Here is a 56,989-nt window from a genome sequence, read left to right as displayed (position 1 = left end):
GGAGTAGCTGGCTACTCCTTTTTTTGTACATACCTTATACTTGCAAATCTTTATACTACAATTATTTATACTACAAATCGTTATGCTGCAAATTTACTTAGTTGCTTCCGACTTCTTACCAACCTTATCAATGCGGATAGCTATATCTGGACAAGCCATCTCACAACGGAAACAGGCAATACATTTGTCTTGATCGTTCGTCTCAACAATCGGCGTTCCATATATACCTAGTTTATCCTTAGACCAAACAATTATGTTTACTGGGCACTTCTGGATACATAAGCCGCACCCTTTACATAAATCAGGGTATATTGTGAAGTTACCTTTTTGCCCTGTAAGTGTGATACCTTCGAATTTCATCTGCTTCATCACTCCTATTCTGCTTCTTGAACAAGCTCAGCGCCACGTTCAAGAGCACGATAGTTCAGGTCGCGCAATTCAGGTTTTTGCGCAAATTTATGACCTAATTTGGCTTCAATAGCTGCTTTTGCTTGATCTATAGTAATTACATTTGTCGCCGCAATAACAGCACCCAGTATAATAACGTTAAATACACGCGGGTTCAATTCATTTTTTGCTACCTCTAACGCTGGTATGCTCAGTACCTTTTTAGCGTGTTTAGGAAGTGCGTCTAAATGTTCCTTAATTGCAGCATCGTATACAAACACTGTATTGCCATCTACGTATTGAGCGGTACGCGGAATTGAACGTCCACTTAAAGCTATTACGATATCTGCAGTTTTGAATTTAGGGGAACCGATTGTTTCATCTGAAATTTGTACAAAGGCAATGGATACTCCACCACGTTGTTCAACGCCAAAGTTAGGAATATAGATTGCTTCACGACCTTCTTGATTTGCAGCTTCCGCTAAAATTTCAGCAACGGACTGGACGCCCTGTCCACCTTCTCCTGCTAATGCAATTTTTGTGGTCACAATTATACCTCCTTACCTGGCACTTTAATTTCGCCAACTTTAAAGAAATTTGCCATATCGTTCTCGATACGTGCCCATGTATCCTTTGCATCTGTGCGCCAGTTTGTTGGGCAACCTGCTAATATTTCAACAAATGAGAAGCCTTTGCCTTCAAGCTGATTTTCCAATGCTCTTTTGATGAATTTCTTCATTTGAATATAGTTCGACGTGGAAGCACGTGCCACATATGCACCATCACCAGTTACTGCCGCAACCATCTCAGGTCCTAGGAACGGCTTACCAGTATCTTCTACATCTCTACCATAAGGGGATGTTTCTGTTTTTTGACCAGGTAAGGTAGTAGGAGCCATTTGTCCTCCTGTCATACCATAGTTAGAGTTGTTAACTAAGAACAATGTGATTTTCTCATTACGATTTGCTGCATTAACTAAATGCTGCGAACCAATGGCGTAGCCTCCGCCATCACCCATGTACGCAATTCCAACAATATTTGGATTGGCTCTTTTTGCACCAGTGATAACTGGTGTTGTTCTTCCATGGTGGGCTTGCACAGTATCAACTGACAAGAAGTCCCAAGATAATAATGAACATCCGATATCACAGCCATATACAACTCGATCTTGAATTCCTAACTCATCTATAGATTCTGCTATCGCACGTAGCACGCTACCGTGTCCACAGCCAGGACAGAACTTATGTGGTTTTGATTCTAAATTATAAGACTTAGGTAACTTCGGTGGTAAACTTTTTTCTTCTACACTCATCAGGTAACCTCCCTCCTACTTATCCGCTATTGCTTTCACTTTTTCAACAACTTCATCAGATGTAATACCTACACCTGGGCGATACAATGTGTCACTAACAACTGGTAGGCCATGCAACGCTTCTTTTATTAGCTTGCCTAATTGACCTATTGCGCTTTCAACAATTAGTATCTTCTTCGCACGTTGTGCAGTAGCCCTTAATTCCTCTACTGGGAACGGACGTAATGTAATCGGACGGAAATGTCCTGTTTTATATCCTTCTTCACGCAGGTTTTGTACAGCAGCTTGCGCAGCACGTGATACAACACCATGGGCGATTATCAGTACATCCATATCTCCATCGCAATCAAATTCCTGATATTCAATGATTTCAGGAGCTACGCGTTGGAATTCATTTTCCATGTCCATTACGATATCATACAACTCTTCTTCTGTGTTGAATGTATTACGGACATGATTGTAATAGCCTTTCTCCATACCGTTACCTAGAGTTACCTCTGGCTTAACCATTTCAATACCGCGTTCCTCTGGATCGTACATTACTAATGGCTCACGCATCTTAGCCTGATATCCATCAGCCAGTAAAAACGTTGGGAAACGATATTTCCATGCTGTGTTAAAAGATTTTATTGTATAGTCAAATAGCTCTTGGTGATTACACGGTGAGTAAACTATTCTGTGTCCTTCGCCATTACCACCAAAGGTTGTAAGTGTAACTTCCTGCTGTGAATAAATAACTGTTGCAGTTGATGGTCCTCCACGCTGTAAAATCATTCCGACTATCGGAATACGCATCATTTCCGCCATTGAGAACGGCTCCTGCATTAGCGTGTTACCAGGGCCTGCAGTTCCTGTAAAGCATTTGCGTCCCGCTAGCACTCCACCAATTGTTGCAAAGCCAGCGGATAATTCGTCTTCTGTTTGTAAAAATCCTTTGTCAAACTTAGGGGCTAATCGAGTCCAATAATGCATGACCTCGTTTTGCGGTGTAATTGGATATCCATACATAACCTCTGCCTGTGCAGCTACTGCTCCCCAAGCGATAACCTCATTACCCGTCATAAATACGCGCTTTTCCCCTTGAATGGGCTTATCTACCATTCTACAAACACCTCCTATTTACTATTAGAACATTATTTTTTATACTTTTTAATTTATAGGTACATCTAACCCTTACCAAAGGGCCGATGGCATCCAGCGTTCTAAATATCTAACTTCTATATTATTTTTATCATGGGAGCCTAATTGTTCTTTAAAGCTAATATCTGCTGTCGTGGCGATTACAGGCAGTCCTAGCTTTTTAGCTGCGTCTAATACTATATCGCTACCTGTCTGTATAAAATCAACATCAGTATGGTCACCAAGATGACTATTGTTCACTAACCCGTCTATACCAACTATGTTATTGACGTATGTAATTATGTCATTAACATCACTAGTCATTGGTCTGCCAGTATTAATAACACAATACAATTTTAAATCGGCATTCTCTGCTGCGCCCTCTATTGTATCTAATATCTTAGCTCCTTGTACACCATACCCGATATCTAGCACTATGTCTCCAGCATGCTGTAAAGCCCAGCGCATTTCAGGCTTCATTAGGATACCAGTTTCACCAAATCCCATAATTTCCTGTGGATCCCATGCTATTACCCGCAGTTCCTTCTCTTCTAGCCTTTTCTTTATCGGCCTTAATGTATAAAAGGGCTCAACGGTATCTAAATCTACCAGCGTAACTTCACCCCGCCCAGCCTTTAGCTGTAACGCCCGGTTAATTGCAACCTCACTCTTACCACTTGCATATTCACCTATATACGCTTCTATATATCTTACCATTACAATACACACCTTTGTTAATATTTACATGTAGCCGCATTATGAACATCTTAACATAAAACCGTCTATACTATATAGCCCAAAATAACTATATTAACAGCAGCCAGCTTGTATTATTGTTAAATATCGCTGTTTTATGTACACAGCCTCATTTTTTTACTATTACATAGCACTATACAGCAGTACATCAAGGATGGCTTTTATAGTACAGATAGCCAATTTTAGTAGATACAGTTTTTAGCGAAGCATGCAAAATTTTTGTGTTATATTACACGCTCCATTTTTGCACTTGTTATAATACAGAATATCGTTAACAACATTAAAAATCAAGCATTTTTTTCTAACGCTTGATTTTTATTATGTGCCAATATATATTTTTTACGCTATTACTAATCTTATTACCAATAAAGCTATAAATCCTGGCACCCCTAGATAGCCAGTTATCGCTGCGGTAACAGGGTTTAGAGCTAGCTTAAAGTCAATCGGACTTGCGATTGTATTAAATAAGATAATGCACACTGCCCCTATTGCAACCTGCACAAAAATTTTAGTTATTATTTCAAGTGGTTTATATAGATTTTTACCTGTATAAATTATAAATAATCCCACTAACATAACTGCTGCTAATATCAATAGTTGATACACAGTCGCCACCTCCTCAATCATATATTATGAGGACAAGTGTTTAACTATGACTTATTAATACGCTCGTTTTCTAAAGCGCGTAATATTTTTGCATATTGTTGCTCTGCGCGATTCATTCTACCTATAATCGTATCAATCATTTTATTGTTAGTAGCATATTCAAATTGATTACACGCTAATTTCCACTCTTCTCTCACTTCTTTAAGCTGCTTATATAATTCATCTTTAGCGCCTTCCACCTGATTGTCCATAAAAAATAAACCTCCATCTTTTTATACTAATAAATGCATAAGGAGGTTTATTTATGACAAATTAAAGTGGCTTTCGACCTTCAATTGCTTTAGCTAATGTTATTTCATCGGCATATTCTAAATCCCCGCCCACAGGTAAACCATGGGCTAGCCTAGTGACTTTAATTCCAGTTGGCTTTATTAGTCTTGATAGGTACATAGCTGTTGCTTCGCCTTCAATATTAGGATCCATAGCCAAAATCACTTCTTCGATGCGTTCATCTGATAACCTATGGATTAGTTCTTTAATCTTAATATCCTCTGGCCCGATATCATCCATTGGCGATATAGCACCCTGCAAAACGTGATATTTACCACGGAATTCTTGCATGCGCTCTATAGCAATCACGTCTTTAGGTTGCTCCACGACACAGATAATAGAGTGATCCCTAGACCCATCCTGACAAAGCTGGCAAACTGGAGAATCACTGATATTTTGGCACTCTTGACAGAACATAATATCCGTCTTCACGCTATGCAGAGCTTCCGCAAAGCTAAGCACTTCTTTATCTGGCATTTTAAGTACAAAAAAAGCCAGGCGCTGTGCCGTTTTCGGCCCAATCCCCGGCAACCTCATAAAAGACTCCACCAGCTTTAGCATTGGTTCTGGCAAGTGTATCATCAAAAATCACCTTCAAATTCTATCTATAATAATTAACTTAGTTAATGATGCATTAGAATAGACCAGGCATATTCAATCCTTTTGTGAATTTACCCATATCTTTAGAAGCTAGCTCATCCGCATTCTTTAATGCCTCATTCATAGCAGCTAACACTAAGTCCTCGAGCATTTCAATATCATCTGGATCAACGGCCTCTGGCTTAATCGTTACATCTACTACCTGCTTATGACCATTAACTACACAGGTAACAACGCCACCCCCAGCAGTACCTTCTACTGTTTTTGTAGCTAGCTCCTCTTGGGCTTTCGCCATTTCCTTTTGCAGTTTTTTTGCTTGCTTCATCATTTGATTCATATTCATTTAAATCAATCCTCCTAAATTCTTCTAGCGTTGTAGCTACTATTTATATTAATATTATTCTTTAATTTCTACAAACTCTTCTCCAAATAACTCAATAGCTTTATTAACAAGCTCATCTTGTTCGTTGGCCGTACCACCTTCACCACTAACACTTTTAGCAGCTTGCTCCCAGTCGTTAGCCAAGAGCGTCATTACCTGAAACGGCTTCGAGGTCATAGCCTTAATTACACCTTCAATTAGCTGACGGTTTTCCAGCTGATCAGTAGTCTCGCGATGAATTGCATTTTTAAAAGCTAATACAATATATTGCTGATATACAGCCACAGGCTCGCCATTTATCAGCCAAGCATGCAAGGTGACTTTTTGTCTTTTGACCCTTTCCAGGACATCATTCCAGTTTGCTTGGATTTTACTTAAAACCTTATGATTATTCTGACTATAAATTTCTTCTAACTGCTCCATAGGAATTGCTGTCTTTGTAATTTTGGGCTTTGCTATAGATTTGTTCGACGATTCTGCACCGATAGAGTCATTACCAACCGTGAATGTTCCCTGTTTGATTGACTCCTGCAAATCACTAAACTGCTGCTGTAATTGCTGAATCTGTTGTATGTATTGATTATTCAATGAACCATCCTGCTTCTGAGCGACCGTTTCCGAAGCTACATTTGCACGTCTGCACAAACGAACAATCATAAGCTCAACCAAAACCCTCGGCTGATTAATAAATCGCGCCTCATTATCAGTCCTAGCAATCTGTTCTAGCATATCAATTAACTCTTCATCTGTAAATCTCTCCGCCAGTTGCTGATTCTCATCTGACATTATGCCTTTATGCTTTATTTCTTCAATTGTTGGGGTTACTTTCAATAACAATAAATCTCGACAAAAATGCAACAAATCTTTGACAACCTGCTTTGGGTCTTTACCCTCAGCTATCGCTTCGTCATATACAATCAGCGCATCATTTATCTGTCTATTCGCAATATGTTCTAATATTGAAATGAGCAGTTTTTGATTCATTGAACCTGTAATTGTTTGAACATGCTCTAGCTTAAGGGCGTTATTCCCTAAGGCTAAGGATTGATCCAGTAAGCTCAAGGCATCTCTGAGTCCTCCCTCAGAACTATAGGCAATTACCTCAAAAGCCTCCTGCTCATATCCAACCTCCGTTTCATCACAGATGTACTGAAGGCGCTGAACAATATCATCGTTACTAATCCGTTGGAAATCAAAGCGTTGACACCTAGATATAATAGTCAGTGGGAGCTTATGGGGTTCCGTTGTGGCTAAGATAAATATCACATGACTAGGTGGCTCTTCCAATGTTTTAAGCAAAGCGTTAAAGGCTTCATTAGTAAGCATGTGCACTTCGTCAATAATATAAACCTTGTAAGGCACCTCTGTCGGCGCATACTTCACTTGGTCACGCAAATCTCTGATCTCATCAACACCTCGGTTTGATGCGGCGTCGATTTCAGATACGTCTAACAACTCACCACTAGTAATCGCCTTACACGCAGTACATGTATTGCATGGTTCCTCAGGCTGTCCTTCCTGACAATTAATTGCTTTTGCAAAAATTTTAGCAATACTTGTTTTGCCAATACCCCTAGGCCCAGAAAACAGATACGCATGGGCAAATTTCTTCTGTCGCAGTGCATTTTGGAGCGTCCTTGTCACATGTTTTTGTCCAGTTACATCTTTGAACGCCTGGGGCCTCCAGGCTCTATATAACGCTAGATAAGTCACACGGGGTCACCTCAAGGAGCTTATTTTCAATCTATTATACAGTTATGTATTTAAAATGTATAGCTAACAATCTAACCTTCAATTGCCTCTATCGGCAGGTATACAGAGAAAGTAGTGCCATACCCCTTGGAAACAACCTTTATCTTGCCTCCTAGTTCACTTACAATTCGCTGACAAACAGGTAATCCTAGACCTGTCCCTGTATCCTTGGTAGTAAAAAACGGGTCAAATATCTTATCAACCATATAAGCAGGAATTCCTGGTCCAGAGTCTTTAAAGTTTATCGCTACCATACGCTCTTTTTCAAAAATAGTGCTGCTAATATGTAGCTTTCCTTTGTCGTTTGCCATTGCTTCTATAGCATTTCTCGTTATATTTAAAAACACCTGCTTAAGCAAGTCTCTATCAACCCTTATAAGTGCATTAACTTGCAATTCATACGTAACCTCTACATCATGTAGTAATGACTCACTTGAAATTACAGGTTTAACATTTTCAATAATATCATTCAAGCCACAGCTTACGACCTTCATTTCCCGCGGCTTAGATAGTAATAAAAATTCATTTATAAGATCAGTAATTCTATCAATTTCACTAAGCATAATATCAGTGTAACCAACTTCTTTATTCATTTCATGTTGCTGCAATGTCCTCCGTAACAATTGTACAAACCCTCGAACCGAGGTAATAGGATTTCGTATCTCATGAGCCGCACCAGCAGCCATTTGCCCTATCATCGCTAGGCGTTCATTATGCTGAATCTGTAGCTCCAACGACTTTAAAGCTGTTATGTCCTTAATCAGCGAGCAAGCACCTACAATTTGTTTGTTACGACTTTTAATCAGTATTGTATCAACTACAAAGCTACGTTTCTGATCCCCGACCTTCCAAGATACCACATGGTTCTTTAGTGGTATGCCCGTCTCTAATGTACACTTACAAAATAAATACTCTCTTGGGAAGCCATTTAATATCTTACCGTTTTGAACATTTAAAATCTGTTCACGTGTAAGTCCATAATAGTAGGCTGCCTTATCATTAATCTCTATTACCTTATATTCCTTGTTCATAACTACAAATCCCATATCCATGTCCTGAGTTACACTTTTTCGGGCTAATTTAATAATATTTTTCTCTGATAACTCCCTAATATCTTTCATAATCAATATAATAAGATTGTCATCTAATAAATTCATAGTACGTTTCTGATAATCAATACGTATCTTAACTTCAGTAGAGAATTCCCTACCTTCCCTATCTAGAATGATAAGCTTCTCCATTTTTTTACTCTGAGCATTAATCTGTTGGCAAGATTGTGCCTGTACTAAATGTAATAAAGCATTATAAGCATGCACCTCAGCTTTAGTTCCGAGGATGTCGACAATATTATTTCCTATTATTTGGGCTCTATCATAGTCTGCAAAGCGTAAAAACATATTATTTGCGTTTATAATTTTTCCGTATCCATCCATCGAAATGACCCCACACTGGTTGCTTTCTAACAAAGCCTCCAGCTCTGCGCTAGTAATGTTCAATGGACAACATAAGCTCGGCATTCTCATTCTAAGCACCCCTTATTATAATGGAATAAATATAATAAAACTGACATATGTCATCTGCTAGCAATACTCTTCGACACACAAACAACAATCCCTTGTATTGTACCATAAAATGTTCCATATATTTGTATATGTTTCCAAATAATATTGCACTACCTCAAGCAAAGCTATATATGTAAAAAGAGAGCATCGCTAACTACTTAATAATTAAGTAATTTCGCGACACTCCCTTTATTAAAGTGCAACTATATATTTAAAATTTAATGTCGTGCACCTGCCTTCGATGACTATCACCCGTACGTTACCCATGCAGTTAACTCAGACCAGGCTACCCTGCGGCACACGAAAAGATTCACTTACCGCTGCTTCCTTCCGGACCTGACGGGGTTCACGAGTTTCCGTTGCACAAGACCCAGTCGTCAACGCCACTTACATGGGTCAGACTACACGTAATAGCACCTCAGAGCAGGCATCAATCCCGCTATAGCGGATTGCGGGTTACAGGGCACCGCTACCTCCCCATCTAGCACGACAAACTTTATAAACTTGTTAATGGCGGAGTGGGAGGGATTCGAACCCTCGAGACGATTCAACACCGCCTACACGATTTCCAATCGTGCTCCTTCGGCCAGCTCGGACACCACTCCGTAAGGCGCACTTTCTATAATACAACACCCATAGTAAAAAATCAACTGGCAAATAGCGTCTTATTTACCATGCGTTCGATCCTCTAAGTCTTTATGTTAAAATCACTATCCAATATATACCAATAAATATTTGTGTCTTAGGTGTTGACTTGTTATTGCATTTCGTGATAAGATGTTCATGTCGCTGTTAAATACACAGCAAACAAATCCTTCGATACTAGTTATGGAGAGGTACCCAAGTGGTTTAAGGGAGCGGTCTTGAAAACCGCCAGGCGTGTCAAAGCGTGCGTGGGTTCGAATCCCACCCTCTCCGCCATATAAAACCAACTCTCTATGGGTTGGTTTTATTATCAATATTGGCATTGAGCTTTTTTGCTCATTTAAATATATAATATAATTGTATGGAGTGTTGGCCGAGTCGGCTGAAGGCGCTCGCCTGCTAAGCGAGTATACGATTTATAGTCGTATCGAGAGTTCGAATCTCTCACACTCCGCCATACTGTGCCCTTAGCTCAGCTGGATAGAGCGTTTGACTACGAATCAAAAGGTCGGGAGTTCGAATCTCTCAGGGCACGCCATTACGTTAAACGACCATATCGGTCGTTTTTTTGTTTTTATTTTATTTTATGATAACTTGTTAATAATAATTCTGTAAAAAGTTCACTATTTTGACACAAAGGATTGTAAATAACTTTTAACAATTTATGATATAATGAAACCAATTTGATAAGTTTGGAGGTTTAAGGATGAAGACAACAAGATTCCTATCCTTATTGTTACTAAGTGCGTTCATTATTAGCTTTGCTTCACCATTTTTGGTACAAGCACAGGGTCAAGAAGTTACGCACCAAGAGTACCGTGAGGTTGTCGATTTATTCTTCTCAGTTGAGTGAGGCGTTCCACTAATTGACTGCCCGGCGAGCAGTTCTCAACAGAAACGTGAAGAAATAAGACAGTTGTTATCTGAAGGCTATACTAAAGAGCAAATTCGCAATATCTTTTTAGAGAAATATGGACCTACTGTATTAATATCTCCACCATTCTCAGGTTTTAATATACTTGCATGGACACTGCCGTTTGTTGCAATTGCAGCAGCTGGTTACTTTATTTATAAGTACATTAAAGACCGTGAAGCAAAACGCGCAAAGCTAGCTGCTAACAATAAACCACAAAAACGCGAAGAAGAGATTGAAGACGAGATATTGTCGGCTTCTATTGAAGAGGAAATGAAAAAATATAGATAATGAGGTTATTATCTATGGTTACTAATAAACATAATCACTACATGGATTTAGCTATACAAGAGGCTAACAAAGCATCTGCAATCGGTGAAGTACCAATAGGCGCAATCATAGTTAGAAATGATGAAGTGATTGCTTCCGCTTACAACCGTAGAGAAATAGACAAAAATCCGTTAGCTCATGCAGAAATTCTTACTATTGAATGCGCCAGTCAGGTCTTACAAGGCTGGCGCTTGCTTGACTGCACGATGTACGTCACTCTTGAGCCATGCCCTATGTGTGCAGGTGCGATATTACAAAGCAGAATCCCTAGGATCGTCTATGGAGCTACTGATCCGAAGGCGGGCTGTGTAGGTTCTTTAATGAATCTTTTAAATGACACCCGTTTTAACCATCAGGTTGAAGTAATATCAGGAGTTAAACGTGATGAATGCAGTAGCCTGCTTAAAGATTTTTTTAAAAAGCTTCGTTAAATACTCGCAAGTAATGTAAACGACTGTCTAATTATTTAAGATGGTCGTTTTTATTAATGCCTTTTCATTTGTACGAATTCAATGCGTGATTGTAGTAAAGTATTATCTATGTCGCATATAATACCTTTGAATGTATGCATAGTCTTGCCTCCAAATCGAAAAACTATATTTTAACAATTATGATTTAATGCATTTAACATCTTACTTATGAAAGGAATGTCTTAATAATGAATTTACATGTGCTATGCGGTCTACCTGGAAGTGGAAAATCTACCCTTGCTAAGAAGCTATCAGGCTATAAGATTTCTACTGATGAATTAAGGGCATTTCTATGGGGCGATGCAACAGTAATAAAACACGATAAAATTGTATTTGATATCGCTATCCGCCTGCTCGATTATACCTTATCCAATCAGCTTGATGTTATATTTGATGCTACAAATCTGAAGAAAAGAAACCGTAAACCTATTCTACAGGTGGCTAAAAAACACCAAGCTCAGGTCACTCTGCATTGGGTACATACTCCACTTGATACTGCCCTTGAACGTAACACAAAAAGGGAACGTATCGTCCCCCCAGAAATAATAACTAAAATGCATAGCTCTATTGAACCTCCATCATTAGCAGAGGGCATTAACTTAATTAAGACCTATAACGAGAATTTGCGCCTGAAAAAGGTATATGATTAATTGCTAACTATTCTTTTTGATCCCTTAGCTTTCTTAACCCTTGTCTAAAATACACAAATGCAAATAAGGTAATACCTACATTAAATAAATCCGTCAATCCAATTCCACGACCATCGACTAAGAAAAACACAACACTAAACAAAGCTAAAATAAAACCCATCCCACCGGCCCAAACACCGAATTTAAATATTTTTATCATACTGTCTCTTTTCTTTGTATCCATTCATCTTGCTCCTCTTCATTTGTTTTCTTAGTCACCTGTAAGTGCAAATTAAACCTTATTGATAATAATCGAATAGTCAATGTTGTGATAAAACAGGCATAAACAGCCATTACTTCTGTGACGTGTAGATATGCTAGTAAATAAACTACCGCTCCAATCATAGAGGCAACAGCATAGATTTCTTTTCGAAACACATAGGGAATTTCTTTAACAAATATGTCCCTAATCGTTCCCCCGCCTGTACCCGTAAGCAAAGCTAGAAAAATTACAATAAACGGCGAAGTATATCCGTAGGCAGTTGCCATGCTTGCGCCCATAACCGTAAATGCAGCTAGCCCAAACGCATCACATAGTTGTATCATGCTTCTATGCTTATTTAGTATCTGATAAAAATATATTGTCATGATAGCAGTAATAATACTTATAATTGTAAAAAAAGGTGCTGTCAGTGCCATTGGCGGTGTGTTGCCGATTAATACATCACGAATCATTCCCCCACCTAATGCCGTTATGACTGCCAATACCACCACACCGTAGTAGTCTAGTCTTTTACTTATACCCAATAAAGCTCCTGACATTGCAAAAGCTAATGTTCCAACAAACTCTGAGATGCTCAAAATTGATATTGCCATATAATACATGCTCCCATAACTTTCATAGACTATAATATTACCATCATAGTCTATAAAATTATTATCTTCTCTATAATCTACAATTAATAAATCTATACTTTATAATAAATAATTTAATCAATAATCTATAATCGTATTAACTCGCCAGCCACGATTCAATAAATACACAAGTTCTATTTGCTTTTCTTCATAATACCCATCTCCGACTGGGACAGTTACACTGTATAATGCCCGATCCTGCTTATGGTAAAGCAGTGCAGCTTCGGCCTGATGCCAAGCATACAATGTGCCTTGTTTCCCATTCTCAAAAAATAATCTTCCTTCGAGAGTTTTGAAATTATAGCTAGCTAGTAGTTGTTGACTGACCTCAACTGTATATACCTCTTGGAGATATGCGAGTAGCTCTTCTTCCGCGTCATCGTAATCAAACATTGTGCTCCAGTGCCGTTCAGAGGCTTCAGATATTAATCGAACTACTTCTTTATCTGTGAGTAGTTTGCTTTCATAATCTATACCCTGTGGAATCCATGAGTCAATTACCGTCCAAGTTAGCTGGTTTCTTTGGTCAATACCATACTTCAGCAGTAAAAAACCATGGATATGTCCATCCTCAAAATAAGCCACAGCCCAATTATGGGTTAACAATATTACCTTATCAGGATCAAAAAACATGCTTCCCCCAGGCACTGATTCGTACGGGATTAAATCTGTACGAACCACTAAATCTTTCACAATCTCATTAGCTGTATATGGGTATGACCGCAACTGCCACTCAGCTAACGTAATCGCCCTGAACTCACTTAGCAATGCTTCACTATCATTGCCAAACAACCCAGATCGATTCATATCATCAGTAAATTCTTTGCGCTGGACTTCATCAGCGTTTCCCCGGCTTAATCCATCCACGGAATCTTTCATTTCTGTTTCATCATAATTACTAATGGTCTGCTGCAGGCTTTTGTAGTTAGAATATAATAAACCTAGGGCTATTGATAACATTGCTATAATTGTTAAGTATACAATCCGTCTCTTCATATCAATAATTGACACCCCTTAATCTCTATACCTTCCGATACACCGTGCCACTAAACAGAGCGATTTGCTCACCCTTTTCATTAGTTATATGAACTAGGTAATGTGCTAGCTTAGATGTCAGAGATACTTCTTTAGCCTCGGCGTATAGTGTACCCTCTCGCAACGCTTTGAAATAGGCAATATTTACATTGATTCCTAGGGCACTACCTTCATGAGAGTTCGAAGCAATTGCAAAGATGCAATCTGCCAAAGAGAAAATAGCACCACCATGTGCGATGCCTAAGCTATTCATAAGGTAGGGCTTTAGCTCAAGCTTACCCTTAGCGTATCCTGGGGCGTGCTCTAGTAATTGAACACCTAGATGCCTAGCATAGGCCCCCTTTGCTACCATTTGCTCAATATCTGCCATATATCAAGTTCCTTTCTTTTAGTTATTGATACTACTCTTTTATGTTGATACCACTCTTTTATATTGGTACTACTCTTTTATATTGGTACTACTCTTTTATCTTAGTATACCATTACAATATTTTTAGCCAAGCCCGTTCATTGCTCCACTGCACTTCAACATTATGGTTAAAAAAATTACTCAATCTTGAACTTGTTAATACTTCCTGCGTATTACCCCCAGAGTGAACTGTGCCTTGTTTCAATAGGAGTGTCTTATTAAATACAGGCATAATCTCTTCTATATGATGAGTTACATAAATAAGTGTTGGCGCATCCACTTGCTGCGCTAGACTCTCTATTGTGTTCAGTAAATGTTCTCGCGAGAATACATCAAGACCTGCACAGGGCTCATCAAGAATGAGAAGCTTAGGTGAGCTCATTAAAGCTCTCGCTATCAAAACTTTTTGTCGCTCACCCTGTGAAAGGGTATTATATGTGCGCTTAAATAGATGCTCACAGTCTAGTAGCTGCAATTGCTGCATAGCTAAGTCTCTATCATCCTCTACTGGATTGTCATACAGACCAATAGTAGCATACTTTCCACTAATGATAATATCTTCGGCCGTTTCGTTCCTATATAGCTTTTCTTGTAGTGAGCTACTTACCCAGCCTATAGATTTACGGAGAACCCGCAAGTCAAAGCTACCAAACTTTTTCCCAAGCACCTCAACTTCGCCGCTAGTAGGCCAAATATATCCATTAATGATATTCAATAATGTAGTTTTTCCTGAACCATTTAACCCGAGTAAGGCCCAATGTTCTCCGTGTCTAATAGACCAATTAATGTTTTGTAATATATATTTCTGCTCCCTGCGCCACGAAAGATTAGTAATATGTAAAACCATAACCCTTATCCTCCCGCCAAGTTATCGATATTATCTGTACTTATAAACCCTTCAGCCAGTTAACCTAGCCTAGCCTTGATCCTAGCTTAACATTTTGATCAGGTTGAATTAACACAACACCCTGTTCTGCATAAACCCCAAGCACTAATACCTCGGACATAAAGTCTGCTATTTGTCGAGGTGGAAAGTTAACAACCCCTAGCACCTGTCTATCAAGTAAATCTCCAATATCGTAGCACTCTGTAATTTGCGCGCTCGATTGTTTCACACCAATTTCCTCACCGAAATCGACCCAAAGCTTATAGGCAGGCTTTCTTGCCTTTTCGAATACCTCAGCTTTAATTACCTTGCCTACTCTAATATCTAGTTTCATAAAGTCATCAAATGTTGCCATCTTTAATTCCCCTTTTATGCTTCATATATCATTTTCTTTGTCATACCACCATCAATAACAATATTCGTTCCTGTAACAAACTCGTTCCCTGCTTCTGTTAAGTATAAACATGCCCGCGCTATATCCGAAGGTTTACCCACTCTTTTGGAGAAATGCTGGCTATGGTCTATTTCTCGTAAAGACTCATAATCCTCTGTCTCAATCCAACCTGGGCTTATTGCATTGACACGGATATTGTCATTTGCTAGCGATGCTGCTAATGCATGGGTTAGAGCTATAATTCCGCCTTTAGAGGCTGCATAGGCTTCTGTATTTGGTTCAGACATTAGCGCCCTGGTAGAAGCTATATTAACTACACACCCGCCTCCATTGTTCTTCATAACAGTAGCCGCTTCCCTAGTGCATAAATACACACTCCGCAAATTCGTATTTATGATATTATCCCAGTCGTCCAGCCTTAGTTCATATGGCGAACAACACTTAGAAATACCTGCATTGTTTATTAAAATATTAATACGGCTATATTTCGTTTTTACTTCACCTATTAACGCTCTAACTGATTCCTCTCTTGATACATCTGTTTCGATAAATACCGCTTTCTGCCCTTTTGCAATAATGCTTTCCTCAACTGCCCTAGCACTTTCTATATCCTTATCTGCAATTACTACCCACGCTCCATGTTCTGCATATGTAAAAGCAATTTCCTTACCTATTCCCTTGCCTGCGCCAGTAACAATCACTACTTCATCTTTAAAGTCTTTATGACCCATTGCTTTTGCCTCCTTACCTTTAAGTGCGCTTGTCATCATGATTGCTTGGTAAACCGACGGTCACTATACACATACTCCCTGCATTTATACTTAAATATAGGGCTATATATAGCGCAAATACTCGCGGGCCTATGGAATCATTATTTAGGTTTTGATCTATTTGCCATATATAGATAATGATAAAAATAGCTGCTATTATATAGAAGCTTGTGCCTATTAACGCGCTGACAAATCTTTCTTTTTTTGAGCCCGTCCATAAGCTGCGAAACACAATCCAAGCGAAGACCGTAACCAGTATGCCTATTGAACCAACGAACAAAAATAAGATGCTTAAATCTAAATAAGTTATTAGAATAAACATTACTAATGAAAATCCAGCCGTAATCAAATTTAGTAAGAATAGTGTTATGCCACTTTTCCATACATCGGAGAACCACTGTTTTTTTGCTAGCTCATTTAGAGCCTTGCTTCTTAAATGCATATCTTTTATATGTATGTTTTTCAAAATAAACGCAGTGGCTACTGCTACAACCCATGGAGCGATTAAAAATATAATCACTGCTTACTCACCTCAAACTTTGCTATCTCAGGATCCTCTAACAGCGTCCAGCCTCCAGTAATACCCTTTACGAGTGCAGCAACCTCTAGATGAAGCATAGCGATCCCACAATCCAGCCGCTTAGAAATACGATACAAGTTAAACTCTCTGTCGAGTAAAACTGTGACCGCTTGCTCTTTAACTAAAAACCTCCATGGCTGTCTATTAACAGCAGATGGAGCAATTCTGGCAGCTTCTAAGGCTGGCTCTACCCAACTTGACCATTGCTGTTTAGGCAGGCCTGTATATAATTCCTCTAATGGCTTTCTTTTATGACTACCTGCCATATCAGACATAAGTTTTTCCTCTGTAGTTTTAACCTGCTCTGTGTAACCAATTGGAGTAATTGCCAAAACCTTTTCATTCTCCTTGATTTCTGTATGCTTAGCTACAATCGTTGGTCTAAAAAAGCCCGCAACCCAGCATGTCCCTAGACCCTTGACGGTTGCTTCTAATATGGCGGCCTCTCCTAAATAGCCAACCTTTTCTTGAACATTAGTATCATCCATATCACCCACAAATGCTATATATGCGGGAGCACCTTTGATTTTCCCATAGGAGCCGATTATGCCTTTAAATGCTTCGTCAGCGTTTTCTTGCACAACTACTATTCTTGCACCCGTTACTTGTTTATTGAAGTTATTATATATATCCTCAAGTTCTTCTATTATAGCTTGTTCCACAGGTTTACCGTTAAACGCCCTTCTAGAGCGTCTAATCTGAATCGCTTCATACCATGCTTGTGGATTTTCAATTTTTATCACCTAATCACTCCTAAATTAAAAAGACCTGTACCCCAGAATGCATCTAGAATACAGGCCCAAATTATGTTAGTATTGCTTCCTACTAATCAGTTTCAGGACCTTGAGAAGAGTCATTCTTTCTTCTACTATATACCTTTCGATAAAAGATATAAAGTCCTAAGAGAATTAATGGAGTTATCGGTAACATATATCCGCCAGCGATTATAATCCATGTGATAAATGTTAAAATCATGTTAATGGAATTTTGTACTGCTTGCCCTGCTGACTCAAAGGCAGTAGCAAAAGAAGGCTTTGAATATTCAGTAATAGATTTGCGTTCTTGTAATTGAATAGTTATCGTAGAGTAGCTAATCTGATGCTCCATATATGTTAGCTGACCCTTAAGCACTTCAATATGTTCGCGAACTCTGACTAGCTCACGTTCTACATTTAGTACATCCTCAGTTGTTGACGCATCTGCCAAGATATCTAAATATCGTTCCTCTTGCCTCTCTAAGTTGCGTAAGCGTGCCTCGCGATCAAAGTACTGTTCAGTAACGTCAAGTGTGTTAGTTTGGGAGTCCTTTAACTCCCCTAACCCTTCAATTTCCTGAACTGCTTGCGGTAATCTTTCCGCTGGAATTCGAATAGTTATATACCCGTGCTGTGCACTGTTAGATTGCCAGCTGCGTGAATCCTGCACAAATCCATTCATTTGATTCGTCGAATCAGTGATATACCTTAAAACTCCAACCACATTTTCTACCTCTAGTGTAATATGAACCGTCTGTATCAGTTTGCGATCGTTAACGACCTCTGTTTGTTCATTCCTGTTCTGAGTATTAACTCGATTTGAGGTGCTTGTCAACTCCATACTAGGAGTGCTACCTGAATCATATGTCGCCATCGGTGCTGGTGCACTTTCTTGTGTTGCCATGTCCCCCTTTGGACTATATGGAGCTCCAGCACTACAAGCTAATAATAGCATTCCTGCAAATGATATTATTAACAAGAGGATGATACTACGCTTCTTATTTATCAGTGCTCTCACCTTGCTTCCCCCTTTCTTCTCTATATTTAGGATTCGTGTTTATGAGTTGTACCTTATATTTATTCAGACGTAATTTTTAACTAAATAGTTTCTTTATCCTCTACATTTTTTACTCATTTGAATCTTCATTTGAACCTTCATTTGGATTTTCATTCGTATCAATTATGTTATTTGGATACCAGTTCCACTTGCCTAAGAGCTGAACTATCGATGGCACTAATATACCGCGCACTAAAAATGCATCCATTAAAATTCCTAACGAAACCGTAAACCCAAACATATACAGCTCTTGTAACGGCTGTGTCATCAATACTCCAAAAGTCGCTGCTAGAATAATACCTGCCGATGATATAACGCCACCTGTAAGGGCAACTGCTTTTCGGATTGCAATAGAATGAGCTGCTTTTTTGGCCTCTTCTCTAATCCGAGATATCAATATAATGTTATAGTCAACCCCTAAAGCCACTAGGAAAACAAAAGAATATAGGGGAATCCGATAGCTGATTGCCTCCATTCCCAAGAAATTATGAAACACAAACCAACTAATCCCTAAGGCAGAGATATAGGAAATAAGAATCGTACTCATCATATAAATCGGCGCTACTATCGATTTAGTCTGAATTCCTAACATTATTAAAATAACGACCGTGATAATAATAATTGCTAGTGTTGTGTCGCGTGTACTTAATGCCCTTACATCGCTTTGTTTTGCCGTTTCTCCAGCAAAATACAAGCTATAATCTTCTTTTGACAAGCCTACATTGTTTATCAAGGTATCTTTTTGTTCTTTAAAACTGTCCAAAACATCCAAAGCGCTTTGATCATATGGATTATATTCTAATGTAAGTTGAAATTTGATTGCTTTTTCATTAGCAGAAATAAATTGTTGCTTTTGCCACTCTGGAAGTGACATGAAATCTTCGACACTAGGAAAAGTCGAAGATGATACCCCTTCACTACCCTCAAGCGTACTGCTAATATCACTGACTTTGCTAATAAAATCTTCATCTAAAACCAAAGGTGCTCCAGTCGCAGACGTGATAATAACCGTTGTTGGTGCAAGGTCACCACTTGGATAATTTGCTTCAATTATTTCATACCCAATTCGCGAGGACATATCTTCTGGGAATGATTTCATTATATTATATGATAATTGCACACCAAGTAAGTTAGACGCAAAAATAATCATCATTACCAGTACTAGCCCTCCAGATAGCAAAGGCTTTTCTGTGACAAGCTTGCCAATCCGACTCCAAAATCCATTAGGCTTTAACTCCGCATCTCCAACTTTAGGAATAAACGGGTAAAAGGATTTCCTGCCGAGAATTGTAAAGACTGCAGGAATTAACGTCAGCCCTGCTAGTAAAATGAACAACATTGTTATAGAAAACACAGGTGCAAAGTTATTGTAGTTTTGATATTTAGCGACTAATAATACAAGCATAGCTGCCAATACCGTTCCGCCACTAAAAAATATTGGCTCTGTTAGCTGTTGCATTGCCCTTTGCATAGCTTCATATTTATCTTCTACCTTTTTCAATTCTTCACGGAATCTAGAAAAGATAAATAAACAATAATCTGTACAAGCACCAAATAATAATATCATCACAATTGAAATAGATTGTGCCTCTACATGGAACCAGCCTAGCGAAGTAATGATTCCTAAAATACGGTCAACAACCTGATATACTACACCTACGATTAACAATGGAATAATTGCTAGTAGTGGTGAACGATAAATAATAACTAACAGCACTAATACCAGCGCAATTGTAGAAAATAGTAGAACTAAATCCGCACTTGCAAAAATAGCAATTGTATCCGACGCAATCCCTGCAGGTCCAGTAATATAAAGTTGTGTATTCTGCGCTATTGTCTTAGATATCGTTTGTTCTAGTTCTTTGACTGTATCATTTACCAGTGCAATTTCTTGGTTTCTTTCAAGACTCACTGGAAAAATCAGTGTAGTTTGGTCTTCAGATATAAAATTATTTATCACCGTATCTGGGAGTCGATAAAACGGTACGGTAGATTTTACAATTACAGGCTTGTCCTCTGAGCTTAGCCATTCACTAGCATCTTTTATAGCTAGCAAATCTGAGTCTTGAATACCTTGCTCATTATATAAAACAATAATTGCACTCAACACATACTCTTCAGGGAAATAACTGTTTAATGCCTCTTGTCCCATGACAGATGGCATATCCTCAGGCAAATCAAAAGCGCCAGTGTTAATCTTATAATCGTTGACAGATGGCGCTATTCCAGACAAAAGTCCAGCTGCGAACACCCAGATTAAACACACAATCCAGACGTTTTTTCTTTTGCTCGAAAATTGTGTAAGCTTTTTTAATAGACTCAAACCTTATCCCTCCACATTTGTATTGCTTGCGTATAGTTATATTTACCTGCAACTTTCCGACGCGAGTGTCGAAATGTTTAAAAAAAATACCGACTTGTGTGTCGATAATATTATTCCATTTTATCTTTAGAAAAGCAAGCTTATTTTTGTTTGCCGCCTATTCCATTAATAACAACTTCAAAAATAGTTTCAATCCAAGTATTTGTATCCATTCTAGTCATATTTGGAATTGTAATCGTATTAAATATTACGCCTATAATGACAGTAACGTCGATATCATCCTGGAGTAGGTTTTCTGCTTGTCCCTTTTTTATCACGGTTACCAAAAGCCGATTTAATGTAGCGTGACCACTTTTTATGCTATTTATGTTCGCTTCTATAGATTTTGATTGCTTAGGATTAATAAAATGTGTTATTTGTAGGATTTGATGAATATGTGCGTATTTCATGAAAATACTCACAAAGCCCTTCAACTGTTCAATACTATTATCTGATTTACTAACCGATTCGCAATCAGAAATGATTTTTTGCATCAAATGGCACATGTAATCAGTAATTAGCTCTTCTTTATTACGATAGTATTCATATAATGTGCTTCTACCAATTTCTAATTGGTCAGCTAAAAGCTTAAATTGGAAGCTATGATATCCATAACGTATCAACAACTGCTCAGTTGCTTGAAATATTTCTAGTTGGTTTGTTTTTTTCCTCGCCATAATTATCAACATCTCTCTTATATAACTGTTTACCTTGCCTAAGAGTATAGCATAAATATTTAAATTTTTGGCATACTGTTGTTGAAACAAAATATCTATACTTAAAAAATATTTATAAAGGAGGATTACTACTTTGAGTTGCTCTAGTCTTAAAAACCGCTTTGAAGAAATGAAAAATGATGGAAACCTCAATTTTAACGATGCCATAACTTTATATAATGATTTGCAAGGATCCTTAGATGCCCACCGCATGGAGTTAGTAGATTTACAGGCCGCTAATGAAACAGCGCGTGCCGAGCACTTAGAACAGCATATCCAAGACGGCGAAAGAATGCTAGCTGAAATTCATAAGATGACGTTATCTTAATATAGACTTTATCTAGGTATAGACTTCATCTTAATATACTTGCAGCAATTTCTATATTAGAACAGGCAGAACTCTTCTCTAAAGTTCTGCCTGTTACGCTTTTTCTTATATATGTTGCCTATTTAGCATTTTATTATGCCTGGATCTTCACCTTTATGAAGCTTCTCTAGCCTATTAAGATTATATAATAGCCATTCGTTGGTGGCTCCCCGCGATAGAAACCACACATCCTTAAATTCTCCCTGTGGTATCTTGATATGCTTATAAGCTGCGATAATATCTGACATTCTATATAGGGATGACATATTGCGAATCAATAACGAAATTGGATATTCCCCAGAATATAACTGTTTTTTCTCTTCTTTTGTAGTAAGTAATCCGTTTAACTCTTTGATTAGTTGGCTTAAATCTTTATCTGTTTTGGTTTTATGCTTTGACCGTCCTAGAATCCTTTTAGCTTCAGAGGCATCATAAAATAAATGTGTAATCTCCACACCTAGCTTATTACGGTTTTCGTCCTCAATTACAGAATCAGGCTGCTCCTGCATGTATAGTAATCGATATTTAGACTCGTAATTACAATTATATATATCTATAAATAATTGAATAGCGGTTCTCTCTAAGTCTTTTTTCTCTGAATATCGATAAGACATCGCTTCCTCACCTCGTAATTGATAAACAAAACTCTCAACCGCCTGCAGAAAGAAATTTCATACGCAATTCCATTAGTAAGTGGTTTAGCAAATTCGAATCTGCTTTTATTGTTAAGCTAGTAGCAGGTAGTAGAAGTGAGCACAATTGGATTTGCTTTTGCTCACTAAGTTCTACACTCCACTTATGCCCTTCTGCATCTTCTCCAATAATCAAGCTATCCTGCACAGATACTCCGCCCATCTCCACGAAAAAATCCACTAGTTCTTGGCGACTCATCCCACGCATCTCTATTTGTTTCGCTATTTGTTTGTATGCGCCACTATTGTCCATCATTTTGCTTCACCATTCAAATCTAAAAGTAATTTCTTTGCATATGCTACATAGTAGTTATCGTGTGGGTATTCGATTACTTTGATAAAAAAATATTTGCTTTTATCAGTGCTGTTGATTCTATAATAATATAAGCCTAATGCATGGTTTAATAACATGTTATTTAAATCTGGCATATACACAAGGGTAGATTCAAAACCCCATTTTACGTTCTGTGATTTTTCCTGTTCTAATAATCGTAAGGACTCCTCTATCAGCCTATCCGCTTCACCCATATCACCCTCTGTCAACGCAACATGGGCTTTGCCAATTAATATGCTCGGCATTTTAGATATGTTATAAGCTTCATCGACATATTCTTTAACTAACATATAATCTCGATCTAACCCTGTTAAGTTAGAGGCATAAAGGGTTAAAAAACCGACTCTTAGATTTTTATCCATCTTCTCATTCTTTAACTCATTTAGTTTTTCTAGTGATTCTTCAAACTCGCCTTTTAAATTTAAACAGAGCGCTATGTTAACCAAAGCTTGGCTCCTGTATCCAATTGTATCTTTGTTCTTTTCCTCTACTTTCATAAAAAACTGAATGGCCTCATCATATTTTCCTTGATTGATTAATGATATTGGTTTTATCCAGCTTTTCCAGAAAGAGTACCCAAAGTAAGAAAAAACAATTATTAAAGTTGCCAAAATAAATAGTGGCTGAGTTGGATTTATATCAAGTATTGCCGTTACAATTCCAAGAACAAAACCAATAACTATAAATCCAGCTAAACTTTTAAAAGTCTTAATAATCTTCTTCATGCATCCTCCCGAAGATAGAGCATTTCTGTATGGGGAATTCCGTCTTCCATATACTCGTCTGATACTACTTTAAAGCCAAAACTTTCATAAAAACGGATTAAATAAGACTGCGCCGATATGCGAATTGCGCACTCGCCCATGGTTTGTTCGACAAACTCGATTGCCTTTGTCATTAAATCCTTGCCATATTCTTGCCCACGATGCTTCCTGTTTACTAATACTCTTCCTAGTGATACTTCTTCGTAGGAAACGCCTTTATTTACGATTCGTATGTAAGCGATTATTTCACCTGCATGCTCCAAATATAAATGGTAGCTTTTCTTATCCTTACCATCACAGTCTTGGTAAATACAATTCTGCTCCATAATAAATACATCGTTTCGCTGGGTTATGATATCGTATAGTTCTTCAACTTCTAGTTCATTAAATGCTTTGATTATCCAGTTCATTATTATCACCTATTTTTAGTTTGTTATCGCTTGTTCAATAACAGAACCGTCTTCAAACTTATAATAGCTATATACCCTGCCATCGGCTTCATTAAGATAAAGGGCTGAGAATCCATTGACAAGACCAGTATCATCCCACTGAATAAATACTTGTATAGATAAAGCCCCACTTAATAACCCGTCTATATCACCAGTATCTAACTCATCATCAGGCGATACGTAACCGTCCACAGTATTTATATCAAATCGCCAAAGACGGCTGTTATCCATTGCTCCTATTACCTGTTTATATTGATTACCTAAAACCTTTATAACATCTTTCTCAGTCATGCCAATAAACAGTTCATATCTTACAGTAGTCATTGTAACTTCATCGCCATTGTAATCAGCTTGTTCATCCTGCAGGTTGTTTCCTGTTTCGGGCTGATTATTATTTTGATTATCCTGCTGTTGATTTGCTGCACCATTATTATCAGGAGCTAGTTCTTCTGCTTCCTGAGTTGTATCTTCTACTTCCTGTGGCTGATTTGTTGGCCCAGTATTCCCGCCAAAGCAGCCTGTTATCGCTAAACTTAATAACAGCACTAGCGTAAGTAAAGCTACTCTTACCATGCTTGTCCACTCCCTTTTTGGTAATTTGTATATTTCAATAATAGCATATAAGCACTTACGTATAACAGTGCCGTAAGTGCTTATTAACATAGAAAAGATAATAAACTTTATTCAACATTTGCCAACTTCGTTGTTTGCCCCTTATAATTTTCCAAAATATATTCCTGCTCATTCTTTTCTTTTATATAATAGTCTGGCATAAGCGGAACCTTACCTATATTAGTTGCAATTACGTACATTGGTTGCGCTAGACCAGCAGTGTGACCTCGTATACCGTCGCGGATTAGCTCTGCCCCTTTTTCTACTGGAGTACGGAAGTGGTCAATCCCTGGTGCTGGCTCTAGGTAAAATAAATAATAGGGTCTAATCCGTACCGTTAAAAGCTTTTGATGTAGCTCCTGAAAAGACTTAACATCATCATTAATACCTTTTAATAGTACAGCTTGGTTTCCAACGTTAATACCGCTCGTAAGTAGTTTCCAAACAGCTTTTGACGTCTCTTCTGTTATTTCTTTAGCATGATTGCATTGTGTGTTTAACCATATAGGCACCTTGTGATAGCCACCTAAAACCTTTTGCAGGCCCTTGGTAATTCTTTGTGGTAATACAATTGGTAGCCTGCTCCCAATGCGAATCATCTCTAGATGGGGTATTTCCCGTAATTTCCGAATCATATACTCGATTTTATCATCAGATAATAGTAGCGGATCGCCACCAGTAATTAAAACCTCTCTTAGTTCAGTGTGCTCCTTAATCCATCGTAATCCTTCGTCGATATTAAAATCCAGGTCTAAGCTTTTATCGACAACTAATTCTTTACGAAAACAGTGTCGGCAGTAGTTTCCGCATGTCTTTAAAACCGTAAAAGCTATGCGATCTTTATACTGTCTAGCTATCGTATCAGGCCTATCCTCATCCATGTCTCGGTTTTCTTTATAAATAAGGTAGTCTTGCATGCCATACTGGTTAACTTGCTCTTTTTTTGATGGTATAACCTGTTTTCTAATTGGACAATTTGAATCATCTCGGTCCATTAAGGAAGCAAAATAGGGCGTTGTCCCCCACCTTACATCGCACTGCTCAATGGCCTCCCTTTCCTCATTTGTCAAATTAACATACTCAGATATTCGTTCTAAAGTGTTCACATGATTTTGCATTTGTTCCTGCCAAGCTTCCATCTCTCTGCCTCCTCTGTTGATCGTTTCTCCTTTCTCAAACAAATTAATTATGTCCCCTATACTATGGGGTATAGGTTGAAATGTAAATGCTTAGTAGCACATTCGTAAACAAAACTTGGTATTCACCAAGTCCTTGACGCAGGTGAATGCCTTAGTTGCCGTTATACTATCATCATTAAATTTTATAAACTCTGATAGTGTAAAATAAAAAGAGCCATCTTATAATCATATAGGCTCTCTACTGTATACTATGGTTGATTTTTGTTGTTTGTTCAAAAATCTTTAAATCATTTTGCTAATATAATCCTGCAGCCTCCAAGGATATTTTCTCCCCATTTAAGCTGCATCTCATCATTGTCTGCAACTTCTCCGACGCCCTCTGGAGTGCCTGTGAAGATAATATCCCCTTTTCCTAAACCAAAATTCTTAGCTATGTAGTCGATAATTATCTGTAAGTTAAATATCATATCGCTTATGTTGCCTATTTGCACCTGTTCGCCATTCTTCAATAAGGCAAAGCTTGTTCTTTTACAATCCTCAGCACCTGAGAAATCTATAAAAGGACTTAAGAGCGCAGAATTTGGAAAACCCTTTGCTAGCAGCCATGGATGTCCCTTTTCCTTTAACGCCGATTGAACGTCCCTCAAAGTAAAGTCAATACCTATAGCCATTTTATCTACTATTTCATCCACTGTGATACCATCAATATAATCTTGACCTATATGGATTACTAGCTCAACCTCGTAATGAATTGAGCCTTTATCGCCTGGAAATAAAATTTCTTGCCCATTAGCTTCGACAGTTGAATGGGTGGGTTTGCTAAATATCATAGGCTTAGTTGGTACTTTATTATTTAGCTCCTTAGCATGCAGCTCATAATTTCGTCCTACACAATAAATGTTTTTAATATCTTTTAAACTAGTCACACAAACACCCCACATAAATCAATTGCATATGTTCTTCAGTTTACCATAATTCACTTGAATATACTTTTCAGTTTATCATAATCTATTTAGATAGTGGGGTATACCCCGTCTTTTCAATAATTGTTTGCCCCTGTGGAGATAGAATCCACTCTAAAAACGGTTCAATATTAGGATTGTCACTACCTGCTGTAATTGCATAGAATTCCGCTGCCAACGGATACTGACCACTTGCTATTGTATTACGGTCTGGATATACTCCATTAATTTCAAGTAGCTGGATATCTCCATTCTGCACCATTTCAGTCGCAAAATATAAGAAAGAGTAACCAATAGCGTTTCTATAATTGCGATAATTTGCCGTTTGTTCAATAATTCCGCCCATTCCCGCAACTACATCCTCTGTTGGTGGCATCATTAAACTCTTGCCCTCCATTAATGATTGTAGCATTGTTTGGCTTCCGCTATTCTCCGGACGCTGAAACGCTCTTATCCCTTGATTAGTGCCTCCTACTTCCTGCCAGCTAGTAATTTCACCTGCATAAATTGCTTGGATTTGTTCTACTGTTAATCCCCTTACTTCATTCTGCGAATTAACAAAAAACACAAATGCTTCTCTACCAATTGGCGTGAGCTTCAATTCAATTCCTTGTTGTTTTGCTTGCTCCAAGTGTGTTCTTGAAGGTTGTGCCGCAAAAATAATATCTGCTTCACCATTAAGTAATCTCTTGTATGCCTCTCCCGTCTTTGTACACATAACTTCACTACGGTAAGGATCATATTCTGCCTCTGGGTATGTAGCTTGTACAAAGGCTGCATACACTGGATACAAAGCTGTAGCACCGTCAAGTCTAGGGAGATTGCTATCTATCCTTATAGCTGCTGGCTCGTCTAATGATACAAGCTTATCATTATTATAAAAAGGCATATATTCATAAATATTAACCTCTTGCTCACTTACCGTAGCAAAACTATCATGGTAGCTTCTATTAATCTCATATGCTGCTACTACAACCAATAGTAGTCCTAGACAGCTTAGAGAAATTTTATATAATAGCCTTCTTTGCACCAATTCATAAGTAAATAAAATTACAAATACTATTAAAGCTACAGCAGTAATTCCTACTAGAGGCGTATAGAACTTTTCCCCTCCTGCAAAAGCTGTTATCACTGCTAGAATAAACCCTGCAGATACAATAATTGCTATAAAAAAGAAAGCTGTTATCGTTTTTCCAACTAATTCTCTTCCCATGATACCCCTCCGTTTTTTCTAATTACAAAAACCCTAATATTTCACTCACGCATTTCACCATTAGTGTAATATTACACCTCCTCAGCATGAATAGCAATACCAAAGATATTTACTAATATATAATCATTTCACCTATTGACAGGTACAATATTCCATGTTATTCTTTTCTTGAACAGTGTTCAATTGTTGAACGCTGATATACATTTAATCGATGTTCAATTTGTTCTGATATAATAATATACAACTACATTCATGTGCTTAGGAGCTGAAATAATGAACATTAAGAACCGTCAAGAACGTGACCGTGAAGAGCGCCGTGAGCTAATCCTTAATGCCGCGTCGGAAATCATTATGCAAGAAGGAATAGAAAAACTGTCTGTCCGTAAAATCGGTAAGAAAATCGAATATTCTCCAGCTATCATTTATCACTATTTCAAAGATATGGATGAAATCATCTTCCATGTTATGAGCAGGGGCTATCAAAAAATAATTGGAGCGCTAGCATCACTAAAAATAACGTCTACTACCCCCGATGGGGCAATAAAGGAACGAACAAGGGCATATATTAACGTAACCTTAGAGATGGGCGAAGACTATAAATACGTGATGTTAAATAAATCACCTCACGTTAAGCAACATACAGCCCATATGTTTAAAGGTGCATCTGCATCAAAGCCTGCTCTGGCAATACTTTGTAGAGACTTAAAGGCTCTTTATCCAAAGGCAGATGATGAAATCATTGAATTAACAGCACAAGCAATAAGTGCTTCCACCTTTGGATTAATTATGCGTTTACTGATTGAAGATGATATCGATGATACTCAAAGAGAACGACTAATTAATCATTTTATTAATACAATTGTTGATGGGATGATTAAATCAGGAATCGATTATACAAATAAAACAAATTGAAGAAGTGGAAAAAGGAGACGAAAAAGTATGAAAACAGCTATTATTTATGCAACATCAAGGGGGACGACTGAAAAGGCTGCCCAGCAATTGGCAGAGTGTCTACCTGGTAAGACAGATATTATTAATTTAAAAAGCTCTATTGAAATCAATTTAGACGACTATGAAGCAATTATTGTTGGTAGCTCTATTCACATGGGTACTATGCAGGCAAAAGTAAAAAAATTCATTACTACTCACCACGACCAGCTACTAACAAAAAGGCTCGGCCTGTTTTTATGTTGTATGCGCGAAGGCTCAGAAGCTCAATTGCAATTTGATACTAATTACCCTGAAAGTTTACGCAAGCATGCTGTTGCCAATGGTCTTTTTGGCGGTGAATTCGACTTTGCAAAAATGAACTTTATCCAAAAATTTATCGTTAAAAAAGTCGGTGGACACACAACAAATGTTTCTACTTTTAATCAAGGTGAAATCAAGAAATTTGCTATAGCATTTGAGGTTTAGAACATGCGAAAAGTAGTCATTATTGGCGCAACTGTTATATTAACCATTTTAGTTTTGATTATTGCGGCTTCAGTCATCGCCACTACTATATTTAATTATAAAATCGATAAAGAAATCGATGAGTTTCTAGGTATTCAAATCCCGTCAGAGACATCTATAGTTTCTCAAGTAGAAATCGAGCAACTGCCAGAACCAGTTCAAAACTGGTTGCTAACAGCAGGTGTGCTAGAATCCGAACGGATTTATACTGTACGTTCAAAACAAGCTGCCCTCGCCCGCTTTAATAAAGATCACGGCGAATGGACTCCACTGAAAGCAGAACAACATTTCACGGTAAACGAACCTGGTTTTATTTGGAGTGCTAAGTTCAATATGGCGCCATTTCTCCATATTGCTGCTAGGGATATGTACAAAGATGGCAAAGGTAATATGCTGATTAAATTCCAGTCTTTATTTACTATTGCCGATTCAACTGGTTATGAAATGGATCAGGGCACAATGGTACGCTATCTAGCAGAAATCGTTTGGATGCCTACAGCCGCACTTGAAGACTACATTGTCTGGGAAGAAATAGATGAATTTTCTGCGAAGGCTACTATGACATACAAAGACGTCTCAGCGACTGGGATATTCACCTTTGACGAGCAAGGTAATCCAGTCCATTTTATAGCAGATCGTTATGGAGAATTTGATGGTGAATTTATAATGTTACCCTGGGTAGCAACTATGAGTGAGCACACAATTATCGACGGTTTTAAAGTGCCGGTGAACGCCGATATTACTTGGAAGCTTGATACTGGTGATTATACTTGGTACAGCCTTGAAGTTACGGATATCGAGTTTAACAATCCAGTATCATACAATTAGAAAGAAGGTTATTTAATGAGTGATAGAAATGGAATAAGTAGAAAACAGTTTATTACAAGAGCAACAGCAGCTGGAATAGGTATAGCTTTTCTAGGTGGGGGATTCTTTGCAACACGCTCACCTGAGGTTGATTATTACGAGGCTCTCCAAGCAATAGATGCATCCAGTAACAATCCGCATCGGACTCTTGTTGCTTACGCAAGTATGTATGGTAGTACAGGAGAGGTTGCAAAGGAAATTGCCGAGACAATTGCAACACATAGCAATACAATCGTTGACGTAGCTTTAATTGATAACATCACAGACGTTTCTGCGTATGACCAAATCATTATTGGTGCTCCTGTCAAGATTGGTGCTTGGTTGCCCGACGCTGTTTCCTTTGTAGAAGAAAACAGGCAACAACTGCAAAACAAAAAAGTTTCTTATTTCCTGACGAGTATGATATTAGCCAACAGCGATGATGCGACCGAGCGCGGTGAAATCTATAATATTTTTAACGATCTCGAACAACAAATTCCTGAAGTACAGCCTGTACATAAGGGCTACTTCGCAGGTGCTATAGACTATGACAAGATGGCACCAGCAATGAGAGTTGCCTTTAGGATGATGTCTAGCGTAGCTGGTCAAGATAGTGCTGCGGGCGATTTTCGCGACTGGAATGCTATAAGTGCATGGGCTTCTGAACTAACTGAAAATGTAAGCATCTAGTAGCTACGAGGGTTAAGGAGGGGAATCTCATTGAGAAAAAACATACAATACTTATGCTACTTGATAGTAGTGCTTACTGTAATCTCAGCAACGGTTGGTATTTTCTATTCAACTGATGGCGTCCCCTTCAGTGTAGAAAATATTTATGGAGAAACTGTTGAATTATACGGCGATGGTATATATAAGTATGATACTTATTTTACAGCTGGAATCAATAAAGGTACTGACGCAGTAATGATTTTTATAGCTCTCTTATTTATGATTTTAACAGCCATTAGGGGTAAAGCAACTAGATATAAATATATACACGTTGGTATATTAGTAAGTATTCTATATTATTCTACTTGCCTATCCTTCGGCATAACGTTTAACAGCTTGTTTCCAATTTATGTGCTATTATTCTCAGCTAGTCTATTTGCAATAATCTTCATACTAAGCGAGCTGTTGATGAAAGACACCATATCTGCTGAATTACATGAGAAACACTTTAAAGGTACTGCAATTTTTATATTAATTAGTGGAAGTTCAACTTTAGTCTGGCTACAATTTATTATACCTGCAGTATTAACTGGAGCGCCTATGGAGCATATCGGTGTATATACAACAGAGCCTACTTTCGTCTTAGACTTAGCAATTATCCTCCCAACATACGTAGGCTGCGCCATTGCGCTATATCGGAAGTCTGCTATCGGCTATAAGCTTACACCTGTATTATTAACCTTTCTAATAACTATAGGTATCATAGTTATAGGGCAAACGCTGTTCCAAGCTTCCATGGGCATAGTAATTCCTATACAAGAGTTACTTGGGTTAGTTATTTCCTTTGCCATTTTAGGTCTAATCGCAATAATATTGAATATCAGGTTTCTAAAGCACTTTTAAGAAACCTTGAACTTCGCAAAGAAAGAGTCGGATTAGGCGTCCGACCCTTTCTTTTATTTCATTCGAGCTATAAAAAGTTTCCCTACGGATATTTCGAAGTTTTGATTCCTGTGTTTTCATTCATATTTACGTCAGTAAAACCTGCTTGTTCTAGTAAATTCACCAAATCCCTACCTGGGATTGCGCCACCTATTCAATTAGATTAATCCTCTAAGCTATTGATTTCCCCTCACGTTTATTAGCCTGTCTAGATATCTATCAAGCACTGCGAGAAAGCAGACCATACAGGCCCGCTATGGATCACAAACAAGCTATGGAGATACTAAAATCTATAGGTGAAAACAACAAGGTGGACTCTATGATTGTAAATGATATAGATAATATTTTCGCAGCTACCGCTAAAACTCATATCTCTTAATACCATATGGAATTTACTCACACTAGATAACAGTTCTAATTATAGATTGATTATCTAGTTTTTTGTTTACTGCTACTCTAACAAATAGGCGAAATACGCTCCAAGAGCTATACCTAAAAAAATAAGGCTTATTAGTAATGCCATCAATCTAAAACTAAACCTTCCATTTTCCGTAAATTCAATATTAATACCAAGGTACTCATGTGCTTTTGTAAATACTTTAATAGGCTTATCGATTTTGAAAGAAAAGTACACCATAATAGCTGACAATACTAACGCAATAACAGCTACTACAACAGATTGGCTATACATTTTACATCCCCCTAACACTGTTGAAAAAGGATATACTCCTTCAAGTCAGATTTTACTATATATTCAATTTCATCCATGTTTTGTTCATCTGTTTCTGCGAACAAAAAAGCAAATACTCCATGTTTACTATAATCTACTTTTCTAATTTCTAGTGGATTTTGGAAATGTTTTTTGAACAGCTCAAATTCAAAGCCTTTTATCGAATCTATATTTATGTCCTTTGGTACATCAGCTACAACAATGCTATATACTTTCCCAGCTTTGTCTTTTAATATATGCTTCCAGTCTGGTTTCTTTTGCATAAAATAATATTCGTAAACATTAATTCCATATGCGTGCTGAGCCAAGTCGGTTGTGCACCAGCCAGCAAAGCGCATAGGATTTACTTCAATAGGAAGAATGTTGTCATGCCTATCAATTCGCACTTCTACATGCATTGGAAAGTTGTTCACAGAAAAAGCCTGTCCCATTTGTTCAAAAAATTCTATTAATCTGTCGTAATGTTTCTCGATTATATTCTTCGAGGTAATATACACCCTATCGCTAACATCTTCACCTGATGAGAATATATGCTCTAAAACGTTAAGAATAACTGGATTACCATTTCTATCATAATATACATCGATGGCAAATTCATCTCCATCGATGTTTTCTTCGATTATAAGTTTGTTAGCATCGACAACCTCAGGTGGGTATTTATAGGCCATTGCCAAAGCATCTATTTGCAGTTGCTTGTTAACATGCACCCAAGCCTTTCGACTCACTACTTTATAGACACCCATGCTAAAAAAACCGACAGATGGTTTTATGATAAATGGAAATTTCATTTCAGAAACGTCCAACGCTTCTAATTCATCGAATCGGACTTTTTTATAATAGAATTCTGGATACATTGGTTCTAACATCTTTCGAAACTGTACCTTATCTTTAAACTGTTGGATTATAGCTGGCAGCCTTGTAAATGCTAGATTGTTAGCAATCCAATTAATTGGGTTTTCGGAATTACAGTAAAGTAGCTTGCCTGAATCTTCTTTATATTTTTCAACAAACTGTTCATCAGTCAGGTAGGGAATCTCTTCAGATAGCTTAAGCTCTTCTACAGCATCGTTTTTTAAAACAGGTATGTTTAACCTCTTTATCGTATCTTGTAGAAACTTTGATACATATGGCTTGTCTAGTATTATCATGCTTTTCTCCTTTTACTATTAATATTGCTCAATTTCAGAATCATAAACTTCTCTATGCTTTTTCAAGTCTTCATAGAAGCTCGCTTTTGTCGCTTCATAGTAAGGTGCTACATATAGAAACCCTAATCCTAAAGTCATTACTCCAAATATAAACCAGCCGAGGAAGCTTAACCACAGGTAGAATAGACGGCCTTTATGTCCTTGCATCATTTTTTTGCTACGTCTGATAGCCTCTAGACCACCAATTCCCGGGTTATCAACCATAATATAATAAGCCATCGCATATCGTAGCATCGCAATTATTCCTGGGATAATCAATAATAATAGCCACAGGAAAACAAAAATCATTTTAAGTATATGTAATACAAATGTTTGTAGGAAATATTTAAATCCATCGAATAAATTCTTAAAGCTTGTTTTTTGAGAACGGTTCAATCTCAAAAATATCTTGCTTAGACCAAAGGCAAGTGGCCCGCTCAGAACTAAGCTTAGTAAAGACATTGTGTCGTTGAAAGTTGTTGTAATTTGATTAGCCCTACCTTCCACAAAAGCAGCAGTTAGTAACCAAACTATTACACAGGCAACTATAGCTAAACCCCAATTACCTTCTAGGCTCTGCTTACCCTGCTCTTTTAATTCCGCGTTAATTTCCATCTCCATACGCTCCTCTACATTTCATAGATAATTCCGTCACAAAAAATCTTAATTACATTTTTTCCTTTTAAGTATAACTTTAGATCCATTCCTTTTTTAATATACGCATGCATTGGCAAGGCGAAATCTAGTTCTACATTACCTGATTGAATTTTTAATTTTGTTTCATGGGTATGGTTTCTGCCACCTAAATCTGCTAGACTTCCCAACAATAGCCCTTCGCCTGTTCCCATTACGTCTAAGCTTAGGCGTGGATAATTAACTATTTTAGCGAAAAGTGGTTTTAGCTCTTCTCCCTCGAATGTTGCTTCCTGTGCGCTCAACTTCTCCTTACTTAAGCTGTTAATATCGAAATCAATTTCAATACGGCCTTCTTTAGGCGCGCTGTTCATAATATCTAACAATATGTATCCCTCGATTTTGGAAGTGTCTAAATTGATTGGGAGACTTCGCTCAAATTCATATAAATCTCTAACCAATAGATATTTCATAAAATCTTTAGGGCTCATTTCACCAACCGTATCCTGCTGTGCTTGATACTTTAACTCTAGTTCTTCCTTTAGTCTCTGTTCGTTAATCCTTCCGAACACGGAAATACACTTATGGAGCTTAGCCGATTCCTCAATAATTTTGCTCTCATCTAACATTATATCCTCTATAGTTTCATCTGTTAAAGCCACAAGCATTGTTTTCCTATCATAGTAAATACCAGTACCATGCTTATATCCTGCTGTATAGGATTTGTATATAACTCCAAGATGTTTACCCTCTGTGTCGCAAACATTAAATGCCATTATTAATCCACCTTCCTCAAGCTACCAAACTATGCTACGATAGGTAATATTAAACTCTAGTTCTCTCTTAACTATAATCTAAGTCACTAAATATTTCATTAGTATGAAACAAAATGTTACTTTTGTATTAGGTCTTAAAAAATAGGTCTGATTAGGAGTGTTGTAATGAAGAATAAAGCGTCAATTTTAATAGGTATTCTTGTAATATCTTTATTAGGAAATTCTTATTTAATAACAAAACTAAATAATTATCAGAATACCACAGAGATAGTTCGATTTGATCAATATACTAGTTTCTTTAACGCATTAAGAGTCTATAGTGCCAATTTAGACTACTTATTAAATGAAGATTTAACAGATGCTAAAATCAATCACGAAATATCTAGATTGCAAGAAGATGTTAATGCCTTAGTTAGTTATGCTCGTAGCTACGGCATGCTACATCGAAACGATAAAACCAACATGACGGGGATTATTTGGGACTTAGCCATGTCTTCAAACTGGATTTATCAAGAGTATCTACTTAATATTGATAGCTATTACAACCACAAAAAAGAAGTTGCAGATTTAAATAAAATCATCAATGAAATAGTACGGTTGGAAAACAATACATATTCTCAAATGCGTAGTTCAAGTAAAGGTTTTGATGAAAAAACGATGTCAGAAATACTTTATCCAAAAGCAATGAATGCCGCAGAAATGACTATATTAGCAAAATAACACACCTAATTGCACATAATAACGGACTTATTACATTAAATATTTAGCCGACTCTCTCTATGTTGGTATGATCACTATTACTACATTTTATAATTTAATTTACGATATACAGGAGTTAAGGCTTCTGTATTTTTTTGTGCAAAAAATATTTTTGATAAATGAACTTTTTTCAATTATGATGACTCTTATAAGCAGAGGGGTGAGAACATGGACATAGCCGATCTTGTAAAACAAGCGAAAAAAGGTAACAAGGAAGCATTACTTACATTAATTATGTCGGAAAAAGATGCCTACTATAGATTAGCTTTAACCTATATGCATAACCCTAATGACGCAATGGATGCATTGGAGGATATGATAGTAAAGCTGTATGAGAATATCAATCAGCTAAAACAAGACAGCTCTTTCTATAGCTGGAGTAAAACTGTATTAGTAAATCACTGTAAAAATCTGCTGCGAAAGAAAAACAAGGTCGTTCTAATAGATGATTGGGATGATTCTTTAGAACTTAATTCAAATAGCAATTTTATCGATAACTCATATACAAGTATTGAAAACCAGATGGATATAAAAAAAATGCTCTCTTATCTTAATAACGATCAGCGGGAAGCAATCAAGCTAAAATACTTTCACGACTTAGATTATCAATTAATTGCAGATTTAACTAACGTCCCAATTGGCACGGTGAAATCAAGAATATTTCAAGGCTTAAAGAAGCTTAAAGAACAATTTGGAGGTGCATAACGATGGATAACTTAGAAGAGAAATTAGCAGAAGAAAGAAAACGAATTCAAGCAATTATAGCACCTGAAGATATGGAAAGTCGCTTGCGAAATGCCTTAAACAATAAAGCTCAGGAGCGCCGTAAACAGCCAAAGAGATTTAGTTCCCTATGGAAATATGCTGCTGTAGCCATGCTGAGTCTTATGCTCATAGGCTATAACTATAACGCCTTTGCCTATTACGGGAAAAAGCTCTTAGGATTTGATGATATTATTTCTGGAACGCTACAGGAACTGAATGAGCAAGGGTTAGGTCAAGCTGTAGATAAAAGCGCTCAGTTAATTGATGGGGCCATATTAACGATTGATGGTATTATGACTGACGCTAATCAAACTATAATCTATTATACGTTGTCTAATGATAATGGGCTAGAAAATCAAGCCAATAACAACTTGCTTCCGACTAGAATCACTGGATTTTTAACCAATTTGAATTTATTTACTGGAGTGTCTATGATGAATGAAAGTCAGACAGAACTTAAGGGAACGTGGACCTTTGATTCCGTTAGTCCATTTGCCAAGAAATTAACTTTGCATTTCCGAGAGCATGATGGACCAAATTCTATGAAAGAAGGGTCAATTTCATTCCCGTATAACCCAAATAAAGCTTTGCAAACACAGCTTAAACAGTCAATCAGAGAAACCGTCACAGTTGATAGAGGTACTATCCGCTTTCAGTCTATTTCAGCAACACCGACGTCAACGGTAATCGAGGGTAAATTAGATGTAGATAACTTCGACAGACTGCACTTAGGTTTACACGGGATAAAGCTAATTGCTAACGGTGAGGCAATTGATATATTAGGCAGTAGTGTACGGAGTGGGACTACCTTTGAAATTACTTATGATGCTTTACCCGAGCAGATTGATTCGCTATACTTGGCAATAGAGGAATTTATCGGCTATGCGGATATTGATAAAACGATTCCTTTAGCACAACAAACAAACGATGCCTATAGCATTGGTGGTAATGAACTATGGATTTATGGTGTAGAAACAACGTCAAGGGGCGTGGAAATTACTTTTGCAACTGAAGAAAATGTACTTCTAGATAATGTTTCGATTATGGCTGGCGCCGAGCAAATCTCACTACGTACGACCATTAACCATACAGAAATAGATGCTGGCAATGACAAAAAACTAAGGCAACGTACTATGGTATTTGATACAAGTGAGCCGCCTAGCTCTTTGTATATTGGTGGAGTGCATTATATTAAGCCTTACAACATAATGATTGATATAGTGAACTAAGATATTACGGTAATAGGGTGTAGTAAGCTAAAATATAGTGGCTTATTGTTGTATAATGCAATTATACAAGGAGGAAAGTATGAAAAAACTAATAATTGGAATTGTCATTATAGGCTTGCTAGCAGTAGGCTACCAGTCCATGAATGATAGCAGCAGTAGCACTATCCCCCTTCCAGATAGTTTAGCGGATTTAAGCAAAAGCAACTTTCAAAACTTAGTTGATCACTTTGAAAAGCTTGGTGTAGATAAACAGCAGGCACTTGTGGAAGCGTTAGATTACCAGCTGCGTGAGGTTGCACTTTTGCAAAAAGCTAAGGAATTAGGGTTAGAAGTGTCTCAAGATGAAGTTACTGCTCATATAAGAAAACTGCGTAAATCTATAGAAACTGGAATCTCAGAGGATGGACTTGAGGTTAGTAACCACCAAGAGTCATTGATCCAGCTTGAATCTATTATTAACGATTTGGGTATAACTTACGAGCAATATTGGAATGAATACCTTCCTGAGCTAACTAAATATTCATTAATGACCGGAAAGCTGCATGATGTTTATATCGGTAGTAGCCCCGAAGTCCATGCTCAAGGCTGGCAGGGTTGGATGGATAGCATTGTCTCTGAATTCAAAGAAAATAACCAGCAAAAGGTTCAAGAATTCAAGCAAGAAATCGGAATGTCTAACTAGTGAAAATAAGAACAAGAGTAGTTGAAATAGGTTTAAATACTATTTCAACTACTCTTGTTCTTTTCTGCCAAATTCTAAAATTCAATCTACTCGATTGATCCTAGCTAATATTTAAGTTTATCTCAGCGGCGTTCTTTATCTAACCATATAAAAATTTGTAAACACCCATTGACCATCTACCAGCTCATAGGCAAATTCATGGGCTTCGTAATCTGTAACCTTAAAATCCTCATCAAGCAATTCAACCTCAACTATGCAAACGAATTTGGTATCATTCTCTTTCTCAATCTCTAGTGTTTCGTCTCCCTTGAAGATATCAGACCCTCTATCTGCAAGAATCCCGTACAATTCTCCGTCAATATCACGATAGCGCTTAAAGCTTGGGTCCAGTAGTCTGTCAACAATATCTGAAGCGAATAATGAGTGTAGGTATTCTTCGAGATCAGCATAGGTTTTAATGCTACTATGATCGACTCGATTGTATATCATGCCATCAATTTCTTTCATGGTAGAATCAACAGGCATGGTAGTCATGTCAAACCATCCGTATGCTTCAACAGCCTTATAGTATGCCTCCTGAACTTCGTCGATACTAAGCTCTGCAGCAGGTTTTTCTTCGTTCGGCGCTACAACTGGTTCCTCTTCTTGTATTTTGGCATTGCATCCTAAAATAGCTAAAGAGAATACTAACACCGCTATTAAAAGTAACCCCTTTTTCATGACCCCAATCGCCTCCTAGTTTTCCTTGTTATGATTAATGTTACACGTATTTAAATAACCAAGTTGCACAAACCAATTTGTTAGCTAGAATATCACATTCTTGCTCCTGACTTTCGACATAGCCCATAAATAACTCAGCCTGCTCTGGATATTCAGCCGATAGCTCATTTGCCCTTATTCTAATTCTCTCGGTATAATATTCATTTAAATCAACTGTTTCTGTTTCATAACGCTCTTCTATACAGGTAAAGCCATTGGAGCTAAAAAGACCCATTAACTCGCTATATTTACATACTCTACTATCCTGATAGTCTGAGTCATCCTCGATATAACCGTCATCTAAAATCAGATTCCCACCTGGCTTGATACATTTTGTTAAAGAGGAAATCGCATCCTGATAATTGCCATATACAATTGTTGGGCTGACAGCCCCAAAGATAACAATATCGTATAATTTGCCCTCTTGTACTACATCTCTAATATCTTTTACTTCGAACTGGCATAGTTCTGAAACGCCATATTCATCAGCTTTAGCTATTGCTTCTTGTATAAAAGCTCCCATAGCATCAATTCCATAGACCGATACCCCGAATGCTTTGGCAAGCTGAACAGATACTGCCCCTTTTCCGCAGCCTAAATCTAAGACACGCGTATCCTTACCGATAGCTATGTTGTTATCCTTTAGCAACCCAATGACAGTTTGCGGATTCGTGCCTATATCCCATAAATCTTGTAATAAGTACGGTATATACGGGTATAAGCGCCCGTCATCGCCGTCTAATGCCTTTACAATTTCTTCGTTAATATTCTCCACAATAATCGGCTCTCCTTATTGTTATATGCTAAATCAATTATAACAAATTCCAATTATTTAGTACCCAAATTAACAGTATTGCCGCTCCTGTAAAGACTGTATAGTGTATACGAGCTCCTAAGCTCCCTTGCTTCTTAAACCATATCAGTACCATAAATCCTATCAATGCTATTCCTATAACAACCAGCATAATAGGTCGTATTAAATCTAGTAAGCTAGTAGGAGCTGGGTCAAAGGCACTTACTGGCAACTGGTAAACGGGATCCATCTCAGAACCTGCTAGAAAACTTAGTAAAAACGCTAACACTAGCACTGCAAAAGCTATCGCTACCAACCGACCTATTACAGCTAACCTAGTAGTCTCCTGAGTATTATTACCTTTTACTTTCCTTACAATAAATGCGGCTACCCAATATATCAGAGAGCCAATTAATATCATTATCGATATCAGAATCGTCCCGAGCGTAAAGACTGTAGTCTCATTCCAAGCTGCTTTCGTATAGCTCATTACGCCATCTGTAACTAATAGTAACTCTCCATAGGGAGTCGTATCAAACACTATTGTACGGAATTGACCATAAGGGTCCATTGACATGCCCTCTCTAGTATTTCGATAAATCCCTGGCTCTATCTCAACAAAACGATTTGTCTCCATCATGTTAGATACTAGTAACGAACCATCTACATCTGCTTTTACAGTCATCGGCCCCATTACTAATGCAAGTATTTTCTCATCCGTCGATATATTTCTCCGATTAGGATGATATTCGCCAACATACTGTTTTGCCCTTTCTTTTGCTCCAATTAATGACTCCTGAACAACCATATTATCCACTGGAAAATATTGATCCATGAATGCTTGAAATAATTCTACATGTAATAAATAATTGCCACCACTGTATGCGTAAAATATGCCTATATTTTGTTCTGGTATCAGGTACATACCACTATCAAATAACATCGTACTGCCACCGTGGGCTAAAGCTCGTTGCCCATTCACCCGTTGTTCTATAAAACCATGGGCTATCCCATCGACGTAAGGATGCTGGCTGTATAGCTGTCTATGCATTTGCTTGTATGTTTCGGGTTGTAAAATTCGATCATCAGCTTGCAAATGAGCTAACATAAATTGAGCCATATCTGCGGCTGTTGTGCTCAAGCCACCGGCAGGAGCTGGCATTAATTCAAAGCTTCCCTCGACAAACTCTCCATCAATATAACGATATCCCTTCGTCATAAAAGGTGCTAGATGCACTGGCAATGGCTGTTCAAATGTGCTTTTTCCCATCCCTAAAGGTGCAAGTATATGTTCATCCACATACTGTTCAAACGACATGCCAGAAACCCTTTCCACAATATATCCTGCCAAAGTAGTTCCATAGTTCGAGTACGCAATTACTTCGCCAGCTGGATAAATATGTGCTGGAACATGCTTTTTTAAATACTCTTCTAAACTAAGAAAATGATGTTCTGAAATTGCGAACAAATCAGTAATAGTGTCTTCAAACCCTGCCGTATGACTTAACAAATGTTCCATAGTTACTGAGCTAGTATTTAGCTTGAAATCTAGATACGTATTAACGTCTGCTTTTAAATCTATCTTTCCTTGCTCTACTAATTGCATTACAGCAGTCCATGTAAATACTTTGGAAGTGGAACCGACGCGAAATATTGTATTCGCTGGGTCAACTGCCTTTAAATCATCTAAGTCTGAATAACCGTAGCCCTTCATAAACGCAACTTGCCCATCAATCACCACTGCCACGGTAGAATTCGGTATATTATGCTCCTCGATTTGCGCTTTAATTATCTCATCTAGATATACAGTAATATCATCTTTATTTATAGACTCCGCTACAGCGCTGGAAGCCTGTAAGAATATGAGTACTAAACCGATTAGTAGCATCCTTACCATAACCTTTTTTACTTTTAACATCTTGCTATCCCCAGTCCATTATTTTAGCTATACTTTTAGCTTTGTTAAGTTGTTAATAACCTTTTTAAGCATAAACATTAAACCTTTACTCATATAAGAAACGTCGTTAAAGTTACCAATTACATAAGCATCTAATTCTGGATGATAAAACATAAAGGCACCTGTCGCCCCGACACATCCCCAGCAATTAAACTTCTTAGGCATGATTATTGGTATTGTTTTAAATTGCCAAATACTATAACCGTAATCAATTGCTATTCCAAAGCGCGCTTTATCCTGTTTCATTAAATCTAGCGTTTCTTTGCTCACTAACCTATATGTTGCCAGTGCCTTCATAAATTTCAGCAAGTCCTCATTCGTAGCTACCACGCCACCGCCAGCATAATCAATCCCCTTGTACCCCTGATAATCATTTATTCTATTTCCTTTGAAATAAAAGTCTGCCATTGGATAAGGGCACTTTTCAATTGGCTCTGATGTATGAAGAACATAAGAGTGCTTCATATCAAGTGGTTGGAAGAAATATTCTTTTAGTGCCTGGTCAAAGGTTTTACCAGTTACCCTTTCTATGATTAACCCTAGTAAATGATAGTTCGTGTCTGTATAGTATAGTTTTTTCCCTGGAATGTCTTTTGACTCGAGGTTATCTCGACCCCAGATAATTGCTTCCTTAGGGCTCATGTTGAAATCTGGGTTTTCTAGCATCTGATCTATTAGCGGCCAGAAGTTATCGAACAATCCTGATGTTTGATTCAATAAATGCTTAATTTTAATTTGATCTGTATAGTCTTTACCCTTGTATACATGGAGTTTTTTTGCTATATCTTCATCAATATACTTTATTATTTGATCTTCAAAGGATAGCTTTCCTTGTTCGTGTAGCATTGCTATTAGGGTAGCAGTAAATATTTTGCCGACGCTAGCCATATAGTTTGGCTGTTGTGGATTTGCAGTAATACCTCTGGTTTCTCCTTCTGCAATGTTCATATGAATGTCTGCCTTTTCCCAATGAACCATTAAATAGGCGTTTTGAACTTTATCGTCTTTTTGAACTTGCTTTCTAAAGGAGTCTTCAATGGCCTTAATTACCTGTTCCGTATTCATCGATTACTCACTTCCTTAGTCATTATTTTGAGACTTTAAACGTGCCGCAGCTACGACATCAGATCCCATACTTGCTAAAAAATCAATTACTGCTTGATCATCAAATTCTTTTGGTAACAAACCGTTCGCCTCCATAACAGACAATCCCAAAGTGAAAACTCTCATTTTAAATAAAACTTCCAGCATCTGTTCCTGTGTGAAGCCTTCAAGTTCTGGATCCTGCCCCATCTCTTGAAATACACCACTTAAATCAGGTTGATGATTCTGTAGATATTTGTTATTACTAAGCATTAGATCCCTAAACAACATTGGATAATCCTTTGCAAATCTTAAGCTTGCAATCCCTACGTTCAAAAACGGTTGGTCAGTATAGCGAACCTTTAGAAGCTCTTCAGATAACTTAAAGATTCTCTGTATTACTGCCTCCTTTAGCTCTTCTATGGTTTTAAAGTTAACGTATATTGGTGCGATTGAACTGCCTAGTTTACTGGCTACCTTACGGATAGTGATGCTTTCTATTCCTTCTTCTTTGGCGATTTCAAAAGCTGCTTCTACGATTTCCTCTTGTGCGAATTTGGTTTTTGGTGGCATTCAAAATTCCTCCTATATAGATGTTAGGTTATTTAGTTGTTAGTTTTCCCTTATTTTCGCATATCGCTCATTATATATCGACCGTTATCTAACACTTATTATATATCGCATGTTATTTAATTGCAATAGGTTTTTGTTTATTTTATTTTTTGTTGCTTTTTTAATAATTTTATTAATTATTTTGCAACCAAAATGCTATATGATGTGTCTAAGTGGTAAGAGAGGACGTGAAGTTATGGTAAGCCCCGGGGACGATTTGTTAAATAGACTAAAGGCTAATGATGAAGCTGCCTACGCTGAGATAGTCACACTTTATGGTGATAGAATTCTGCACCTTGCTTATACCATTGTAGGTGACCGCCAACTTGCAGTGGATGTTGTGCAAGAAACCTTTATAGGTTTATATGAAAAACTTTACACATTTAAAGGGGATAGTTCTCTCTATACTTGGCTTGTACGCGTAGCTTTAAATAAAGCTAAAAATAAAGTACGACCTAGTTTTTTTAAAAAAATCACGTACCTCTGGGATATTAAAGCAACGGACGCTAGCCCGCTGCCTGAAGAAATTATAGAAAAGAAAGATCGACATGAACAGGTTAGAGAAGTACTTACTTCACTACCGATAAAATACCGTGATGTTCTTTACCTTCATTACTACGAAGAGTTAAAAATATATGAAATTGCAGAGATACTTGACGTCAGTGACTCTGCTATAAAATCTAGATTGGCTAGAGGCCGAGAGCAATTGCAAAAAATATTGGTAGACAGGGGGCTTCAGTAATGGATAAGCAAAAAATCAAGCAATTATTTAGTGAAAATACAAAATCGATTACCCTTAACGATGGACAGAAACAAAAGCTTATCGCTATGCGCCATAAAGCACAGACACAAACTCCGATGAGAAGATTTATGGAAACAGAAATTCGCATTCCAATGCCAGCATTTTCTGCTGTTACTGTTGCTTGTCTAGCCGCTGGATTTATGTTTCTAAGTTCCCTGTTACTGCCTGGCGACGTTCCACAGCCTCGCTACCAAATCATAGAAATGCAAATGGCCAGCTCTCTAAGTGTTGAACAGAAAACATCAAATAATATTTAAGAGCAGCCAATAGGAGAGGTGATCCATAATGAAACAATATATTCGCTTTAAAGTAAAGCATGTTATTACCACTATAGGGGCATTGTTGGCAATTATTATGCTTGGTTATATATTCTTACCTTCTGCATTGATGGCTATCGGCGATAATTATCGAGCTAAAGGTGAAACAGAGACTGCAAAAGTCTACTACGACCGTATCAGTCAATATTTTCCACGCAGCGGGAAAACCGCTGAAGCTTTAGAGAAAGCCGCTGATATTACTATGAATAATAACCTTCTAATGATTACTCCTAAATCAGTAGGTGGATTTCATTCAAGAATGAATCGTGTTGTATCTGAAGAAGCAAAAACATATTATCTAGAGCTTGCAGAGAGATTTCCAAATACTTTTCAAGGGCAAAGAGCTATCACGACGCTAACTACTATGGACGCATTAGAATCAATTAGTAGAAACCGTATAGATGATGCGTTGAATACGATAAAGCACTATTTTGAGACACATCGTTGGCCTGATACTTATATTGCTATCGATATTGCGTATACTCTAAGAAACAACAGCTACTATACTGAGGCCATTGATTTACTTAAGTATGTTTTAGATAGAGACAACAAAGCGAAAATTCCTGATTTACATGTGCTGCTTGGCGATCTTTACGCAGTTTCAGGAGACATAGAATTAGCTAAAGTGCATTATGAGCACGCTATAGCAGTCCATACTGAAATATACGAACTTGATAGAAATCGTCAAGAGCATGAAGCTATTAGACTTGAATCTAGGTTTTACGAGGAGATAACAGATAGCATTCAAAATAAGATAGCTAGATTAGATAACCTAGATTCACTAGGAGTAGGCATTGTAACTGGTAGTATAAACCTTCATGGAAAGCCTTTATCTGATATTCAAATTATGCTACAACCGTACAATGACCCACATTCGTTCCCTGTCGGCTCGCCTGATGCTTTATGGACTGTAAGTGATAATAACGGTGAGTTTACTTTTAATAATGTTACTCCTGGAGAATATGGGCTTGGATTTGTCGTTGACTTAGATGTAGTTGGGGATGTAATTCTTAAAGGCGGAGCTTTTCCTCAATCTATGCTCACAGTGGAAACAGAGGGAACGTACCATTGGGACTTTTCTCTAGTAGATACACTTACAGTTAATTACCCTATTGATAGCGCAGTAATTGAGGATGATACAATAAACTTTAGCTGGGAGCCATTAGCAGATGCAGCTTATTACACACTGAGATTTGGCATATATTTTGACAATGGCACTTCCTTTGGTCAGGGACCGCTAGAAAAGCATTACGCAAATCAAGCAACAGTAACTATGGATGATTTAATCTCGTTTCAAACTGGTTATAGCTTTGATAAGCAAGGTCCAACTCCAGAATCTCTATTTGGCTATGCAATGCCAGGTGGTAAATATTTTTGGGGTGTTGATGCCCATGCTGAAGATGGAACTATTTTAACTTCTTCTAGGGGATATGTAGCTAGTCAAAATACAGACTTTACAATCTCTAATCGCGAACTGCTTGAGGCCGATAAATTATTACTTAATCGAGAATACGGAAAAGCTATTGTAGCCTATGAAAAGCTTTTAGAAGAAAGCCCAAATTACTCCCATGCATTAAGAATGCTTGCAAAAATCTATAGCTTTGAAACTTCTGCTTATACTGAGAGTTTTAATTTCACTGATTTTGACAAGGCTATTGAATACTATGAACGTCTTTATAAAATTACTGGTCACACTGGTTACTTAGATAGCATCATAAGTATCTATTACTACTCTTTAGATGATTTTAGTAACGCATATGATACGTTAAAGCGGTTGGCAGCAATTGCTTCTCTCAATGACTGGCAGCATATGCAAATAGCTAGTATAGAAGGGCACTTTGGAAACTATGAGCACGGCTTGGGGCAATTGTTAAAGGCTGAAAGTAAGTACTACAAAACAGAAGCCGCTTTACGTATACTTACAGGTATAACCAATGTGGCAGACAAAGACCATCGCTGGAATACTGCAATGTTAGACTATCGGAATAACTATCAACCAGAAGCTATTGAAGGACTCTTGCAAGATATTGCTGGTACGCCAGCACTTGAAGCTATTGATTTCCTATCCAGGCAGGATTTAACACCTAACGAAGCATTTATTAAATTATCTATGCAAATGGTAGAACCAGCGCTTCGCAAGGAACAAAACGACATACTTAGTGCTTTTGAAGCTCAATACTCTGCAATTGATTCAAAATTAGTACAAATTGCAAATCGACTATATAAGCATTAAAAAGAGTAAACTACCAAACGCAAATGCTAAATATTCTATCTAAATAAGGCATTCGCTTCTGTTGCGAGTGCCTTATTTTATATGCTAATTTCTAATTTTCTTTTACAATCAAATCCTCAATAACTTGATTAAACTCAGCTGCTTTTTCTAGGTTTGGCACATGTCCCGCTCCTTTAATAACAACTGATTGAGCCTTATCAATCATCTTTTCCATCTTTTCAGCGTGTTTAAATACAGACTTAGACTCATACTCCCCGTTAATTATTAGCGTCGGTGACTTTATCCTGTCTATTGGTTGTATTTTAAAGTCATATAATACAGCAAATATTTTATTAAATTCCGTAACATCGTACTTGAGCATTTCATTTTTAATGTACTCTGTGATTTGCTCATCCTCGCCTATCCACTCTTTACTTCTTGATACGCGACTATACCAGATGGCAAAATCAGTATATTTCTTCATGCCCAATAACCTTACAGTTAGCAAGAACATCCACTTAGGCGCTAAAATATATTTTAACAGCTTGTCGTTGAGTGTTAGCTCTGTAGATACGGCTGTGTCAGATAATATTAATGCACTTATATTCTCAGGGAACCTTGAAGCATAAGCTTGTGCAATCATTCCACCCATAGATAGACCACATACTATTGGAGCCTGAACTTTTAATGCCTTTAATAATTCATTAAGATCTTCAGCGAACAATTCAATTGAATAGCTTTTAAAGCTTGAGCCGCCTGTTTGCCCATGACCTCTAACATCATATGTTATTACCTGAAAGTTCTTAGAGAAGTGTTCAACTTGCTTGTCCCACATTTTTTGGGTCATCCAAGCCCCATGAATAAAAACCAATGGCCTACCTTCACCATGAATTTCATAGTATACATTTAGGTCATTAACAAGAATTTTCGGCATGTGCTATAGCTCCTTTAGCTTTTTTTCCTGTTTATAAAATCTAGTACTCCAGCAGTAATAAGCCCTATTACTGCGCCATAGAATAGCAGCACACCCCAAATCCCCTTAATTAAAGCATCAAACCCTGCCTGTGATACATTTGCACTGACCAGCAAATATATTGCGAACAATATCACTAAAATGGACGGAATATATTTAATTATCCTACGCTTCGTTAGGCGTGCTATTAAGTAAGTAATTACTATAGCTATTAACGCTATTATTAGAATAACTATTAAACCGCTGTTAATTTCCATTGTTACCCCTTTCTTATAGCTTTAAATGTTGTTAAACCACATCAATTTATTACTACTAAGGTTGTTCAACAACTTGGACTTTAATAGCCTCAGATTGTGCCGGATAGCTTTCAAGCATATATTCGGACTTTACTCTTACAAGCTGACCAATTTCATATGTTGAAATATCTTCTACACTATACCAGACTGCCATTTTCCCCACGCCGTTACTTAGTAATTGCTCCTGGGTTATTTGAAATGCTTGCTCTCTAGTTATATCACTTACTACAAGAATTCGCGTTTCGCTAATGTCAACTATATGACCTTCTTGAACTCCCTGTTCACTTGGATCTAATTCTTTGTCCGTTAGTTCCGATGTGCAGCCGCTTATTACAATTACAATCAGCGCTATTACTAAAAAGAGTATATTACGCAAACTATCCCTCCTTAGGTATCTCTAAATAAAATGTTGTGCCTTCCTTTACATTGCTAGTAAACCAAACTTTACCCTTCAGATACTCTTCACCTAAGAGCCTCATGCTATATGTTCCTATCCCACGGTCGCTACCTTTAGTTGAGAATGATCTTTGGAATACTTGTAATTGTATACTTTCATCCATATATTGACGATTGTTTACACTAAATCGTACACTATCTTCATTCAATATGACATTAACTGCAACTACGTCCTCAATCCCGCTAGCCTCGACAGCATTTTTTAGCATATTTAACAATATTCTTTGTAGTAACACACTATCTGTCTCTATTTCAATATCATCACAATGCTGAAGTATTATGTCAACCTCATTTGAATCTATATTTTTTCTTGTTACTTCTATTATTGTACTTATAAATTCTTGCAATGAGACTTTGCGTATATCGAGAAGTAGCTGATTATTCTCAGCCGCTAACAATTGCTGCTGGAATTTTATCTCGTCGATAAGCTTACCAGATAATACATGCATCATATCAGCTATCTCATAGTATTCATCGCCCAATTCTGCTAAACAATCTTTAAGCTCATAGGATAATCCATATACGCCTCCCGCAGTATTTAGGACATCATGAAAAAATGTTCGCTCAAGTACTTCCCTGCGTTTTTTGTTGCTTATATCTAGCGCCGATAGCAAAACATAGTTCTCATTATTATAGGTAATCGGCTGTGCCTTGATAGCTAAATCAAATGCTTCTCTCTTTCCATTTCTATCACTAGTAATTCTACATTCTGCTTCTACTATTTCACCGTGTATTGCTTTTATAATTGACTTAAAAGCTCCACACTCATTGCAAAATCCGCTAGCGCCACAGCCTGCTTCCAGCTTCTCCGCATGAATACAGCGCAATGCTTCTCCAGGTCTTTTGCAAATAATATCACTTGTTTCTACATTCAACACTTTAAGTAGCTCTTTATTAGCAAGCACTATTTGCCTATATGGATTAAGTATCATAAACATGGTGTTTGAAGCTTCTAATAATTGAGTAATTAATTTGTCCTCTGTTAAGCGATTATATTCCACCATAACCTGTTCTCTATTAAGTCTTTCTGTTGACACGTAGTAAGGTTCCACGCCTACTCCTCCATATACATTGCTAATAGGTCGCACGTCTTCGAATAGCACAGTAAACACATTTGTTTACATGTCTCTACATACATTTTATCATTAAAATTTTAATATATGATGATTAAAGTGTTACAAATGTGTTGCGCTATTTTAGAATTATTGGAACAAACTTAAGAACTCTTGAGGAATCGGAGTTTCAAATCGGACTAATTTGTTGCTAACAGGATGTTTAAACGCTAAGACGCGCGCATGTAATCCCAATCGCTTTAGAGGATTTGTCTTCGCCCCATATTTCTTGTCTCCTACAATACTATGGGCTATATCTTGCATATGAACTCTAATTTGATTCTTGCGTCCCGTTTCTAAATTAACTTCTAAAAGGGAATGACGACCTTTAGTTTTTAATACCTTATAGTGCGTAATTGCTTTCTTCCCACCATTAGGCGTACGACTTGAATACATTATCATGTTTTTTCCTTCAACCAGCCACGATGTAATTGTCCCTTGCGATTTTCCCACTATACCTTCAACTAGAGCGATGTAGCTTCGTTCTTGAACTATTCCCTGCCAATTTTCTTGGAGCTGATCTTTTATTTTTTGTGATTTTGCAAACAACATAATCCCCGATGTATCTTGATCTAGTCGATGTACAATAAATATCCTGTTTTTCGGATTTTTCTTTTTTACATGATTACTTAAAATGCTGTACGCCGTTTGCTCTTTTTCTTTGGCAGTAGCCATTGATAATAACCCATGACTTTTCTCAATTACAATTAGGTATTCATCTTCAAAGATAATCTTTAAACCCTCAGGCTGCGCTTCTTGGCTCCAATTGATTGCAATCTGCTGTCCAGGCCTGACAATGTGGTTGAACTGGTTAATTACTTTATTGTTTATCGAAACTTGCCCACGGGCTAGGATCGATTTAATGTTATTGCGACTTTTCCCTTGAAGCTTCTCTAGCAATAATTGCATTAATTCAGTTTCTTCAACAACTTCAATTATTGTTTGTTTATTTCGCTGATTCATATGATACCTCAAATCTTTGTTTTTTTATTACCCTTGTTCAGTAATAATCTACCCCATCATTCCGTTTCTAAAAGCTCAAATCCTGTCTCTAAATCTACTTTTCTTTTTGCAGTTGTGTTGCATAATTCAAATATTACTACCTCACCAATATGCCATACCTGCACACCCTCTCTCGTACAGCCTGTTATAGTCTCTCGCTCCCGTCCAAATGCGGCATGAAGATGTAATTTATGCTTATTTTGTTCATTAAGAAATAATGTTCCAACGCCTACGGCTTCGCTTGTTCCTAATAATTCTGTAACCATTGGCCGCGGGGTAGCAGCCGCTCCTTCCTCTGGTCCAACCACCACTTTACTTCCTGTGTCAGCCCCGCCCAAAAAATGCACAATTGCTGACTCGATTTGTTTGTCTATTGCAAATCCTTCGATTACATCTGGAATCCGATCACCATGCTCCAACCTCAATATAAATATCCGTCCTAAATTAGCTTCTGTATACTTCATGTAGACTACTCCTCTCTTCTTCCCTAGTTAATTCTTTCCCAATAAGCATCTGACTCTAACGTATCTAAATCAATCTTTTGAATATATTTATAAGTCTTTGGCCAGCTACAAAACAAAGATTTTTTTGTAAACAATATCTTTGTTAAAATAGAATTAGTTTCTGGAGTCCATCCATCAGATGGTGTCATCTCTATTACTACTGAATTAGCATCTTTTATTATCGAATATTTGCCTGAAACAAACCCTGCTCCTTTATCAGCAGTAATCTTAAATGTATCGATATGTTCTTTATTATCGTCTAAATTCCTAATATCGGCTAAGCCTTGGTCAAATTCTACAGTCAGTGGATGTTTAGCATCCTTCAATTTAATTTTCACTAAAGTAGTATCTCTGTATTGATATTCAAGTGGACCCCGTCCAACGACACCAGATTTATCTAGTACGCATTCTTCAAGAACGGACTTTTTAGCAGTTGCAAATTCTACAATCTGACAATCAAGGGTGTATCGAGTAAAATACCTCCACTGAAAATCTTTAGGAAATGGTGCCAGAAAATTATCTTGTTCTATTTTTTTACCATCTATCGTTAACTCAACTACTGTGCTATGCTTTCTAACGAAATCAAAATCATATAAGAAGAACAGTGGTAAATATGTCGGTTTTTCTGAAGAACTACCAACTGGTGCTAGGAGATTTATACCGTTGGACTTTCTAGTAGATTGCTCTTTAATATTAGCAACTATAAGTCTCCCATGTTTATCTGTAAACTTAAATGAAAGGTGAAAGCAGTACCCCTTTTTTTCAAATATCACATCTTCAATAGTAACCATTTTCTTCTCACATAAACCTTTACCTACAACGTCAAAAGATTCATCGTCAAAACGCTTTAGATTAATATCATCGTATACGTCTACATAACCATCATTACGGTACGCTATTATTCGATATCCATTACCATGCTTTTCATCATTGAAATATTGTGGCTCTAGCCCTTTATAAACGCTGTCTGGACTTTTTTCGAAATTTATTAACGCTAACTTCGTCATTGGAACATAGGTCAAGCCAAAAGGAATCAATACCACTTTCTCCGCCCCCTAATCTATTCTCTTAAAAATACTTCTTAATAAAAGACCACTTAATAAGCTTTTCTTCGAAATTCATTGTATTCGCTGGACTTGTAGATGGCAGTTGGATAAATTCAAGGTTATTAAAATCTAATCCTACATGCTTCTTAAATGCCGTATACGCCTTCCCACCATTAAATAACACCGCTCTAATATTTGGATACTCTTTAAATAAAGCATGAAAATCATTAGCATTTTCATGCTTTATTTTTGAGTCTAGACTTCCTTCCCGTGTACATGATTCTAGTACATCCCATAAAGCAATTCCTTTATCGTGTAAAAGTTTGATTCGCTCTGTGTATTCATTGCTTAGTGGTAAATCGAACAGGTTGAATAGAATATTCCAGAAATGATTCCGTGGATGTGCATAATATTGTTGATTAGCGAGGGATTGTACCCCTGGCATAGAACCTAGAATGAGTATTTTACTGTTTTTATCAATTATCGGTCTAAACGAATTTATGAACTCCATATCTTTACCAATCCTCTTTCTTGCTTGCTCTCTAAAGGTTGTATATCCGATGCCTGCCCAGCTATCCCTAGCCAATTGATTTTTTGAAATAAAGCTTAACTCTACATACTTTAACCCGCAATCTTTGAAGAAGTCCGTAATTAACATGTCGAGACTTTTCATAACGCCCTTTCCCCTATATTCAGGTTTAACGAATGCAGCTGAGATATACCCAACCTTTTTCACACTTGATATTGGAAGGTGACAGTTTATAGTCTCTCCCGCTATAAATCCAGCTACTTCCTCACCATCTTTTGCAAGAAAAACCGTTTGCTCAGGGTTATCTATGTAGTCTATTAAACGTTTACATGTGTTTTCTATTGTTAATTCAGTAAAATCCCAGTACTCATCTTTTGTTTTCTCTTGTATAAAGTACATCAGTTCATTATATAATGCAGCTACTTCCTCCAAGTTATTTATAGTTAGCTTTTTATATTCCAATATTCCACCACTTTCTAGGTTTAAAAAATTCATCTTTGCCGATTCACTTCATATGGTTATACCTCGCAAGCTTATTTCTAATTTCAGACGCTCTTGCTTTTTACTGGTTAACATTAAATACTATCTTTTCAATTGTACCTTTGTAGTATTCGTAGTCACCTTCTTCCGAGTGCCATACAATTCTTACGTCCAATGGAATTTTTATATCATCTACCACTTGATAACTATCAACTATTGCTGAGAATTTTACTTTTTTTGATTTTTTTCCATAGCCGTAATATCTATCATTTGTTTCGAATCTAGTAAACAGGCCTTCGTCATCGAAATGAAACAAACCCGTAACATCAAATCCATTGTTTATTAGTCGCGCTTTTACTGTGTTTTTGTCAACTGTTTCCCAAGTCACATAGTCCCCCAAAATATATGATGGAATAAATAAAAATTCGCAAAATACGGTTATTAACGAAGACTGAGACACCTCTTTTCCCTTACCATTGATAATAGGGATAAAATTAAAGAGTTTTCCTTTCATCTCTCCTATTCCGTCTCGATAGATATCCCTGCCTGTAACAGGCATTGTTAAAAACTTCATATACGCAATCCTGACAATTGGGTTTATTGAGTTAAACTGTCTCGTCTCTAATTGACTCCAGTCCTTGTCTGGCTGTAATTTGATATAGCTTTCTTTCCAGACTACATCAGCGTTATACATAATTGGCTTATTAATATATCCTGTAGCGTGCATATATTTTTTTATTGGATCTGGTAAGTCGGCAATTGTTTCCTTTGTAAAAAAACTTTCTGTAGTATTATCTTTTAATCGTGCAATCTCTTCTTGCCGTTCTTCTTCAAATACTTTAAGCATGAATTTCTCCCCTTATTTAACTATTTACTTTTCTTTTCTTCTTTTAATTTGAAAATATACCACTTCCACTATCGTTATAATGATATATATCCCTGTGTAATTAAAAAATATGTCACGATAAGCATCAGGGTGAAGCTCCACAATAAAGCCGCTTATCCAAACCAATAAAAACACAGCACTCATTGTTGCTATATAGTGAATAATATGAGTTGCGTAAAATGGTAGTTTCTTGAACCACTCAAATATGTATAACGAACCAATGGCTAGTGCAGCAATAGTAAATCGTAACAATATATGAAAATGCCCTGCCTCTGTAACTCCATTCAAAAGATTCCAAGCACTAGATGTTATTGTTAACACCGTGAATATTATACAGATAACCGAAAACTTATTTTTTATTAACACGCAAGTCTCTCCTATTCATTCTTTTATATATGGAAAACACGACAAATATAGCTACCATGATTACGAAGCCAGGAATTAAGTATCCAGAACTATTTTTTATGGCTCCATACGCTGTATTCTTAAATGCCAATTCTTTATCTTCATATATTATAAAATAGAAATCATGGTTTGGTAATGTGTCAAGGTGTGCCTTATAGAATCTATCATTTTGCTTAACTAAAGCAATACTACTCTCTACAATGAAAGATGCTTCTTCAGGTGTGTAAATCTCGATTTGTAAATTTTCAAACTCAAGCCACTTTTTCGCAGGGTTCAAAAGGTAATCAAATCTATACATTGGTTTTTCTGTCTGGGTTTGATCCATTGTACTTGCTACCTTATAGCTTACAGATACGTACTTGCTTTCCTCTGCAGGGAATTCAACTGTATAAACTATCGTAAATATTCGTTTGTAATTGTTTACATCTAACAATTCACGACTCATAGCAAATCCGTTATTTTGAGTTAAAACTCTATCAATGTTTTCTGCATACACGTTATAGAGCTGTTGTTTCCATAGCTCCGAAGACATATTTGTGTTATCATCTTGATGTCTATAGTTAACAGTTTGATACTTTTCCATGAGACTAATAAGATATGGTACTAATTCAACTTCTTGCTCAATAATTTCATACAGATTAAAGTCTCCTTCTTGCTTTTGCTTCCCATCAATATCAGCAGATACCTCTAGTTGAACAGGGTCACCAAGCACAAATACCTCTAACTCTTTTGGCTCAGATACTCTCGAACCGAGGGTTACTTTACTTTCTCTTCCACCATAGCTGTTAAACCCATCTGCGAGAATCTTTGTTTTTTCACTGTCATATTCTAAATCTATTGCAAAATTGACTCTATCTTCAGTTGTCGATTGAACTATAATTTTATATAGTGTACCCTTCTGTCCTTTTGCAAAATTCTTAGCCTGATACTTCTTGTTCGTAATTCCTTTAACAATATTGTCAAATGAAAATTGTTCATCAATGCTCCCGTTAAAACGGTTCCCAAATGTACTCACATCATCACCAGCGTATACATCGAAAGGAATATCCACTCCATCAACTTGAACAATAATATCACTATTATATAAATTGTTAATCGTACTGACTAATGGAAACGCCATTTGCACTGACTGTGAGTTACTAGATGTATTGAGCATTTCATAGGTAGCTGTTACTTGTCCATGTATTGCAAAATCAAGTCTGTCAATATCACGCAAATCAAACACTAAATTCTCTCTGATAACTTTAATTGGACTATTTTCATCAACAACTAGGATTTCTGAAGCAGGATAGCCCTGCCAGTAAGTCGGTCCTGCGTTAGCTAGTACAATATTAGCTGCTAGAATGTTAATTAGTAATGCTAGAATAATAACTCGAATCCCAATCCTTTTCATGCTCCCGCTCCTCATTTTATGTCCTTCTCCTCTATGTACTAAACTTTTTTTTATTTTTTTAACATCGAAAAAGGATAATCTTTGAACGCTTCCATTATAACTTCTGCCGCTCTGTCTAGGTCTTGTAGCTCTAGCTTATATAAACAACTGTTTAAATTCTCCACTAGATAACCCCCCATATATAAGTCTAACATATTTTTATGCGCGAAAAGATGTGTTTATATAGCTGATTATAATCTTATCTATCCCTCAATTGTAAAATGAATTTCCATATCAGTTAGGTAAACCCGGGGTAATAACTACTTGTGGATATCGGTATCCACCTGTATGGATTTTTACATTACAAATTAATAGAGATAGTTATATAAACATTAAGGAAGACTGAAAGAAAATCAGTTTTCCTCTTTTTTATTAATTGCTTTCCATCATAGTCACTGGTACGTTTAAATAGCTGGTGGCAATGAATTGAGGAGAGCAGTCATGTCAAAATATCTAA

Annotated in this window: 69 protein-coding genes, 4 tRNA genes and 1 other RNA gene; 21 read left to right on the top strand and 53 right to left on the bottom strand. The window is 37.2% G+C overall.

All coding sequences use genetic code 11. The features are described from left to right. Positions 1-93: 93 nt before the first annotated feature. From BHF68_RS14015 to BHF68_RS13955, 13 genes are all read right to left on the bottom strand, one after another. Positions 94-360, bottom strand: a complete 267-nt coding sequence (locus tag BHF68_RS14015; protein WP_069644299.1) for a 4Fe-4S dicluster domain-containing protein — start codon at positions 358-360, stop codon at positions 94-96. A gap of 14 nt (positions 361-374) precedes the next feature. After that, complete coding sequence (locus tag BHF68_RS14010) at positions 375-941, bottom strand: 2-oxoacid:ferredoxin oxidoreductase subunit gamma family protein (RefSeq protein WP_069644298.1); 567 nt, start codon at positions 939-941, stop codon at positions 375-377. Next, the gene (locus BHF68_RS14005; RefSeq protein ID WP_069644297.1) at positions 938-1,699 is read right to left on the bottom strand and encodes a thiamine pyrophosphate-dependent enzyme; all 762 of its coding nucleotides are present in this window, start codon (positions 1,697-1,699) and stop codon (positions 938-940) included. The genes BHF68_RS14010 and BHF68_RS14005 overlap by 4 nt, the downstream gene beginning before the upstream one ends. 15 nt (positions 1,700-1,714) lie before the next feature. Beyond that, a complete protein-coding gene (locus tag BHF68_RS14000) occupies positions 1,715-2,800 on the bottom strand; it encodes a transketolase C-terminal domain-containing protein (RefSeq protein ID WP_069644296.1) in 1,086 nt (361 codons plus the stop codon). A 72-nt stretch (positions 2,801-2,872) separates the two neighbouring features. Beyond that, positions 2,873-3,535: a hypothetical protein gene (locus BHF68_RS13995; protein WP_069644295.1), complete on the bottom strand. Its 663-nt coding sequence runs from the start codon at positions 3,533-3,535 to the stop codon at positions 2,873-2,875. A 378-nt stretch (positions 3,536-3,913) separates the two neighbouring features. Then, positions 3,914-4,180 carry a pro-sigmaK processing inhibitor BofA family protein gene (locus BHF68_RS13990; RefSeq protein ID WP_176719951.1) on the bottom strand — a complete coding sequence of 89 codons (267 nt, stop codon included), beginning with the start codon at positions 4,178-4,180 and terminating at the stop codon, positions 3,914-3,916. A 44-nt stretch (positions 4,181-4,224) separates the two neighbouring features. After that, the gene (locus tag BHF68_RS13985; protein WP_069644293.1) at positions 4,225-4,431 is read right to left on the bottom strand and encodes a DUF2508 family protein; all 207 of its coding nucleotides are present in this window, start codon (positions 4,429-4,431) and stop codon (positions 4,225-4,227) included. Positions 4,432-4,492: 61 nt separating this feature from the next. After that, positions 4,493-5,089 carry a recombination mediator RecR gene (gene recR / locus BHF68_RS13980; protein WP_069644370.1) on the bottom strand — a complete coding sequence of 199 codons (597 nt, stop codon included), beginning with the start codon at positions 5,087-5,089 and terminating at the stop codon, positions 4,493-4,495. Between the two features lie 55 nt (positions 5,090-5,144). Beyond that, on the bottom strand, positions 5,145-5,453 hold the full coding sequence (locus BHF68_RS13975) for a YbaB/EbfC family nucleoid-associated protein (protein WP_069644292.1): 309 nt from the start codon (positions 5,451-5,453) through the stop codon (positions 5,145-5,147). 54 nt (positions 5,454-5,507) lie between these two features. Then, on the bottom strand, positions 5,508-7,205 hold the full coding sequence (gene dnaX, locus BHF68_RS13970; RefSeq protein ID WP_069644291.1) for a DNA polymerase III subunit gamma/tau: 1,698 nt from the start codon (positions 7,203-7,205) through the stop codon (positions 5,508-5,510). A gap of 71 nt (positions 7,206-7,276) precedes the next feature. Then, the gene (locus BHF68_RS13965; RefSeq protein WP_084019482.1) at positions 7,277-8,767 is read right to left on the bottom strand and encodes a PAS domain-containing sensor histidine kinase; all 1,491 of its coding nucleotides are present in this window, start codon (positions 8,765-8,767) and stop codon (positions 7,277-7,279) included. 263 nt (positions 8,768-9,030) lie between these two features. After that, positions 9,031-9,296: signal recognition particle sRNA large type (gene ffs, locus BHF68_RS13960), an RNA gene on the bottom strand. A gap of 21 nt (positions 9,297-9,317) precedes the next feature. Further along, positions 9,318-9,411, bottom strand: a tRNA-Ser gene (locus tag BHF68_RS13955). A gap of 225 nt (positions 9,412-9,636) precedes the next feature. On the opposite strand from BHF68_RS13955, the gene BHF68_RS13950 reads away from it, so the two are divergent. The 7 genes from BHF68_RS13950 (at position 9,637) to BHF68_RS13925 (ending at position 11,814) form a co-directional block, all read left to right on the top strand. Next, a tRNA-Ser gene (locus tag BHF68_RS13950) sits at positions 9,637-9,727 on the top strand. A gap of 87 nt (positions 9,728-9,814) precedes the next feature. After that, positions 9,815-9,908, top strand: a tRNA-Ser gene (locus BHF68_RS13945). A 4-nt stretch (positions 9,909-9,912) separates the two neighbouring features. Further along, positions 9,913-9,989: transfer RNA gene (locus BHF68_RS13940), tRNA-Arg, on the top strand. A 168-nt stretch (positions 9,990-10,157) separates the two neighbouring features. Beyond that, positions 10,158-10,304, top strand: coding sequence for a hypothetical protein (locus tag BHF68_RS15455; RefSeq protein WP_176719950.1), 147 nt, complete (start codon positions 10,158-10,160; stop codon positions 10,302-10,304). A gap of 12 nt (positions 10,305-10,316) precedes the next feature. Then, a complete protein-coding gene (locus tag BHF68_RS13935) occupies positions 10,317-10,655 on the top strand; it encodes a cytochrome c-type biogenesis protein (protein ID WP_084019481.1) in 339 nt (112 codons plus the stop codon). Positions 10,656-10,669: 14 nt separating this feature from the next. Next, positions 10,670-11,125: a tRNA adenosine(34) deaminase TadA gene (gene tadA / locus BHF68_RS13930; protein ID WP_069644289.1), complete on the top strand. Its 456-nt coding sequence runs from the start codon at positions 10,670-10,672 to the stop codon at positions 11,123-11,125. Between the two features lie 227 nt (positions 11,126-11,352). Then, entirely contained in the window at positions 11,353-11,814 is a 462-nt protein-coding gene (locus BHF68_RS13925; RefSeq protein ID WP_069644288.1) for an ATP-binding protein, read from the top strand. 7 nt (positions 11,815-11,821) lie between these two features. On the opposite strand, the gene BHF68_RS13920 is transcribed toward BHF68_RS13925, so the two are convergent. From BHF68_RS13920 to BHF68_RS13865, 12 genes are all read right to left on the bottom strand, one after another. Beyond that, on the bottom strand, positions 11,822-12,037 hold the full coding sequence (locus BHF68_RS13920; protein ID WP_069644287.1) for a hypothetical protein: 216 nt from the start codon (positions 12,035-12,037) through the stop codon (positions 11,822-11,824). After that, positions 12,010-12,669, bottom strand: coding sequence for a trimeric intracellular cation channel family protein (locus tag BHF68_RS13915; protein WP_176719949.1), 660 nt, complete (start codon positions 12,667-12,669; stop codon positions 12,010-12,012). The genes BHF68_RS13920 and BHF68_RS13915 overlap by 28 nt, the downstream gene beginning before the upstream one ends. Positions 12,670-12,786: 117 nt before the next feature. Next, positions 12,787-13,719 (bottom strand): DL-endopeptidase inhibitor IseA family protein, encoded by a 933-nt coding sequence (locus tag BHF68_RS13910; RefSeq protein WP_141706302.1) that lies wholly within the window; start codon positions 13,717-13,719, stop codon positions 12,787-12,789. A gap of 10 nt (positions 13,720-13,729) precedes the next feature. Continuing rightward, positions 13,730-14,113, bottom strand: coding sequence for a PaaI family thioesterase (locus BHF68_RS13905; protein ID WP_069644285.1), 384 nt, complete (start codon positions 14,111-14,113; stop codon positions 13,730-13,732). A 112-nt stretch (positions 14,114-14,225) separates the two neighbouring features. Beyond that, a complete protein-coding gene (locus BHF68_RS13900; protein WP_069644284.1) occupies positions 14,226-14,999 on the bottom strand; it encodes an ABC transporter ATP-binding protein in 774 nt (257 codons plus the stop codon). 64 nt (positions 15,000-15,063) lie between these two features. Then, the gene (locus tag BHF68_RS13895) at positions 15,064-15,393 is read right to left on the bottom strand and encodes a tRNA-binding protein (RefSeq protein ID WP_069644283.1); all 330 of its coding nucleotides are present in this window, start codon (positions 15,391-15,393) and stop codon (positions 15,064-15,066) included. 14 nt (positions 15,394-15,407) lie between these two features. Then, the gene (locus BHF68_RS13890) at positions 15,408-16,163 is read right to left on the bottom strand and encodes a glucose 1-dehydrogenase (RefSeq protein WP_069644282.1); all 756 of its coding nucleotides are present in this window, start codon (positions 16,161-16,163) and stop codon (positions 15,408-15,410) included. Positions 16,164-16,182: 19 nt separating this feature from the next. Next, positions 16,183-16,722: a hypothetical protein gene (locus BHF68_RS13885; protein ID WP_069644281.1), complete on the bottom strand. Its 540-nt coding sequence runs from the start codon at positions 16,720-16,722 to the stop codon at positions 16,183-16,185. Then, positions 16,719-17,525, bottom strand: a complete 807-nt coding sequence (locus BHF68_RS13880; protein ID WP_218070371.1) for a nitroreductase family protein — start codon at positions 17,523-17,525, stop codon at positions 16,719-16,721. The genes BHF68_RS13885 and BHF68_RS13880 overlap by 4 nt, the downstream gene beginning before the upstream one ends. An 82-nt stretch (positions 17,526-17,607) precedes the next feature. Further along, positions 17,608-18,555, bottom strand: a complete 948-nt coding sequence (locus tag BHF68_RS13875) for a DUF4349 domain-containing protein (protein ID WP_069644280.1) — start codon at positions 18,553-18,555, stop codon at positions 17,608-17,610. 109 nt (positions 18,556-18,664) lie between these two features. Next, entirely contained in the window at positions 18,665-20,917 is a 2,253-nt protein-coding gene (locus BHF68_RS13870) for an MMPL family transporter (protein ID WP_069644279.1), read from the bottom strand. 140 nt (positions 20,918-21,057) lie between these two features. Continuing rightward, the gene (locus BHF68_RS13865; protein ID WP_069644278.1) at positions 21,058-21,633 is read right to left on the bottom strand and encodes a TetR/AcrR family transcriptional regulator; all 576 of its coding nucleotides are present in this window, start codon (positions 21,631-21,633) and stop codon (positions 21,058-21,060) included. Positions 21,634-21,766: 133 nt separating this feature from the next. On the opposite strand from BHF68_RS13865, the gene BHF68_RS13860 reads away from it, so the two are divergent. Continuing rightward, positions 21,767-22,000, top strand: a complete 234-nt coding sequence (locus tag BHF68_RS13860; protein WP_069644277.1) for a hypothetical protein — start codon at positions 21,767-21,769, stop codon at positions 21,998-22,000. 122 nt (positions 22,001-22,122) lie between these two features. Here the strand turns inward: BHF68_RS13860 and BHF68_RS13855 are convergent, their stop codons facing one another. From BHF68_RS13855 to BHF68_RS13820, 8 genes are all read right to left on the bottom strand, one after another. After that, positions 22,123-22,653 carry a hypothetical protein gene (locus BHF68_RS13855; RefSeq protein WP_069644276.1) on the bottom strand — a complete coding sequence of 177 codons (531 nt, stop codon included), beginning with the start codon at positions 22,651-22,653 and terminating at the stop codon, positions 22,123-22,125. A 34-nt stretch (positions 22,654-22,687) separates the two neighbouring features. Then, positions 22,688-22,987 carry a MoaD-like domain-containing protein gene (locus BHF68_RS13850; protein WP_069644275.1) on the bottom strand — a complete coding sequence of 100 codons (300 nt, stop codon included), beginning with the start codon at positions 22,985-22,987 and terminating at the stop codon, positions 22,688-22,690. After that, positions 22,984-23,790: a tetratricopeptide repeat protein gene (locus BHF68_RS13845; RefSeq protein ID WP_069644274.1), complete on the bottom strand. Its 807-nt coding sequence runs from the start codon at positions 23,788-23,790 to the stop codon at positions 22,984-22,986. The genes BHF68_RS13850 and BHF68_RS13845 overlap by 4 nt, the downstream gene beginning before the upstream one ends. Further along, entirely contained in the window at positions 23,787-24,239 is a 453-nt protein-coding gene (locus BHF68_RS13840; protein WP_069644273.1) for a GNAT family N-acetyltransferase, read from the bottom strand. Before BHF68_RS13840 ends, BHF68_RS13845 begins: the two co-directional genes overlap by 4 nt. A 15-nt stretch (positions 24,240-24,254) precedes the next feature. After that, entirely contained in the window at positions 24,255-24,851 is a 597-nt protein-coding gene (locus BHF68_RS13835) for a hypothetical protein (protein WP_069644272.1), read from the bottom strand. Positions 24,852-24,958: 107 nt separating this feature from the next. Next, positions 24,959-26,029, bottom strand: a complete 1,071-nt coding sequence (locus tag BHF68_RS13830) for a KamA family radical SAM protein (protein ID WP_069644271.1) — start codon at positions 26,027-26,029, stop codon at positions 24,959-24,961. Positions 26,030-26,316: 287 nt separating this feature from the next. Then, a complete protein-coding gene (locus tag BHF68_RS13825) occupies positions 26,317-26,955 on the bottom strand; it encodes a fumarylacetoacetate hydrolase family protein (RefSeq protein WP_245669687.1) in 639 nt (212 codons plus the stop codon). 82 nt (positions 26,956-27,037) lie between these two features. Next, complete coding sequence (locus BHF68_RS13820) at positions 27,038-28,204, bottom strand: PstS family phosphate ABC transporter substrate-binding protein (RefSeq protein WP_069644269.1); 1,167 nt, start codon at positions 28,202-28,204, stop codon at positions 27,038-27,040. A 273-nt stretch (positions 28,205-28,477) separates the two neighbouring features. Here BHF68_RS13820 and BHF68_RS13815 point away from each other — a divergent pair, with 273 nt between their 5' ends. The 6 genes from BHF68_RS13815 (at position 28,478) to BHF68_RS15880 (ending at position 32,495) form a co-directional block, all read left to right on the top strand. After that, positions 28,478-29,116 carry a TetR/AcrR family transcriptional regulator gene (locus BHF68_RS13815; RefSeq protein ID WP_069644268.1) on the top strand — a complete coding sequence of 213 codons (639 nt, stop codon included), beginning with the start codon at positions 28,478-28,480 and terminating at the stop codon, positions 29,114-29,116. Positions 29,117-29,143: 27 nt separating this feature from the next. Beyond that, positions 29,144-29,620 carry a flavodoxin domain-containing protein gene (locus BHF68_RS13810; protein ID WP_069644267.1) on the top strand — a complete coding sequence of 159 codons (477 nt, stop codon included), beginning with the start codon at positions 29,144-29,146 and terminating at the stop codon, positions 29,618-29,620. A gap of 3 nt (positions 29,621-29,623) precedes the next feature. Next, complete coding sequence (locus BHF68_RS13805) at positions 29,624-30,487, top strand: DUF6920 family protein (protein WP_069644266.1); 864 nt, start codon at positions 29,624-29,626, stop codon at positions 30,485-30,487. A 15-nt stretch (positions 30,488-30,502) separates the two neighbouring features. Then, positions 30,503-31,195 (top strand): flavodoxin domain-containing protein, encoded by a 693-nt coding sequence (locus tag BHF68_RS13800; RefSeq protein WP_069644265.1) that lies wholly within the window; start codon positions 30,503-30,505, stop codon positions 31,193-31,195. A gap of 30 nt (positions 31,196-31,225) precedes the next feature. Further along, positions 31,226-32,077, top strand: coding sequence for a hypothetical protein (locus BHF68_RS13795; protein ID WP_069644264.1), 852 nt, complete (start codon positions 31,226-31,228; stop codon positions 32,075-32,077). Positions 32,078-32,294: 217 nt separating this feature from the next. Next, the gene (locus BHF68_RS15880) at positions 32,295-32,495 is read left to right on the top strand and encodes an HD domain-containing phosphohydrolase (RefSeq protein WP_367114268.1); all 201 of its coding nucleotides are present in this window, start codon (positions 32,295-32,297) and stop codon (positions 32,493-32,495) included. A 72-nt stretch (positions 32,496-32,567) separates the two neighbouring features. Here the strand turns inward: BHF68_RS15880 and BHF68_RS13790 are convergent, their stop codons facing one another. The 4 genes from BHF68_RS13790 to BHF68_RS13775 are packed head-to-tail and all read right to left on the bottom strand — an operon-like array spanning position 32,568 to position 35,442. Beyond that, positions 32,568-32,807: a hypothetical protein gene (locus BHF68_RS13790; protein WP_069644263.1), complete on the bottom strand. Its 240-nt coding sequence runs from the start codon at positions 32,805-32,807 to the stop codon at positions 32,568-32,570. Positions 32,808-32,818: 11 nt separating this feature from the next. After that, entirely contained in the window at positions 32,819-33,994 is a 1,176-nt protein-coding gene (locus BHF68_RS13785) for an ATP-grasp domain-containing protein (RefSeq protein WP_069644262.1), read from the bottom strand. A gap of 18 nt (positions 33,995-34,012) precedes the next feature. Then, positions 34,013-34,648: a DUF975 family protein gene (locus BHF68_RS13780; RefSeq protein WP_069644261.1), complete on the bottom strand. Its 636-nt coding sequence runs from the start codon at positions 34,646-34,648 to the stop codon at positions 34,013-34,015. Between the two features lie 14 nt (positions 34,649-34,662). Then, entirely contained in the window at positions 34,663-35,442 is a 780-nt protein-coding gene (locus tag BHF68_RS13775; RefSeq protein ID WP_069644260.1) for a hypothetical protein, read from the bottom strand. Between the two features lie 165 nt (positions 35,443-35,607). Between BHF68_RS13775 and BHF68_RS13770 the strand changes: the two genes are divergently transcribed. The 4 genes from BHF68_RS13770 to BHF68_RS13755 all read left to right on the top strand — a co-directional run bounded on the left by BHF68_RS13770 (position 35,608) and on the right by BHF68_RS13755 (position 38,877). Further along, on the top strand, positions 35,608-36,162 hold the full coding sequence (locus BHF68_RS13770) for a hypothetical protein (protein ID WP_069644259.1): 555 nt from the start codon (positions 35,608-35,610) through the stop codon (positions 36,160-36,162). A gap of 207 nt (positions 36,163-36,369) precedes the next feature. Beyond that, a complete protein-coding gene (locus BHF68_RS13765) occupies positions 36,370-36,906 on the top strand; it encodes an RNA polymerase sigma factor (RefSeq protein WP_069644258.1) in 537 nt (178 codons plus the stop codon). A gap of 2 nt (positions 36,907-36,908) precedes the next feature. Beyond that, positions 36,909-38,195 (top strand): DUF4179 domain-containing protein, encoded by a 1,287-nt coding sequence (locus BHF68_RS13760; protein ID WP_069644257.1) that lies wholly within the window; start codon positions 36,909-36,911, stop codon positions 38,193-38,195. A 79-nt stretch (positions 38,196-38,274) separates the two neighbouring features. Next, positions 38,275-38,877 carry a hypothetical protein gene (locus BHF68_RS13755; protein ID WP_069644256.1) on the top strand — a complete coding sequence of 201 codons (603 nt, stop codon included), beginning with the start codon at positions 38,275-38,277 and terminating at the stop codon, positions 38,875-38,877. Positions 38,878-39,012: 135 nt separating this feature from the next. Here BHF68_RS13755 and BHF68_RS13750 read toward each other — a convergent pair whose 3' ends face one another. The 5 genes from BHF68_RS13750 to BHF68_RS13730 are packed head-to-tail and all read right to left on the bottom strand — an operon-like array spanning position 39,013 to position 44,042. Then, positions 39,013-39,597 carry a hypothetical protein gene (locus BHF68_RS13750; protein ID WP_069644255.1) on the bottom strand — a complete coding sequence of 195 codons (585 nt, stop codon included), beginning with the start codon at positions 39,595-39,597 and terminating at the stop codon, positions 39,013-39,015. 40 nt (positions 39,598-39,637) lie between these two features. Next, complete coding sequence (locus BHF68_RS13745) at positions 39,638-40,411, bottom strand: SAM-dependent methyltransferase (protein WP_176719948.1); 774 nt, start codon at positions 40,409-40,411, stop codon at positions 39,638-39,640. 37 nt (positions 40,412-40,448) lie between these two features. Further along, complete coding sequence (locus tag BHF68_RS13740; RefSeq protein ID WP_069644253.1) at positions 40,449-42,347, bottom strand: serine hydrolase domain-containing protein; 1,899 nt, start codon at positions 42,345-42,347, stop codon at positions 40,449-40,451. 27 nt (positions 42,348-42,374) lie between these two features. Then, positions 42,375-43,451, bottom strand: coding sequence for a serine hydrolase domain-containing protein (locus BHF68_RS13735; RefSeq protein ID WP_069644252.1), 1,077 nt, complete (start codon positions 43,449-43,451; stop codon positions 42,375-42,377). 15 nt (positions 43,452-43,466) lie between these two features. Further along, positions 43,467-44,042 carry a TetR/AcrR family transcriptional regulator gene (locus BHF68_RS13730; protein WP_069644251.1) on the bottom strand — a complete coding sequence of 192 codons (576 nt, stop codon included), beginning with the start codon at positions 44,040-44,042 and terminating at the stop codon, positions 43,467-43,469. 235 nt (positions 44,043-44,277) lie between these two features. On the opposite strand from BHF68_RS13730, the gene BHF68_RS13725 reads away from it, so the two are divergent. From BHF68_RS13725 to BHF68_RS13715, 3 genes are read left to right on the top strand one after another with little or no spacing between them, the layout of a single operon-like run. After that, a complete protein-coding gene (locus tag BHF68_RS13725) occupies positions 44,278-44,823 on the top strand; it encodes an RNA polymerase sigma factor (RefSeq protein ID WP_069644250.1) in 546 nt (181 codons plus the stop codon). After that, on the top strand, positions 44,823-45,140 hold the full coding sequence (locus BHF68_RS13720) for a hypothetical protein (protein ID WP_069644249.1): 318 nt from the start codon (positions 44,823-44,825) through the stop codon (positions 45,138-45,140). The genes BHF68_RS13725 and BHF68_RS13720 overlap by 1 nt, the downstream gene beginning before the upstream one ends. 28 nt (positions 45,141-45,168) lie before the next feature. After that, the gene (locus BHF68_RS13715; RefSeq protein ID WP_069644248.1) at positions 45,169-47,433 is read left to right on the top strand and encodes a tetratricopeptide repeat protein; all 2,265 of its coding nucleotides are present in this window, start codon (positions 45,169-45,171) and stop codon (positions 47,431-47,433) included. A 91-nt stretch (positions 47,434-47,524) separates the two neighbouring features. On the opposite strand, the gene BHF68_RS13710 is transcribed toward BHF68_RS13715, so the two are convergent. The 11 genes from BHF68_RS13710 to BHF68_RS13660 form a co-directional block, all read right to left on the bottom strand. Next, positions 47,525-48,346, bottom strand: coding sequence for an alpha/beta fold hydrolase (locus BHF68_RS13710; RefSeq protein WP_069644247.1), 822 nt, complete (start codon positions 48,344-48,346; stop codon positions 47,525-47,527). Between the two features lie 14 nt (positions 48,347-48,360). After that, entirely contained in the window at positions 48,361-48,642 is a 282-nt protein-coding gene (locus BHF68_RS13705; RefSeq protein ID WP_069644246.1) for a hypothetical protein, read from the bottom strand. Positions 48,643-48,697: 55 nt separating this feature from the next. Then, positions 48,698-49,057: a YobA family protein gene (locus BHF68_RS13700; protein ID WP_069644245.1), complete on the bottom strand. Its 360-nt coding sequence runs from the start codon at positions 49,055-49,057 to the stop codon at positions 48,698-48,700. A 1-nt stretch (position 49,058) separates the two neighbouring features. Then, the gene (locus tag BHF68_RS13695; protein WP_069644244.1) at positions 49,059-50,189 is read right to left on the bottom strand and encodes a sensor histidine kinase; all 1,131 of its coding nucleotides are present in this window, start codon (positions 50,187-50,189) and stop codon (positions 49,059-49,061) included. 150 nt (positions 50,190-50,339) lie between these two features. After that, entirely contained in the window at positions 50,340-51,212 is an 873-nt protein-coding gene (locus BHF68_RS13690; protein ID WP_069644243.1) for an RluA family pseudouridine synthase, read from the bottom strand. 56 nt (positions 51,213-51,268) lie between these two features. Next, complete coding sequence (locus tag BHF68_RS13685; protein WP_069644242.1) at positions 51,269-51,715, bottom strand: PPC domain-containing DNA-binding protein; 447 nt, start codon at positions 51,713-51,715, stop codon at positions 51,269-51,271. A 23-nt stretch (positions 51,716-51,738) separates the two neighbouring features. Next, positions 51,739-52,797: a hypothetical protein gene (locus BHF68_RS13680; RefSeq protein WP_069644241.1), complete on the bottom strand. Its 1,059-nt coding sequence runs from the start codon at positions 52,795-52,797 to the stop codon at positions 51,739-51,741. Positions 52,798-52,822: 25 nt separating this feature from the next. Beyond that, positions 52,823-53,824, bottom strand: coding sequence for a DNA-deoxyinosine glycosylase (locus BHF68_RS15735; protein ID WP_084019476.1), 1,002 nt, complete (start codon positions 53,822-53,824; stop codon positions 52,823-52,825). A 67-nt stretch (positions 53,825-53,891) separates the two neighbouring features. After that, complete coding sequence (locus BHF68_RS13670) at positions 53,892-54,656, bottom strand: DUF6544 family protein (RefSeq protein WP_069644240.1); 765 nt, start codon at positions 54,654-54,656, stop codon at positions 53,892-53,894. A 24-nt stretch (positions 54,657-54,680) separates the two neighbouring features. Further along, positions 54,681-55,061, bottom strand: coding sequence for a DUF6608 family protein (locus BHF68_RS13665; RefSeq protein ID WP_069644239.1), 381 nt, complete (start codon positions 55,059-55,061; stop codon positions 54,681-54,683). Beyond that, positions 55,045-56,493 (bottom strand): hypothetical protein, encoded by a 1,449-nt coding sequence (locus BHF68_RS13660; RefSeq protein ID WP_069644238.1) that lies wholly within the window; start codon positions 56,491-56,493, stop codon positions 55,045-55,047. Before BHF68_RS13660 ends, BHF68_RS13665 begins: the two co-directional genes overlap by 17 nt. Positions 56,494-56,989: the final 496 nt, after the last annotated feature.

Source organism: Desulfuribacillus alkaliarsenatis (genome assembly GCF_001730225.1).
In the GTDB taxonomy this organism is placed as follows: Bacteria; Bacillota; Bacilli; order Desulfuribacillales; family Desulfuribacillaceae; genus Desulfuribacillus; species Desulfuribacillus alkaliarsenatis.
Note: the sequence above shows the minus strand (reverse complement) of the source record. Positions and strands in the feature narration are given on the sequence as shown.

Bases quoted from the DNA above. Each gene is read 5' to 3' on its own strand.
- BHF68_RS14015 (WP_069644299.1), bottom strand. From the start codon at position 360: ATGAAATTCGAAGGTATCACACTTACAGGGCAAAAAGGTAACTTCACA.
- BHF68_RS14005 (WP_069644297.1), bottom strand. From the start codon at position 1,699: ATGAGTGTAGAAGAAAAAAGTTTACCACCGAAGTTACCTAAGTCTTAT.
- BHF68_RS14000 (WP_069644296.1), bottom strand. From the start codon at position 2,800: ATGGTAGATAAGCCCATTCAAGGGGAAAAGCGCGTATTTATGACGGGT.
- BHF68_RS13995 (WP_069644295.1), bottom strand. From the start codon at position 3,535: ATGGTAAGATATATAGAAGCGTATATAGGTGAATATGCAAGTGGTAAG.
- BHF68_RS13985 (WP_069644293.1), bottom strand. From the start codon at position 4,431: ATGGACAATCAGGTGGAAGGCGCTAAAGATGAATTATATAAGCAGCTT.
- BHF68_RS13975 (WP_069644292.1), bottom strand. From the start codon at position 5,453: ATGAATATGAATCAAATGATGAAGCAAGCAAAAAAACTGCAAAAGGAA.
- BHF68_RS13965 (WP_084019482.1), bottom strand. From the start codon at position 8,767: ATGAGAATGCCGAGCTTATGTTGTCCATTGAACATTACTAGCGCAGAG.
- BHF68_RS15455 (WP_176719950.1), top strand. From the start codon at position 10,158: ATGAAGACAACAAGATTCCTATCCTTATTGTTACTAAGTGCGTTCATT.
- tadA (WP_069644289.1), top strand. From the start codon at position 10,670: ATGGTTACTAATAAACATAATCACTACATGGATTTAGCTATACAAGAG.
- BHF68_RS13925 (WP_069644288.1), top strand. From the start codon at position 11,353: ATGAATTTACATGTGCTATGCGGTCTACCTGGAAGTGGAAAATCTACC.
- BHF68_RS13920 (WP_069644287.1), bottom strand. From the start codon at position 12,037: ATGGATACAAAGAAAAGAGACAGTATGATAAAAATATTTAAATTCGGT.
- BHF68_RS13915 (WP_176719949.1), bottom strand. From the start codon at position 12,669: ATGGCAATATCAATTTTGAGCATCTCAGAGTTTGTTGGAACATTAGCT.
- BHF68_RS13905 (WP_069644285.1), bottom strand. From the start codon at position 14,113: ATGGCAGATATTGAGCAAATGGTAGCAAAGGGGGCCTATGCTAGGCAT.
- BHF68_RS13900 (WP_069644284.1), bottom strand. From the start codon at position 14,999: ATGGTTTTACATATTACTAATCTTTCGTGGCGCAGGGAGCAGAAATAT.
- BHF68_RS13895 (WP_069644283.1), bottom strand. From the start codon at position 15,393: ATGGCAACATTTGATGACTTTATGAAACTAGATATTAGAGTAGGCAAG.
- BHF68_RS13890 (WP_069644282.1), bottom strand. From the start codon at position 16,163: ATGGGTCATAAAGACTTTAAAGATGAAGTAGTGATTGTTACTGGCGCA.
- BHF68_RS13865 (WP_069644278.1), bottom strand. From the start codon at position 21,633: ATGGCGAGGAAAAAAACAAACCAACTAGAAATATTTCAAGCAACTGAG.
- BHF68_RS13855 (WP_069644276.1), bottom strand. From the start codon at position 22,653: ATGTCTTATCGATATTCAGAGAAAAAAGACTTAGAGAGAACCGCTATT.
- BHF68_RS13850 (WP_069644275.1), bottom strand. From the start codon at position 22,987: ATGATGGACAATAGTGGCGCATACAAACAAATAGCGAAACAAATAGAG.
- BHF68_RS13845 (WP_069644274.1), bottom strand. From the start codon at position 23,790: ATGAAGAAGATTATTAAGACTTTTAAAAGTTTAGCTGGATTTATAGTT.
- BHF68_RS13840 (WP_069644273.1), bottom strand. From the start codon at position 24,239: ATGAACTGGATAATCAAAGCATTTAATGAACTAGAAGTTGAAGAACTA.
- BHF68_RS13835 (WP_069644272.1), bottom strand. From the start codon at position 24,851: ATGGTAAGAGTAGCTTTACTTACGCTAGTGCTGTTATTAAGTTTAGCG.
- BHF68_RS13830 (WP_069644271.1), bottom strand. From the start codon at position 26,029: ATGGAAGCTTGGCAGGAACAAATGCAAAATCATGTGAACACTTTAGAA.
- BHF68_RS13820 (WP_069644269.1), bottom strand. From the start codon at position 28,204: ATGGGAAGAGAATTAGTTGGAAAAACGATAACAGCTTTCTTTTTTATA.
- BHF68_RS13815 (WP_069644268.1), top strand. From the start codon at position 28,478: ATGAACATTAAGAACCGTCAAGAACGTGACCGTGAAGAGCGCCGTGAG.
- BHF68_RS13810 (WP_069644267.1), top strand. From the start codon at position 29,144: ATGAAAACAGCTATTATTTATGCAACATCAAGGGGGACGACTGAAAAG.
- BHF68_RS13805 (WP_069644266.1), top strand. From the start codon at position 29,624: ATGCGAAAAGTAGTCATTATTGGCGCAACTGTTATATTAACCATTTTA.
- BHF68_RS13800 (WP_069644265.1), top strand. From the start codon at position 30,503: ATGAGTGATAGAAATGGAATAAGTAGAAAACAGTTTATTACAAGAGCA.
- BHF68_RS13790 (WP_069644263.1), bottom strand. From the start codon at position 32,807: ATGTATAGCCAATCTGTTGTAGTAGCTGTTATTGCGTTAGTATTGTCA.
- BHF68_RS13785 (WP_069644262.1), bottom strand. From the start codon at position 33,994: ATGATAATACTAGACAAGCCATATGTATCAAAGTTTCTACAAGATACG.
- BHF68_RS13780 (WP_069644261.1), bottom strand. From the start codon at position 34,648: ATGGAAATTAACGCGGAATTAAAAGAGCAGGGTAAGCAGAGCCTAGAA.
- BHF68_RS13775 (WP_069644260.1), bottom strand. From the start codon at position 35,442: ATGGCATTTAATGTTTGCGACACAGAGGGTAAACATCTTGGAGTTATA.
- BHF68_RS13770 (WP_069644259.1), top strand. From the start codon at position 35,608: ATGAAGAATAAAGCGTCAATTTTAATAGGTATTCTTGTAATATCTTTA.
- BHF68_RS13765 (WP_069644258.1), top strand. From the start codon at position 36,370: ATGGACATAGCCGATCTTGTAAAACAAGCGAAAAAAGGTAACAAGGAA.
- BHF68_RS13760 (WP_069644257.1), top strand. From the start codon at position 36,909: ATGGATAACTTAGAAGAGAAATTAGCAGAAGAAAGAAAACGAATTCAA.
- BHF68_RS13755 (WP_069644256.1), top strand. From the start codon at position 38,275: ATGAAAAAACTAATAATTGGAATTGTCATTATAGGCTTGCTAGCAGTA.
- BHF68_RS13750 (WP_069644255.1), bottom strand. From the start codon at position 39,597: ATGAAAAAGGGGTTACTTTTAATAGCGGTGTTAGTATTCTCTTTAGCT.
- BHF68_RS13740 (WP_069644253.1), bottom strand. From the start codon at position 42,347: ATGTTAAAAGTAAAAAAGGTTATGGTAAGGATGCTACTAATCGGTTTA.
- BHF68_RS13735 (WP_069644252.1), bottom strand. From the start codon at position 43,451: ATGAATACGGAACAGGTAATTAAGGCCATTGAAGACTCCTTTAGAAAG.
- BHF68_RS13730 (WP_069644251.1), bottom strand. From the start codon at position 44,042: ATGCCACCAAAAACCAAATTCGCACAAGAGGAAATCGTAGAAGCAGCT.
- BHF68_RS13725 (WP_069644250.1), top strand. From the start codon at position 44,278: ATGGTAAGCCCCGGGGACGATTTGTTAAATAGACTAAAGGCTAATGAT.
- BHF68_RS13720 (WP_069644249.1), top strand. From the start codon at position 44,823: ATGGATAAGCAAAAAATCAAGCAATTATTTAGTGAAAATACAAAATCG.
- BHF68_RS13715 (WP_069644248.1), top strand. From the start codon at position 45,169: ATGAAACAATATATTCGCTTTAAAGTAAAGCATGTTATTACCACTATA.
- BHF68_RS13710 (WP_069644247.1), bottom strand. From the start codon at position 48,346: ATGCCGAAAATTCTTGTTAATGACCTAAATGTATACTATGAAATTCAT.
- BHF68_RS13705 (WP_069644246.1), bottom strand. From the start codon at position 48,642: ATGGAAATTAACAGCGGTTTAATAGTTATTCTAATAATAGCGTTAATA.
- BHF68_RS13690 (WP_069644243.1), bottom strand. From the start codon at position 51,212: ATGAATCAGCGAAATAAACAAACAATAATTGAAGTTGTTGAAGAAACT.
- BHF68_RS13685 (WP_069644242.1), bottom strand. From the start codon at position 51,715: ATGAAGTATACAGAAGCTAATTTAGGACGGATATTTATATTGAGGTTG.
- BHF68_RS15735 (WP_084019476.1), bottom strand. From the start codon at position 53,824: ATGAATTTTTTAAACCTAGAAAGTGGTGGAATATTGGAATATAAAAAG.
- BHF68_RS13670 (WP_069644240.1), bottom strand. From the start codon at position 54,656: ATGCTTAAAGTATTTGAAGAAGAACGGCAAGAAGAGATTGCACGATTA.
- BHF68_RS13660 (WP_069644238.1), bottom strand. From the start codon at position 56,493: ATGAAAAGGATTGGGATTCGAGTTATTATTCTAGCATTACTAATTAAC.